50 protein-coding genes (1 of these 50 cut by a window edge) are annotated in these 57,671 nt (G+C 40.9%); 47 read left to right on the top strand and 3 right to left on the bottom strand.

The features are described 5' to 3' along the window. Positions 1 to 115 precede the first annotated feature (115 nt). The 13 genes from BM095_RS05285 to BM095_RS05225 all read left to right on the top strand — a co-directional run bounded on the left by BM095_RS05285 (position 116) and on the right by BM095_RS05225 (position 15,510). Positions 116 to 1,552 (top strand): amidohydrolase family protein, encoded by a 1,437-nt coding sequence (locus BM095_RS05285; protein WP_091658525.1) that lies wholly within the window; start codon positions 116 to 118, stop codon positions 1,550 to 1,552. A gap of 127 nt (positions 1,553 to 1,679) precedes the next feature. Then, positions 1,680 to 2,402, top strand: coding sequence for a GntR family transcriptional regulator (locus BM095_RS05280; protein WP_091658522.1), 723 nt, complete (start codon positions 1,680 to 1,682; stop codon positions 2,400 to 2,402). Positions 2,403 to 2,456: 54 nt separating this feature from the next. Next, on the top strand, positions 2,457 to 3,086 hold the full coding sequence (locus BM095_RS05275) for an ECF transporter S component (RefSeq protein ID WP_091658519.1): 630 nt from the start codon (positions 2,457 to 2,459) through the stop codon (positions 3,084 to 3,086). Beyond that, on the top strand, positions 3,083 to 4,822 hold the full coding sequence (locus BM095_RS05270; RefSeq protein ID WP_091658517.1) for an ABC transporter ATP-binding protein: 1,740 nt from the start codon (positions 3,083 to 3,085) through the stop codon (positions 4,820 to 4,822). The genes BM095_RS05275 and BM095_RS05270 overlap by 4 nt, the downstream gene beginning before the upstream one ends. Continuing rightward, entirely contained in the window at positions 4,819 to 5,589 is a 771-nt protein-coding gene (locus BM095_RS05265) for an energy-coupling factor transporter transmembrane component T family protein (RefSeq protein ID WP_091658514.1), read from the top strand. The genes BM095_RS05270 and BM095_RS05265 overlap by 4 nt, the downstream gene beginning before the upstream one ends. A 15-nt stretch (positions 5,590 to 5,604) precedes the next feature. Then, complete coding sequence (locus BM095_RS05260) at positions 5,605 to 6,405, top strand: 2-phosphosulfolactate phosphatase (protein WP_091658512.1); 801 nt, start codon at positions 5,605 to 5,607, stop codon at positions 6,403 to 6,405. Next, positions 6,386 to 7,234 carry a nucleoside phosphorylase gene (locus BM095_RS05255; protein WP_091658510.1) on the top strand — a complete coding sequence of 283 codons (849 nt, stop codon included), beginning with the start codon at positions 6,386 to 6,388 and terminating at the stop codon, positions 7,232 to 7,234. Before BM095_RS05260 ends, BM095_RS05255 begins: the two co-directional genes overlap by 20 nt. Positions 7,235 to 7,249: 15 nt before the next feature. Further along, complete coding sequence (locus BM095_RS05250; protein WP_091658507.1) at positions 7,250 to 8,695, top strand: NAD-dependent succinate-semialdehyde dehydrogenase; 1,446 nt, start codon at positions 7,250 to 7,252, stop codon at positions 8,693 to 8,695. A gap of 18 nt (positions 8,696 to 8,713) precedes the next feature. Next, positions 8,714 to 9,976 (top strand): nickel pincer cofactor-dependent isomerase, group 22, encoded by a 1,263-nt coding sequence (locus tag BM095_RS05245; protein WP_091658505.1) that lies wholly within the window; start codon positions 8,714 to 8,716, stop codon positions 9,974 to 9,976. Further along, positions 9,969 to 11,699: an IlvD/Edd family dehydratase gene (locus BM095_RS05240; protein WP_091658502.1), complete on the top strand. Its 1,731-nt coding sequence runs from the start codon at positions 9,969 to 9,971 to the stop codon at positions 11,697 to 11,699. Before BM095_RS05245 ends, BM095_RS05240 begins: the two co-directional genes overlap by 8 nt. A 35-nt stretch (positions 11,700 to 11,734) precedes the next feature. After that, entirely contained in the window at positions 11,735 to 12,373 is a 639-nt protein-coding gene (locus tag BM095_RS05235; RefSeq protein WP_091658500.1) for a class II aldolase/adducin family protein, read from the top strand. Next, on the top strand, positions 12,348 to 13,412 hold the full coding sequence (gene mtnA, locus BM095_RS05230) for an S-methyl-5-thioribose-1-phosphate isomerase (RefSeq protein ID WP_091658497.1): 1,065 nt from the start codon (positions 12,348 to 12,350) through the stop codon (positions 13,410 to 13,412). Before BM095_RS05235 ends, mtnA begins: the two co-directional genes overlap by 26 nt. Positions 13,413 to 14,856: 1,444 nt before the next feature. Then, the gene (locus tag BM095_RS05225; protein ID WP_091658493.1) at positions 14,857 to 15,510 is read left to right on the top strand and encodes a cysteine hydrolase family protein; all 654 of its coding nucleotides are present in this window, start codon (positions 14,857 to 14,859) and stop codon (positions 15,508 to 15,510) included. A gap of 97 nt (positions 15,511 to 15,607) precedes the next feature. Here the strand turns inward: BM095_RS05225 and BM095_RS05220 are convergent, their stop codons facing one another. After that, complete coding sequence (locus tag BM095_RS05220) at positions 15,608 to 16,378, bottom strand: IclR family transcriptional regulator (RefSeq protein ID WP_091658491.1); 771 nt, start codon at positions 16,376 to 16,378, stop codon at positions 15,608 to 15,610. 398 nt (positions 16,379 to 16,776) lie between these two features. Between BM095_RS05220 and BM095_RS05215 the strand changes: the two genes are divergently transcribed. The 4 genes from BM095_RS05215 (at position 16,777) to BM095_RS05200 (ending at position 22,436) form a co-directional block, all read left to right on the top strand. After that, a complete protein-coding gene (locus BM095_RS05215) occupies positions 16,777 to 17,325 on the top strand; it encodes a cupin domain-containing protein (protein WP_091658485.1) in 549 nt (182 codons plus the stop codon). Positions 17,326 to 17,552: 227 nt separating this feature from the next. Beyond that, positions 17,553 to 19,367 (top strand): L-lactate permease, encoded by a 1,815-nt coding sequence (locus BM095_RS05210; RefSeq protein WP_177194706.1) that lies wholly within the window; start codon positions 17,553 to 17,555, stop codon positions 19,365 to 19,367. 126 nt (positions 19,368 to 19,493) lie between these two features. Further along, a complete protein-coding gene (locus tag BM095_RS05205; RefSeq protein ID WP_091658480.1) occupies positions 19,494 to 20,714 on the top strand; it encodes a CynX/NimT family MFS transporter in 1,221 nt (406 codons plus the stop codon). Positions 20,715 to 20,903: 189 nt separating this feature from the next. Then, positions 20,904 to 22,436 (top strand): glycerol-3-phosphate dehydrogenase/oxidase, encoded by a 1,533-nt coding sequence (locus BM095_RS05200; RefSeq protein ID WP_091659769.1) that lies wholly within the window; start codon positions 20,904 to 20,906, stop codon positions 22,434 to 22,436. 89 nt (positions 22,437 to 22,525) lie between these two features. On the opposite strand, the gene BM095_RS05195 is transcribed toward BM095_RS05200, so the two are convergent. Then, positions 22,526 to 23,050 (bottom strand): hypothetical protein, encoded by a 525-nt coding sequence (locus BM095_RS05195; RefSeq protein WP_091658477.1) that lies wholly within the window; start codon positions 23,048 to 23,050, stop codon positions 22,526 to 22,528. A 572-nt stretch (positions 23,051 to 23,622) separates the two neighbouring features. Between BM095_RS05195 and BM095_RS05185 the strand changes: the two genes are divergently transcribed. Continuing rightward, entirely contained in the window at positions 23,623 to 24,741 is a 1,119-nt protein-coding gene (locus tag BM095_RS05185; RefSeq protein WP_091658472.1) for a hypothetical protein, read from the top strand. 178 nt (positions 24,742 to 24,919) lie between these two features. On the opposite strand, the gene BM095_RS05180 is transcribed toward BM095_RS05185, so the two are convergent. Then, positions 24,920 to 25,840: a hydroxyacid dehydrogenase gene (locus BM095_RS05180; protein ID WP_091658471.1), complete on the bottom strand. Its 921-nt coding sequence runs from the start codon at positions 25,838 to 25,840 to the stop codon at positions 24,920 to 24,922. A gap of 159 nt (positions 25,841 to 25,999) precedes the next feature. Here BM095_RS05180 and BM095_RS05175 point away from each other — a divergent pair, with 159 nt between their 5' ends. From BM095_RS05175 to BM095_RS05040, 29 genes are all read left to right on the top strand, one after another. Further along, positions 26,000 to 26,704, top strand: a complete 705-nt coding sequence (locus BM095_RS05175; protein WP_091658467.1) for a FadR/GntR family transcriptional regulator — start codon at positions 26,000 to 26,002, stop codon at positions 26,702 to 26,704. 26 nt (positions 26,705 to 26,730) lie between these two features. Next, on the top strand, positions 26,731 to 27,786 hold the full coding sequence (locus BM095_RS05170) for an Ldh family oxidoreductase (RefSeq protein WP_177194704.1): 1,056 nt from the start codon (positions 26,731 to 26,733) through the stop codon (positions 27,784 to 27,786). A gap of 31 nt (positions 27,787 to 27,817) precedes the next feature. Then, positions 27,818 to 28,687, top strand: a complete 870-nt coding sequence (locus BM095_RS05165; RefSeq protein WP_091658461.1) for a fumarylacetoacetate hydrolase family protein — start codon at positions 27,818 to 27,820, stop codon at positions 28,685 to 28,687. Positions 28,688 to 28,711: 24 nt separating this feature from the next. After that, complete coding sequence (locus BM095_RS05160) at positions 28,712 to 29,503, top strand: SDR family oxidoreductase (protein WP_091658458.1); 792 nt, start codon at positions 28,712 to 28,714, stop codon at positions 29,501 to 29,503. A 249-nt stretch (positions 29,504 to 29,752) separates the two neighbouring features. Continuing rightward, positions 29,753 to 30,976, top strand: a complete 1,224-nt coding sequence (locus tag BM095_RS05155; protein ID WP_091658453.1) for a CaiB/BaiF CoA transferase family protein — start codon at positions 29,753 to 29,755, stop codon at positions 30,974 to 30,976. Beyond that, positions 30,969 to 31,754: an enoyl-CoA hydratase/isomerase family protein gene (locus BM095_RS05150; RefSeq protein WP_177194703.1), complete on the top strand. Its 786-nt coding sequence runs from the start codon at positions 30,969 to 30,971 to the stop codon at positions 31,752 to 31,754. The genes BM095_RS05155 and BM095_RS05150 overlap by 8 nt, the downstream gene beginning before the upstream one ends. A gap of 11 nt (positions 31,755 to 31,765) precedes the next feature. Then, positions 31,766 to 32,185: a PaaI family thioesterase gene (locus tag BM095_RS05145; RefSeq protein ID WP_218151606.1), complete on the top strand. Its 420-nt coding sequence runs from the start codon at positions 31,766 to 31,768 to the stop codon at positions 32,183 to 32,185. Between the two features lie 147 nt (positions 32,186 to 32,332). Further along, on the top strand, positions 32,333 to 33,319 hold the full coding sequence (locus BM095_RS05140; protein ID WP_091658443.1) for a tripartite tricarboxylate transporter substrate-binding protein: 987 nt from the start codon (positions 32,333 to 32,335) through the stop codon (positions 33,317 to 33,319). A gap of 63 nt (positions 33,320 to 33,382) precedes the next feature. Then, positions 33,383 to 33,823: a tripartite tricarboxylate transporter TctB family protein gene (locus BM095_RS05135; protein WP_091658440.1), complete on the top strand. Its 441-nt coding sequence runs from the start codon at positions 33,383 to 33,385 to the stop codon at positions 33,821 to 33,823. Positions 33,824 to 33,841: 18 nt separating this feature from the next. Continuing rightward, positions 33,842 to 35,368: a tripartite tricarboxylate transporter permease gene (locus tag BM095_RS05130; protein WP_091658437.1), complete on the top strand. Its 1,527-nt coding sequence runs from the start codon at positions 33,842 to 33,844 to the stop codon at positions 35,366 to 35,368. 84 nt (positions 35,369 to 35,452) lie between these two features. Next, the gene (locus tag BM095_RS05125) at positions 35,453 to 36,127 is read left to right on the top strand and encodes a GntR family transcriptional regulator (protein ID WP_091658434.1); all 675 of its coding nucleotides are present in this window, start codon (positions 35,453 to 35,455) and stop codon (positions 36,125 to 36,127) included. Between the two features lie 3 nt (positions 36,128 to 36,130). Then, the gene (locus tag BM095_RS05120; RefSeq protein ID WP_091658431.1) at positions 36,131 to 36,649 is read left to right on the top strand and encodes a gamma carbonic anhydrase family protein; all 519 of its coding nucleotides are present in this window, start codon (positions 36,131 to 36,133) and stop codon (positions 36,647 to 36,649) included. 12 nt (positions 36,650 to 36,661) lie between these two features. Next, positions 36,662 to 38,056, top strand: coding sequence for an SLC13 family permease (locus BM095_RS05115; RefSeq protein WP_091658429.1), 1,395 nt, complete (start codon positions 36,662 to 36,664; stop codon positions 38,054 to 38,056). Positions 38,057 to 38,676: 620 nt separating this feature from the next. Further along, complete coding sequence (locus tag BM095_RS05110; protein ID WP_245757817.1) at positions 38,677 to 39,471, top strand: SDR family NAD(P)-dependent oxidoreductase; 795 nt, start codon at positions 38,677 to 38,679, stop codon at positions 39,469 to 39,471. 461 nt (positions 39,472 to 39,932) lie between these two features. After that, on the top strand, positions 39,933 to 40,736 hold the full coding sequence (locus BM095_RS05105; RefSeq protein ID WP_245757816.1) for an enoyl-CoA hydratase: 804 nt from the start codon (positions 39,933 to 39,935) through the stop codon (positions 40,734 to 40,736). A 25-nt stretch (positions 40,737 to 40,761) separates the two neighbouring features. Beyond that, positions 40,762 to 41,877, top strand: coding sequence for an enoyl-CoA hydratase/isomerase family protein (locus tag BM095_RS05100; RefSeq protein WP_091658428.1), 1,116 nt, complete (start codon positions 40,762 to 40,764; stop codon positions 41,875 to 41,877). 20 nt (positions 41,878 to 41,897) lie between these two features. Beyond that, a complete protein-coding gene (locus BM095_RS05095; RefSeq protein WP_177194702.1) occupies positions 41,898 to 42,461 on the top strand; it encodes an OsmC family protein in 564 nt (187 codons plus the stop codon). A gap of 82 nt (positions 42,462 to 42,543) precedes the next feature. Then, positions 42,544 to 44,091 carry a sodium:solute symporter family protein gene (locus BM095_RS05090; RefSeq protein ID WP_091658424.1) on the top strand — a complete coding sequence of 516 codons (1,548 nt, stop codon included), beginning with the start codon at positions 42,544 to 42,546 and terminating at the stop codon, positions 44,089 to 44,091. 176 nt (positions 44,092 to 44,267) lie between these two features. Beyond that, on the top strand, positions 44,268 to 45,101 hold the full coding sequence (locus BM095_RS05085) for an enoyl-CoA hydratase/isomerase family protein (RefSeq protein ID WP_177194701.1): 834 nt from the start codon (positions 44,268 to 44,270) through the stop codon (positions 45,099 to 45,101). A 17-nt stretch (positions 45,102 to 45,118) separates the two neighbouring features. Continuing rightward, positions 45,119 to 47,272, top strand: coding sequence for an acetate--CoA ligase family protein (locus BM095_RS05080; RefSeq protein WP_177194700.1), 2,154 nt, complete (start codon positions 45,119 to 45,121; stop codon positions 47,270 to 47,272). Positions 47,273 to 47,421: 149 nt separating this feature from the next. Continuing rightward, on the top strand, positions 47,422 to 48,414 hold the full coding sequence (locus tag BM095_RS05075; protein ID WP_091658416.1) for an NADPH:quinone oxidoreductase family protein: 993 nt from the start codon (positions 47,422 to 47,424) through the stop codon (positions 48,412 to 48,414). A gap of 291 nt (positions 48,415 to 48,705) precedes the next feature. Next, positions 48,706 to 50,034 (top strand): DUF3993 domain-containing protein, encoded by a 1,329-nt coding sequence (locus tag BM095_RS05070; RefSeq protein WP_177194699.1) that lies wholly within the window; start codon positions 48,706 to 48,708, stop codon positions 50,032 to 50,034. Between the two features lie 142 nt (positions 50,035 to 50,176). Then, positions 50,177 to 50,950, top strand: a complete 774-nt coding sequence (locus BM095_RS05065; protein ID WP_091658407.1) for an enoyl-CoA hydratase/isomerase family protein — start codon at positions 50,177 to 50,179, stop codon at positions 50,948 to 50,950. A 244-nt stretch (positions 50,951 to 51,194) separates the two neighbouring features. Beyond that, a complete protein-coding gene (locus BM095_RS05060; protein ID WP_091658405.1) occupies positions 51,195 to 52,952 on the top strand; it encodes a sigma-54 interaction domain-containing protein in 1,758 nt (585 codons plus the stop codon). A 200-nt stretch (positions 52,953 to 53,152) separates the two neighbouring features. Beyond that, positions 53,153 to 53,497, top strand: coding sequence for an aromatic amino acid transport family protein (locus BM095_RS16840; RefSeq protein ID WP_281243866.1), 345 nt, complete (start codon positions 53,153 to 53,155; stop codon positions 53,495 to 53,497). A 1-nt stretch (position 53,498) separates the two neighbouring features. Next, the gene (locus tag BM095_RS05055; RefSeq protein WP_281243865.1) at positions 53,499 to 54,326 is read left to right on the top strand and encodes an aromatic amino acid transport family protein; all 828 of its coding nucleotides are present in this window, start codon (positions 53,499 to 53,501) and stop codon (positions 54,324 to 54,326) included. Between the two features lie 34 nt (positions 54,327 to 54,360). Beyond that, on the top strand, positions 54,361 to 55,212 hold the full coding sequence (locus BM095_RS05050) for a carbon-nitrogen hydrolase family protein (RefSeq protein ID WP_091658404.1): 852 nt from the start codon (positions 54,361 to 54,363) through the stop codon (positions 55,210 to 55,212). 501 nt (positions 55,213 to 55,713) lie between these two features. Beyond that, positions 55,714 to 57,660, top strand: a complete 1,947-nt coding sequence (locus tag BM095_RS05045; protein ID WP_091658402.1) for a TRAP transporter permease — start codon at positions 55,714 to 55,716, stop codon at positions 57,658 to 57,660. Then, positions 57,660 to 57,671, top strand: the 5' end (the start) of a protein-coding gene (locus BM095_RS05040) for a TAXI family TRAP transporter solute-binding subunit (protein ID WP_091658400.1). It continues 1,020 nt past the right edge of the window; 12 of the gene's 1,032 nt are visible here — the first part of the coding sequence; its start codon is at positions 57,660 to 57,662; the stop codon falls past the right edge of the window. The genes BM095_RS05045 and BM095_RS05040 overlap by 1 nt, the downstream gene beginning before the upstream one ends.

Below are 57,671 nucleotides of genomic sequence, written 5' to 3'. Positions count from 1 at the left end.
GTAAATAATCTGAAATGTTAATCTGAAAATTAGTTGTAGGACGACTGACGTATAACAAAAATATTAAAATGACAGCTAGAATACAAGTCAGGGATATAAGGAGAGGAGGGCGTAGATGTCCATCTTCATTCAAAATGTGAAAATGGTTAATGATGAGATGGAAATAGAGGAGGGGAGCATTTATGTAGAAAATAGTAGGATTGAAGAAATTATCCCAGGGACGTGGCAGGCAGAATATCCATATAACAATGCAAGAGAGGTCATACGCGGTGATAACATGTTAGTGATCCCTGGGTTAATCAACGCTCATTATCATTCTTACTCGAACCTGTTTAAGGGGACTGAAAATTATTTTCCACTGGAACCGTGGACATTATACACTGTGGCATATGGTCACGCATTAGCCGAGGAAGACATAAAATTATCAGTTCAACTAGGTGCGATTGAAATGATGAAAAATGGGATAACTAGTTGTCTTGATCATTTCCCTCATATTTCTTATTCCGAGGCTGCTTTACAGGCCTACGAAGCATCGGGTATGCGTGTCTCATTCGCACCGATGATGCACGACATACCTGATCATCAATTTTTACCTGTAGAATTGCCACAAGATATATTAGAACAGTTGAACCAAAGTAGAGCACCTTCTCATAGGGAAATAGAGTTGTTTTACCAAGAATTACTACGAAATTGGCAGGATAAAAATCAAAAGATTACCATTATGGCAGCTCCAAATGCTCCTCAAAGATGCAGTACGGAGATGTTAGCTATGTGTGAGAAATTGAGTAATGAATATGGTTTACACATTCACACTCATTTGCTAGAGACTAAAATACAACAAGAGATAAGTGAAAAAAAATTATCAGGCAGCGTGGACTATTTAGGAAGGCATGGGTTAGTTAATTCTCAATTAACGGTGGCACACGCGGTATGGCTTCAAGAGAGGGAGCTGGAATTATTAAACGAGGCAAATGTAACAATTGTACACAATCCTCACAGTAATATGATACTAGGAAGTGGCAGGGCACCGATTGGAAAATATCTTAGAAAAGGAATATCGGTAGCTCTAGGAACAGATGCATCTAATTGTGGAACTCAGCATAATTTGTTCGAAATAATGAGGAGCACAATTATGCTAGACAGAATAGGGGAATTAGATTTCGGCAAATGGTTGCATGCCTCAGATGTTTTTAAAATGGCTACTCAATATGGGGCTTGTGCAATGGGCAAACAAGAGCATTTGGGTCAGGTACGTCAGGGGCAATTGGCTGATCTTGTTCTTCTCGATACAACTAATGCTACTTGGACACCAGAGAATGATGTTATTTCCCAATTGGTATTTAACGAAAATGGTCAATCTGTTGATTCAGTCATGATTGGTGGGGAGTGGACCGTAAAAAACAGAAAAATACTATCAATCGATGAAGAAGAAATCATTTGGAAAGTGAAAAAACAGAGAGGAGAACTTTTTGCAAAGTGTACAAGTAATCTTTCCTTTGCAGAAAAACAGCTTCCATATTATAAATCTATGTATTATAGTTACTCAAATTAATGCATTAGATAAAATATTTTAATAATTTTTAAAAATCTGTTGTTATTTAAAAGTACCCATGTTATTCTAATTTTAGAAACAAGTTGTAGGACGACTGACGTTCAATGTCAGAGAGAGGTGAGGTGCCATTAAATTAGCAAACAGGAGCCTGTATCTTCAGGCACGAGATGAAATTCTTGACTTGATCAACAAAGAATTAAACCCAATGGAGAAAATACCATCCGAACAAAAATTATCAAATCAGTTGGGGGTGAGTAGAAATACTATTCGTGAAGCAATTAGAACACTTGAACAAGAGGGGGTGTTATATTGTAAACACGGTGTCGGGACATTCGTTATTGGTTCAAAAGACAGTTTGAAAACAAACATAACAACTCTAGAAAGCTCGACAAATATTATCAAATCTCAAGATTATTTTCCTGGGACCCAAAATGTCGATACGAAAGTTATGAAAGCGCCTTCGAACGTAAAGTCAAAATTGTCTTTAGAGGAGCACAGTAATGTCTTCTATATTGAGCGAGTGAGAACTGCAGATACTCAACCCGTTGTCTATGTTGAGGACTATATACCTTACATCGATGAAATGGAAAACGAATACCGTGAAAAATATTATGAATCGTTGACAGAGTTTTTAGGTAAATTTGAAATGGAATTTTCATTTTCGATCTGTTCGATAAAGGCCGTCATCAGCGATGAAAAAGTGATGAAAAAGCTCGAATTAAAAGAGAAAAGTGCTCTATTGCTTCTTCAACAAACACATTACTCAGATAAAGGCATCCCGGTATTATACTCTGATAGTTACTACTTAAGTGATAAGTTTGAGTTTAATGTTATTAGAAGAAAAGGATAGTTGTAACTCTCATGGAATATCCCATCATTTCTTGGAGCTAAAGGAGGTAACAGTATGAGTGAGGTAGAAACAGTAAAACCGGTTTCTAACAACCGGAAAGTGAAGAAGAAAGGATTAACCACGACAGATATTGTGTTGATCGCTATTTTAGCCATTGTTAATGGGGTTGCTTTACTCTACATGGCTATGCTAAACCAGTTACTTACAGCTTTAGGTGGCCCTATACTAACGTCAATAACAATTGGTTTCTATAGCATTTCCGGTGTTCTCGCTGCTTATATCATTAGAAAACCAGGTGTAGCATTTTTTACACTAACGTTAACTGGTGTGGTACAAGTTATTACTGGTAATCCAAATGGTTTGATTACCATGGTTGCAGGGATTACGGATGGCCTCGGAGTAGAACTCGGTTATGCGCTGTTTCGATATAAACGATGGGATTGGTTGAGTACTGCAGTAGCAGGTATGATGGCCGTGCCAGCATGGTTCATTATTTCAGCATTTTGGTTTGGATACTACAAATGGGGGATCGCTATTTTACTATCAGCATTTGTAGTTCGCTGTATCAGTGGAGTAGTACTGACCGGTTGGCTAAGCAAAATAATAGGGGATATTTTAGCCAAAGCTGGTATTTTGAAAGGTTTTAGTATTCACAAACAAGGAACAAGAGGAGGAAAGGCATGAATCCAATCATTCAGTTGAAAGATGTAACTTTCACCTATGAAGACGAGGATAGCTCTGTGCTGAAGAACCTCTCTCTGGAAATTTACGAAGGTGAGTTTGTACTAATTGTAGGGCCAAGCGGTTGTGGTAAAACTACACTCTGTCAAACATTTAATGGAATTGTCCCAAACGTGATGGAAGGGGAGATGGCTGGAGATATACAAGTTAATAATAAGGACGTTTTACACTTAGATTTGAAAGATTTATCGACGAAAATTGGCCTAGTCTTCCAAGATCCAGACGCTCAATTATGCAATATTTATGTGGAAGACGAGGTTGCATTTGCTCCTGAAAATTTAAGGGTGGACCCCGACGAGATTAGACAAAGAATTAGCCATTGTTTGAAGCTAGTAGGTATGGAAGGATTTGAAAATCGCAAGGTTCATGAGCTTTCTGGAGGACAGAAACAAAAAGTTGGTATCGCCTCTGTTTTGTCCATGCAGCCAAGCACTCTTATACTCGACAATGCTACTGCCAATTTGGATCCTCAGGCTACCAAAGATATATTCATGCTTATGCAGGTTCTCCATAAGGAGTATGGGCACACCGTTATAATGGTAGAAAGTAAAATTGATGACATTATGCATTTGGTAGATAGGGTTCTCGTTATGGACGACGGTAGGATTGTAGAGCAAGGCACCCCTCAAGAGGTGTTAGAGAATTCAATGGATGTACTATCAGAAATGGGGGTTTGGGTTCCCGAAGTATCTGAGCTAGCCCTGGAATTAAAACAAAAAGGCCTTCATTTTAATAAATTCCCTATTTCTGTAGAAGAAGCCGCTGAAGAACTAAGTGGAAAATGGTCGCTTAATAAATTCATTCCATCAACTATGAAAAAACAAAAAAAATCAGGTGATACATCAGCGATTTCAGTAAAAGGACTTCACTATAAGTACCCCAATGGCACTGTTGCTCTTAAAAATGTAAATTTTGAGGTAGAAAAAGGAAGTTTCGTCACTATTCTGGGAACGAATGGATCAGGGAAGACTACTTTAGTAAAACACTTGATGGGCATCATTCCACCTCCGAAGGGAAAGGTGTTAGTAAACAATAAAGATATAGCCAAACGAGACTTATTAGCAATGTCCGATGAGATCGCTTATGTCTTCCAAAATCCAGAACATCAATTTGTAGCTGACACTGTTTTCGAAGAAGTGATATACGGTTTGCGTGTCAAAGAAAATATAGATAGAGATGAAGAATTGCCACAAGAAATCGTAGATAAAGGGATAGATGCTCTTAAGCAGATCCAGTTATATGACCAAAAAGATAGAAACCCTTTTGTTTTAAGCGGGGGTGAAAAGCGTCGCCTAAGCGTTATGGCTTCCTTAATACTTGGTCAAGATATTGTTATACTTGATGAGCCCACAACGGGCCAAGATTATAAAAGTGCTACTCATCTTCTCCAGCTCTGTAAAGACTTACAAGAACAAGGAAAAACGATCATCATGATTACGCATGACATCAGATTAGTTTGTAAATGGGCAGACGATGCGATAGTAATGCATCAAGGAGAGCTAATTTATGACGGTTCTGTAGAAAGTTTGTTTATGGAGGAGGATGTATTGAAAAAAGCGTCTTTAATCGAGCCTCCAATTTCTAAATTGTCTAAATCTTTATTCCCTTCTTATGATAAAGCAGTAATTACTATAGATCAATTTCTGCAGTCAGAGGAAAGGGTGAAGCAAATCTTATGAGTATAGCTTTTCAATACCAAGAAAATAAATCATTTCTACATTCTGTTGATCCGGTGACGAAACTGGTTTGGATGGCCTGTGTTTCTATCTTAGTTTTTCTGTATGAATCTGCTATTCCTCAATTAATGATATTCTTGGCAGTTTTTCTCACTGCTATCATTTTTGCAAGGCTCAGCTTTTTGTTCCTAATACGAGGAATATGGATAATGCTGTTATTTGGAGTAGGGTTCTTTGTTTTACAAGTCATTTTAGTGCCTGGAGAAACATTATTATTCAATGTCGGATTTTTAAATATTTATCAAGAGTCATTGGACTTTGCTTTAGCAATAACAGGAAGGCTGGTGACTATCTTCACCACATCATTAATTTTCGTCGCCACCAGTGATCCTAGAGACGTCGTTATTTCATTGACCCAAAAACTGAAAATTCCGTACAAATATGCGTATTCATTATTTATTGCTTTAAGGTTTGTACCTACACTTGAACAGGAAGCAAAGGTAATTGAATCTGCGCAAAAAATAAGAGGGGTTGGTAAGCAAAAAGGACTAAGAAATAAAATGGAGAATTTAAAGCGTTTTACAATGCCACTACTAATGGGAGCCGTCCGTAGAGTAAGAGTTACTGCTAACACCATGGAGGCGAAGGGATACGGAGCATTTCCTGATAGAACCTATATCCGTAAGATATCATTTTCAGCAAAAGGTATTTTATTTGGCATTGCATGGTGTGGCCCTACCATTTATTTAATTTTTAATAGACTACTATAAAGGAGGATATCAAATATGGATTCAATCACCTTTGAGGTTGCTTTTACACCAAACGATATAAAGAATAATAATATTTCACAAGTCTGCGTACTTGTTGACGCTTTAAGGGCCACTACCGCGATGATCACGATGCTGGATAAGGGCTGTAATGAGATTATATTAACAGACGAAATTTATCCAGAGATCAATAATCATGTATCAAACGTAGAAACACTATATTGTGCGGAAGATAAAAGTGGAAACATTGCTGAATCCGCGCATTTTGGCCCGTCCCTTCATTCCTTAGAGCGAGTGGATGTAAGAGATAAGAATGTTATATTACGTACAACGAATGGGACACACGCAGCAATCACATTATGGAATAAAGGTATTGAGAATATTTTAGTGGGTTCTCTGCGGAATGCAAAGACAGTAATGGAAAAAGCTGTGGCGATTGCTGAGGAGAATGGCTACGGAGTGACTATTGTTTGTGCTGGTCGAGAAAAAGGAAATATTACAGCTCTAGATGATGTCTATACAGCCGGAGTACTAGTGGAATATGGAAAGCAAATCACTATAAACAAAAACAGAAAAGTGACTTTTAAAGATTCCGCGAAAATTTGTAGAAAGATAGCGGGAAACCATTCTACAGCTATTGAAGCCTTTGAAGAATCAGATAGCGGTGAAACCATGAGAAAGATAAACTGCCAGGAGGATATTGAATTAGGGACTAGGAAAAACATTTCGACAATTTCTCCATTAATTAGTTTTACTGAACAAGGTGAACTATCAATTAAAAATAATGAGGTGAAGATGAATGAACAATTGGAAATCTGAAGCGACAAAACCAGTAATGGAAGAAGGACTACAGTACCATATTAGGTGTAAAGAGGGAGATATCAATAAATATACTTTACTTCCTGGAGACCCCGACCGTGTCGATATGATTGCTGAAGAATGGGATCAGTCCAGGAAAATAGCTAATTACCGGGAGCACAGGACTTTTAGCGGAAAGGTTGGAAATACAGATATATCTGCTTGCTCAACTGGAGCTGGTGGGGGTTCAACGGCCAGTGCGTTTGAGGAGTTAGCAACATTGGGAGCAGACACCTTTATAAGGGTTGGTACAACGGCAGCAATCCAAGAGCATATATCACCAGGGGATATCATTATTTCTTCCGGTGCAGTTCGTCATGACGGAACAAGTCAGTTCTATATTGATGATAGATATCCGGCTAGCGCACATTATGAAGTAACCACAGCCTTAGTGGAAGCAGCCGAACAACTTGGTTACAACTATCATGTAGGTGTTTCTTGTTCTACAGCTTCTTGGTACTGTGGTCAGGGACGTCCAGGTCTTAACGGTTATGAACAGTCATTCTTCAAAGATAAAGTTAATGATTTAAATAAAGCCGGGGTTTTAAATTTTGAAATGGAAGCCTCCACTATTTTCACTCTCGCTGGTATATATGGTTTACGTGCTGGCTCTGTATGTACAGTGGTTGCAAACCGAATAAGAGACGAATTCGTTTATGGCGGAGTTGAAAAAAGTATTCAAGTGTCAAACTTAGCGGTACAAATTCTTGATGAATGGGAAGAACGAAAGAAACGAAATCAGAAAAAGTATTGGTTCCCATCTTTAGGAAGTGAAGTAACTAGCAAATAAAAGGAGAGACATTGGATGATTACGGAGACAGCTAAAGGAATTTATATAAATGGAAAATGGACGAGCACAGAGAATAATAAAACGTTTGACATTGTAAATCCAGCAACAAACGAAAAAATTGCTGAAGTACCATACGGCTCTGGCAGGGATATGAAATTGGCTATTGAAGCAGCTGATAAAGCTTTTACAACATGGTCACAATACACAGCAAGAGAAAGATCCTCTTATTTGTATAAGGCTTATCAACTTATGCTGGATAGAAAAGAAGAATTAGCATCAATCTTAACACAAGAACAAGGAAAGCCACTAAGCGAGTCACGTGGAGAAATTGATTTTGCTGCAAGCTTTCTTCTATGGTTTGCTGAAGAGGCGAATCGTTCTTATGGAGAAGTAATCCCGGCTTCGAAGAAGAATAAACGTCTGATGGTAGTCCCGCAACCTGTTGGAGTTGTAGGAGCAATAACACCTTGGAATTTCCCTTCAGCCATGGTGACACGGAAAGTAGCACCCGCTTTAGCAGCTGGATGTACAGTTGTATTAAAGCCGGCAGAACAAACACCTCTGAGTGCCATTGAAATTGTCAAAATCTTTAATGAAGTGGGACTTCCAGAAGGAGTTTTGAATATAGTGACTGGTGATCCCCAGTCAATCGGGAAGGAAATGATGGATAATAACATTGTTCGTCATGTCACTTTTACTGGATCCACAAAAGTAGGTAAGCATTTAATGAAAGAAAGTGCCAATACGGTGAAAAAACTTTCTCTTGAACTAGGCGGGCATGCCCCTCTCATTGTTTTTGAGGACGCAAATATTGATCTTGCTGTTGATCAAGCCATTGCAAGCAAATATCGTAATGCTGGGCAGACTTGCATTTGTACCAATAGGATCTTTGTCCATTCCAATATTGAAGAATTGTTTTTAGAAAAACTTGAAAACAAAGTAAAGCAGATGAAAATTGGTAACGGTACAGAGGAAGGGACTGAGATTGGTCCTTTAATCAATGAGGAGGCACTTAGAAAAGTTAAGACCCAAGTAGGAGATGCGATTGAAAAAGGGGCAGACTTGAGAACTGGCGGTGAAACATGGGAAGGACCAGGAGGATATTTTTACAAGCCCACTATTTTAGCAAACGTGTCTCATTCGATGTCCATCATGTCCGAAGAAACATTTGGCCCTGTTGTTCCAATAGTCTCATTCACTGATGACAAAGAGGTGGTGAAGGAGGCGAATAATACTAATTACGGACTTGCGGCTTTTTTATTCACAACAAACATAGAAAGGGCTATCTCTACGATGGAAAAGCTAGAGTACGGAATTGTTGGCATCAATGATGTGTTTCCTGGTACCGCAGAAGCACCATTTGGAGGTATAAAAGAATCGGGAATGGGGAAAGAAGGCAGTCATGAAGGACTTAAAGAGTTTTTGGAGATGAAATATGTTTCTCTCTCTTTGTCCGAGTAAGAAAGTGAGGAACAAGCTATTAAATTTCCGAAAGTATTAAAAATTAGACAGAATTTTAAAAACGAAAAAATAGAAAACATTGATACACATCTTATAGAGAAATTGAAGAAACATTTGCCTTCTATTAAAAACTCGGCTTCCATCGCAATTACGGTTGGAAGCCGAGGAATATCGAATCGTGTATTAATCGTTAAAACTCTCGTGGATTATTTAAAAAGAATTGGAGCTGCTCCTTTTATTATCGGAGCGATGGGTAGTCATGGAGGAGGAACAAGCGAAGGACAGAGGGAGGTACTCCAGAGTCTTGGCTTTACAGAGGAAGAGATTGGCTGCCCAATTTATACATCTGATGAGGTAATAGAAGTTGCTGAAACTAAGAATGGTTACACTGTGTACTGTGATAAGTATGCATGGGAATCAGATGGAATTATTGTTCTCAACCGAATTAAATTACACACTGCTTTCCGTGGATTGAATGAAAGTGGCTTGTTAAAAATGATGACAGTTGGTCTTGGCAAATCGAAAGGTGCCAATCAATTACACCGTCAAGGTCCGGCCTACATGTCCGAAACGATTCAGGAAGTAGGAGCCGCATTCATTGAAACAGGTAAAATAATAGCAGGAGTAGGAATTGTAGAAAATAGCTATGAGGAAACCGCTTATCTGGAAGTGATTAAACCAGATGATATTTTAGAGGCAGAGAGAGAATTGTTAGTAAAGGCCAAAGAATATTTTCCTCGCGTTCCAATTGAAAATTTAGATTTGCTCGTAGTTAAAAAAATGGGGAAAAATTACAGCGGAACCGGAATGGATACCAATGTCATTGGCAGGTCCAAAATTCAAGGTGTGCCTGAGCCTAAGTCACCTGAATATAAGAGAATTATCGTGACAGACCTTCATGAGTCATCTCATGGGAATGCAACAGGAATAGGACTTGCGGACTTCACCACTGAAAAATTAATAGGGAAATTGGACCGGGAGAAAACATACTGGAATTGTATAACGAGCACTTATGTTCAACGTGCGATGATCCCCATGGTTTTTGATAATGACCAACAAGCAATTCAAGCAGCTTTGAAAAGTTTAGCGGTCGACAATCCTGAAGAGTTGCGTATCGCTGTTATAGAAAATACTCTTCATTTGGAAACATTATATATTTCAAGTAATTTAGGAAAGCACTTATCAGATAAAGTAGAACTTCTATCAGAGCCAATGGAATTGGAATTTTCAGAGCAAGGAAATTTAATGTTTTTCGAAGAAGAGGAGGATTCCTATGGTTAGAACAAAAACTTCATATGGTGATGCAGGCTTCAGCGATTTTATTCAAAGAGCTTTTAATCGTCATTTAGGGTACGGGAATGAGGAATCTAGCAAGCCCGTGATTGGAATATGTAACACTTTCAGCGAAGTGAACAGATGCCACGCCCATGTACAACCGTTGGTGGAAGCGATCAAGCGTGGAGTAATTATGGCTGGAGGTGTTCCTCTTGAGTTCCCGACAATATCCGTTGGAGAGATGTTTACTAGTCCCACAACGATGTTGTACAGGAATCTAGTAGCGATGGATACAGAGGAAATGATATCAGCTCAGCCTGTAGATGGAGTTGTATTAATAGGCGGTTGTGACAAGATGGCCCCCGCTCAGTTAATGGGAGCGGCAAGCGCCAATAAGCCAGCGATATTATTTACAGGGGGACCAATGAATAATGGAATTTACAAGGGAAAAACCCTAGGCGCCTGTTCAGATTGTCGTTATTTTTGGCAGGAGTATAAAGCAGGAACGCTGGAAGAAGAAGAGTTAGACGTGATAAATGAAAAATTAGCTCCTACTCCAGGTCATTGTATGGTAATGGGTTCCGCAAGTACCATAGCTGCATGTACAGAAGCTCTAGGTATGATGCTGCCAGGAGGATCTGCAACCCCAGCTACGGAAAACTATAGAGTTCATTTAGCACAAGAGACTGGAAAGCAAATTGTACAACTTGTGGAAAGTGATATTAGGCCGGTCAATATTATGACAAGAAATGCTTTTGAAAACGCCATAAGAACATTAATGGCGATAGGCGGTTCGACAAACACGGTCATCCATTTAATTGCAATAGCGGGAAGGTTGGGAATAAAGCTTCATTTAGATGACTTTGATAAGTTAAGTAGTTCAACTCCATTCATAGCAAACATGAGACCGGCAGGGAACTACCAGATGCAGGATCTCTATCATGCTGGAGGTATCCCAGCAGTCCTAAAGGAACTTTCACCTCTTTTGCATGTAGGAGAATTAACTGTTACCGGCCAGACTTTAGCTGAAAATCTTGAACAAGTTGAGATACATCAAGAGGCTAGAGAGGTCATTCATCCAATATCAGCTCCATTACACGAAGATGGGGGAATCAATGTCTTAAAAGGTAACTTAGCACCTGATGGAGCGATCATTAAACCAAAAGCAGCATCTTCCTCACTACTTAAGCATAGAGGACAAGCTGTTGTATTTACCTCTTTAGAAGATTTAGAAGAAAGAATAAATGATCCACAACTTCAGGTAACCCCTGATAGCGTACTAGTCTTGCAAAATGCAGGACCTGTTGGTGCCCCAGGAATGCCCGAAGCCGGAATGATTCCAATCCCAGATAAGCTGCTAAAGCGGGGAGTACGGGACATGGTCAGATTATCTGATTGTAGAATGAGCGGTACAGCATTCGGAACAGTTATCTTACACGTAGCACCGGAGGCAGCAGTAGGAGGCCCTATCGGTTTGATTAGGGATGGTGATATGATTGAATTAGATGTAGAAAATCGTAAATTAGAATTATTGGTGTCCGACGAAGAGTTAGAAAATAGAAAAGTGGATTGGAAAGAACCAGAGTTCACAAATTATCAAAGAGGATATCCATTAATGTATCGTAATCATGTCCTACAAGCAGACCAAGGATGTGATTTTGACTTTTTATTACCAGTGAAAAAAGAAGAAGCTCTAGCTTCTCAAGTTCCTGCTCAAGACGAGAAGTAAAATAAATGGTGAAGTCATGTAGGAAGGAGTAGTCTATGCAGGAGTTACTAAAAAAAGAACTCAGTTATGTATCGCAGAAAGTGTTTGCCCGGGGGATGATACAGGCTACTGGAGGCAACTTGAGTGTTCGAATACCCGGAGAGAATACTATCTTGATTAAACGATCAGGAGTTAGCTTGGGCGAAATGACAAGAGAAGACTGTGTTGTTATGTCCATGGGTGGGAAGAAAATGGAGGGACTAGGTGACCCTTCGAAAGAATACCGTTTTCATTTAGGAATTTATCAAGAGCGCCCCGATATTCATGCTATAGTACATTGTCACCCAAACTTTGCTATCGGATATGGAAGCTTAGGAATGGAACTTCCACTCCCCACCGTCACTGCCAAAAAAATACTTGAGTATGTTCCAGTGGCTGAATCCGCTCCTTCTGGATCAGAACAATTAGCAAAAAGTGTGACTCAACTCTTTCGTGAACATCCATCCATAAAAGCATGTCTCATGGAAGAACATGGAATATGCGCAACGGGGAAAAGTCTTGAAAATGCATTCGACATTGCCACTTTAGTGGAGGATACAGCAAAGCAAGCATTTATCATTTCGAGTTTGAAAGCAAACCATTCCATCATAGAAGGAGGATTAAGAAGCCGTGGATCAATTACAGGAGTTAATTGAAAGGTTTCATTATGAAGATTTATTACTCCCGGTATGGCTAGAAAAAGATCGTATTTTTCTAATTAATCAAAAAAAACTCCCGACAACTCTTGAAACATTAACAATCAAAAATGTAGATGAATTGGTAAGTGCAATTAAAAATATGACGATAAGAGGGTCAGGAGCTATTGGAATATCAGGAGCCTACGGAATGTATCTTGCTGCTGTGCAATCAAGGGGAGACCGGGTGGCAATCCAAACGGCAGCGAAAAAGTTAAAAAGTTCTCGACCCACAGCCGTTAATTTAGTGAAAACAATTAATGAAATCCTACTTATCGTGGAGGAGACTAATACAAATATTGTAGATCAAATAGAAGAAAAACTAATTGAAGTCCTGAATAGGCAATTAACATTTGAATTTGACCTTGGTAAATACGGTGCAGAGCTAATCGATGATGGAGATACCATTTTAACCCATTGTCACTCAGGAGCACTGGCAGGGTCTGGATACGGAGGTCGAGCTCTGTCCGTTCTTCGGAAAGCGAAAGAATCAGGTAAAGATATTCATGTATACGTGTGTGAAACACGTCCTTACTTACAAGGTGCACGAATAACAGCTTTTGAGTTAAAAAAGTTTGGTATTCCCTTTACATTAATAACCGATAACATGTCTGGGTATTTTATGAGAAAAGGCGATATTCAGAAGGTGGTAGTTGGATCGGACCGAATCACTTCCCATGGTGACCTTGCAAACAAAGTAGGAACCTATATGCATGCAATCGCAGCAAAGGAAAATAATATTCCTTTTTACACAGCCACTTCCAACCACACGATAGATTCAACAATATCAGTTGGGGATGATATAGAAATAGAGTATCGTAACGGAGCAGAAGTGACATCCATCCAAGACAAACGGATTGCTCCAGAAGGAACAAAAGCTGTTTATCCGTCATTTGATATTACTCCCCATCATCTAGTTACAGGAATAATTACGGAAAAAGGAGTGATCACCCCACCTTATGATGAAAAACTCCATAAAGTGGTTCAGCTTCAAGTATAGGTGGGAGGTTGCTCGTGAAGAAGGGAATCTTTTATTCATGTAATGGATGGAAACTTTGCTTGGGGTTTTTGTGATACGGGCCTATTATCACATTACTAGTTTCCTTCACATCTTTGCTTTTCCGGAATCCCACCGATAACAACATCCGGTGACAATCCCGAAAAATCTAGCATTTGCTGCACTTTTTCTGACGTTGGCGGAATAATAGGAAGACCATCCGTCCAACCCTCTCTTTAGAAGCCTTGCTTTCTCCTTTCTATTTTATTCTAAATGTTCGAACGACACAATCAACGATCCTGTCATTGAAATAGAATGAATAGTTTTCATGATTTTTACCTTTTGATTGAGTATCTAGGAGATAGGTTAAAAGGTAAAAAACAAAAGAAAGCAATTATGATCATGTTTTTCTGACTCTTGCGCAGTGCAGCGGAAGAGCTGATAAAAAATAAAGGGATAGTTAGCCTTGTGATGGGGAAGCGGGAGCAGCATCACTGAGCTAGTGTAGACGGCGATAGTGCCCCAGCGTGCTGGGCCAGAGTATACTAGGTCATTAATCGGCTTGGTTAAAGACATAGAATGATTCGAAATGGAGTTCCAGGTCAATAACTTAGTGACATAGTGCCCTACCTACAGGCGGAAAGTAATTCAAGGTCAACAGAAAGCGAGAATGGTGCCCTAGCTCTCTTCGCTAGAACATTCAAAGTCATTAATCGACCTTGTTATTGACCCAGATTCATACAAACAAGCATTTAAGGTCAATAACCCATTGGGATAATGCCCTGCCCACAGGGAAAAATGAAGACGAGGTCATTAATTCTAAAGGGGAGCTCAAGAATAATTCGTTATAATAAAGGTATAGAATAAAGAACAGTACCCGTGCAGGAACACGGATGCTGTCTTGTAGCTCGTAGCAAGATCAAAAGGAGTGGATTACCAAAGAAGTAACCTCATCCCCTGCGCGTGTTTTCTCCAAGTCGTACGCAGGATGGGGTTACTGCTTTTGGTTTATGACCGCACATGAATGTACCAATCGATATCTTGGACAGCCAAATTGCAGTTCAATTATAGGTTTTTAGACAAATTAAAAAGGAGACCAGACGCATCCAGTCCCCTTAAGTGTATGCCGAAGCAATACACCGCTATTAATTAAATGTTATGATACTACAATTTATTCGTAAAGTACAAACCTAAATGTAATCCCTTAATTTGTATGCTTTATTTCTAAAATCCAATCCCATTATAGAGGTGTGGACTGGTATTGGGACTGTGCTTCTAAGTTCTTCGGAGAAATCACGGCCTTTTGCTCGGGATAATTATAACTAATCTGTTGGTTAATTTTGTTACGTAACTCCAACCGTGTCTTTTGGTGCTATACTAAAGATGGGAACACACCTACTGCCAAGAGCAAATTAAATTGTCTTTTAAAACGAGAGGGAGGAAGAACATGGGGTTAACAATCGATCGTATGGATCCAAAGGAGACGGCATTATTGGTCGTTGATATGCAAAATGATTTTGTCGCGAAGGGGGCACCACTGGAGACACCGATGGGCCAGGAGATGCTTCCTACACTAAAAAAAGTATTGGACTTTTCCCGGGAAGAAGGCATTTCCGTGATCTACACGGCTCACGTTCATCGAAAAGATGGATCGGACTTAGGACTGTATGGGGAAATTTACCCTCCTATTTTAGAAGGGGCCTGCTTAATCGACGGGGAAAAAGGGAGCGAGATCTACCCTGAAGTGACACCGCGGGACGGGGAGCCTGTCATAAAGAAGCGCCGCTACAGTGCGTTTTTTGGGACAGACCTTGATATCATTTTAAGAACAAAAGGCGTTAAGAATCTCGTCATCGCTGGATTGACAACGGAAGATTGCTGTTTTGCAGCGGCGCGGGATGCCATGTATCGAGGGTATAAAGTGGCCTTTTTGTCAGACGCGACGGGAACCTATGATTACGCGGACATTGGGTTTGGAAAAGTACCAGCTGAAGAAGTTCACCGTGTCATGCTCACGGTCCTCGGAGGCTCCACGGCCCACGTCATGACGGCTGAAGACTACATGAGTAAAGTGAACACGGATCATACGGAAAAAGTATAGGAATTCACAGAAAACGCCCGTACATGGACAGAAGTCAGTGCGGGCGTTTTTTTCAAAAAGTTAGAAGATGATCATCCATCCCGGCCATTATGCTTTTCTATATTTGGTGGGCCAACAGTTCTGAAACATTTCTCGAGATTTCTTTTAACTTTACAACCTCCGTAGAGTCGGAAGCCGTGTTGAAGTCATGGGTAAAGCCGATTAAACCTATGACAGCAACGGCTTTTCCCGTATGGTCAAAAACAGGGCATGCTATTGTTTGATTCCCTGGCAAGTCCCCAAATTGACTTTCCCTCGTAGCAAACCCTTTTTCTCTTATCGCGGTTAGCTCTTTCACAATAGCTTCCTCCTCTAATTGGTAAGAGGAAATTTCTATATCCACTAAATTCTTCGTTACCTCGTCCGGCAAAAAGGCAGCAAAACATTTACCGACTGAACTTACAAGTAAGGGCGGCCGATAACCTATTTCTATTTCCACGTTTATGGATCTTCCGCTACTTTGATACTTCACAATGATCGGACCTTGTTCTGTCCAAAGAGCAAGAATGGATGACTGGTTTAATTCTTCTTTAATTTTTAACAAAAATGGATCGATGATGGAGATAATATCAATTCTATTTAGCGCATTTAATCCGAGATCTATCAATTTCGAGCCCAGACTGTATGTTCTTGTTGCTTCGTCATAATGCAACATATCTAATTTTAAAAAACTGACAAGGTATTTTTGCAAGCTGCTTTTCGACATAGACGTTTTATGGGAAAGCTCTGTTAGTGTGATCGGGGCACGATTGTTCTTAATCTCTTCTAAAATGTACACAGCCCGTTCTAGAGATTGAATCCCTTTTGTTTTTAAAACTCTCTGATCCAAGATTACTCACCACTTTTATGATTACTGATTAATGCCTTGCGTTTGTAAGACAATATCTGCGATGCACTTTCCTCTTATATTGTCCTCTTCTCATACTACCGTATCCGTTCCTTTCCGGCTACTCTGAAAGCCTTGGCATCCCATTTATAGAATTGTTTCCGTTAATGAAACAGGCAGAATTCTTTTTTTGTAGCTGTTTCTTCCTCTTACTAGCAGGATTTTACACTGAATCTCTGTCTATACAGATGAAACCATTAGGTAGCACTTGGATAAATTAAATTTCTAAAATTATAAATCAATTCTTGATTTTCGAGCGTATCCCATGTAATATAATAAACAAGTAAACTAATAGTGTACATGATTAACTATTAGTGTACAAATTGAAGGGGGATAAGATAATGAGTCATTCAAAAGCGGATTTTATTAGTTACAAAGATTTTCTTCAAAAGAGCACAAAGCCGTCTGTCAGTCCTTGTATTTGGAAAGGGAACGACATCATGGAGCAATTAGATCTGTCTTTATCCTCGGATTTCATGGGTGATGGTAGAGGGGCTGTATCACTTATCAATAAAGACACCGGCGATGCTTACGGTGTTTCGCCTAATATAAACGCTCTGGTACAAGTGTTGAAGCCGGGAGAGCACAATAACCCGCACAAACACAGTAATATGGCACTGTTTATCGTCTTCGAGGGAAAAGGATACAGTGTCATTGACGGGGAGAAAATAGAATGGGAAAAAGGAGACGTGTTTTTCTCTCCAGCATGGCTTGAACACGAACACTGCAACTCGTCGGATAGTGAAAATGCTATTTTATATACCATTCAAGACGTCCCAACCGTTTCTGGAATGGGAGCATGGTTCTTAGAAGAGCCTGTCGGAACAAAACCTCAACATGTAGTAGAAGATGAAGTAACGGATAAGGATTCTATTTTGCCAGAGAAATAAATAGCGATAGATTGTAAGAGTACAGGGTTGCTAGAATTTAATGGGGACACAGGGCATGATGTAAACTGACGCTGATTTCTAGATATGTTAGTCAGTATGTCATGCCCTTCCGTTTATTCATTGTTCGTCTGACTAGCGGCGTTATTTACAATTTACGGAATATTTGAAATGCCGTGATGTCATCAAGGAACAAAGGTAGAAAATGTTTTTTCAGAGGGGGGAAGAAAATGGATTTATGGATGCTGTGTATTATTGGAATTATCCCAATAGCTATATTGTTTTTTTTCCTGGTCATCTTACGTTGGACAGCAAGAACTTCCATGTTGTTAGCGTTTATATCTGTTTTATTTATCTCCATGTTTGTATGGAAGGTACCTATTGATCAAGTATCGGCTGCTAGTGTTGACGGGCTCACTACCGTATTCAGTATTTTGTATATCGTGTTTGGGGCATTGCTTTTACTCAACACACTAAAAGAGAGTGGTGCCTTGGGTGTTATTAGACAAAGTATCACTGGGGTCACACAAGACAGAAGAATTCAAGTGATCATTCTCTTGTGGATCTTCGGGGCTTTTTTAGAAGGTGCTGCGGGGTATGGATCTACAGGAGCAGTAGTTGGATCGATATTAGTAGCTCTAGGATTTCCGGCAATGTCTGCGGCTTTGATGGTAATGATTTTTCAAAGTACCTCGGTATCCTTTGGGGCAGCAGGAGCTCCTATTTGGATTGGCGTTAGTGATGGACTAGGAGGCGGTAAAAATGAGGAAATTAATTCCGTTTTGAATGTTACCTCCTGGGATCAGTTCCTTTTAGATATGGGAGAAAAAGTAGCGATCATCCACGGATCAGTGGGAGTTTTAGTGCCTTTATTCATGGTCGTACTGCTCTGTGGCTTTTTTGGAAAAAACAAATCATTTAAAGAGGGATTTGGGGCGTGGAAGTTCGCTATTTTCGGAGGGGTGTGCGTCTCAGTACCTTATATTCTGTCAGGGATGTTTCTAGGTCCTGAGTTCCCTTCCTTATTCGGTGGCCTTTTGGGACTTATACCGGCGATAATAGCGGCGAAAAAAGGATGGTTTATGCCGAAGGATAAGGTGTGGCAGTTTGGTGATAAATCCAATTGGGAGAAAGATTGGATTGGAGTTTTGGAAGTAGAAGAAGAGAAGATTGCTTCCTTTTCTACATTTAAATCGTGGCTTCCCTATATAATCATGGCTGCTCTGTTATTTATAAGTAACGTATCCTTTTTGCCTGTGTCTTCTTGGCTAGGGAATACGACCATAGAAATTAATAATCTTTTTGGCACCGACATTAGTACAGGTATTGATCTATTAGCGTCCCCTGGTACCATTTTTGTAACCGTTTCCATTCTTACAATTTGGCTGCATGGGATCAAGTGGCCTACCTATAAAAAGGCATTAAACTCATCTGTTGTAACAATTGGGGCAGCGGCGGCTTCCTTAATATTCGCGGTTCCTATGGTTCAAGTCTTTTTACAAAGTGGCGGCGGTGCAGCAGGATTTGAAAGTATTCCATCGACTCTCGCCAGCGGTTTAACATTTTTTGCTGGTAACTCGTGGGCTTTTATTGCTCCAGTTATTGGTGCCATGGGAGCATTTCTTGCTGGGAGCAACGTATTCAGTAACTTAATGTTTAGCCAATTTCAAGTAGAAATGGCCCTAAGCTCGAATTTAACGCCGGCATGGATAGTCGCACTTCAGAGTGTTGGTGCAGCAGCTGGAAACATGTTTAGTGTTCATAATGTAATCATGGCTTCAGCGGCAGTTGGTTTAGTTGGAAGAGAAGGAAATATTATAAGGAAAGTGCTCATCCCCGCAACCTATTATATCCTTATGACGGGTGCCATCGGCTACGTTATACTAGTGGGGATCGGATTAAATGCAGGGACGCTCGTGATTTCAGCTGTCCTGGGGACTATTTTCATTGCCATTTTCGTAAATAGAGGATATTACAAGAAGGAACCCTACCTTGATTCCAAACCCGGTTCTGCTAATATGTACAGTAAGACTGGCTCAAAATAATTGACTAGGAAAAGGGGAAAGGAATGGTAGAAAAAGAAGATAAAGAATATCTTTCAAAAAGAACTAACTTTCCTCTCTGCCCTAAACTAAATAGGATCGTTACCATTATCATGGGAGAGAGTATCTTTGAAACAGGACGCTATTCACATCCAAAATCAAGAAAGCAAAATTGCTCGGTGGTCATTGTTAATCGGAATTCTATTCATCTCTTCCAATCTGCGGGTACCTTTAACCTCGGTTGGGTCATTATTGTCACAAATTCGGGATGATCTAGGGATTAACCATACAATAGCCGGGAGTCTTACCACTATACCATTATTAGCCTTTTTTCTCGTATCTCCCTTTGTATATGTAGTTGCAAAACGTCTTGGTATGGAATGGACCATTTTTTATTCCTTTCTATTACTAATAATCGGCTTGATCGTACGTACGTTATCTGATGTGGTTTTATTAATGTCAGGGACCGCGCTGATCGGGGTAGCTATAACGTTTGGAAATGTTCTATTACCTGGATTAATTAAGTTAAAATTCCCATCTCACATTGGACTGTACACGGGACTTTATGCAGTATGTATGTATATACTTGGTGCTCTGGCAGCAGGGGTTAGCGTCCCGTTGTCACGGATGTCAGAATGGGGATGGCGGGGCTCTTTGCTAGCTTGGACGATGTTGTCGATCATCGCTTTACTCTGTTGGATCCCGCAACTTAGGAACAAAACAGGGATAAGAAAAGGAAAAGACGCCGGTCCTACAGTGCAAAATAATGTCTGGAAATCACCATTAGCATGGAATATTACCTTATATATGGGAATTCAATCCATGGTTTTTTTCACCATGGTGTCTTGGCTCCCGGATATACTGAAAAGCTTTGGATATCCTTCTGATGTAGCAGGTTGGATGCTATCTCTGCTGCAAATGGCATTTGTCCCCTTTACATTTATTACTCCACTGATCGCAGAAAAATTGAAGGATCAAAGACTATTGAGTGCGATAATTGGCGTAATAATTATTTTTGGGGTCGGTGGCCTTCTAGTGGGAAATCCAATCATCATTGCCTTAGCGATTATATGTATTGGAGGTGCCTGTGGGGCGGCGTTTAGTTTGTGCATGATGTTTTTTAGTTTGCGAACAAACGATGGACAAGAAACGGCTCAAATGTCTGGAATGGCCCAATCTATTGGCTATTTCATCGCAGCGGTTGGCCCGATATTGTTAGGGTTTATACATGATATAACAAACAGTTGGAGTCTTCCTATTATAATCCTGGGAGTAGCCAGTATTTTCTTAATCATAACAGGGATAAAGTCGGGGACGAACAAGAAGATAGAAGTTCCGAAGACAGCTTAAACATTTTTACCATAAATTATAAACGTTTCTGTGTATCTCTGTCTCGCATACACACACAGCACCTGTCCTTGGCGGGTGCTTTATTTCTGCGGCGCGACATATGTTTTTATGTAACTAATTTTTATTCGGGATAGGGAGGAGATTTTGGTGCGTTTTTCAAGCTTGGAGCGAGGTGAGATTCTTCGGCACATGGGCCGGCAAACCCATGATTTGCTTGTCATTGGCGGCGGGATCACGGGAGCGGGGATTGCGTTGGATGCGGCGAGCCGGGGGATGACCGTGGCGTTAGTAGAGATGCAGGATTTTGCGGCGGGTACTTCGAGCCGATCCACGAAGCTTGTCCACGGAGGTCTCCGTTATTTGAAACAAGGAGAAGTGAAAATGGTAGCCGACGTCGGGAAAGAGCGGGCGATTGTTTATGAAAATGGACCCCATGTGACGACACCCGCGTGGATGTTACTTCCTATGTATGCCGATGGATCGTTAGGAAAAAGGAGGACAGCGCTCGGATTACGGCTGTATGATTTTTTGGCTGGCGTGAATCGGAACGAACGTAGAGTGATGCTATCAAGAGAGGAAGCTTTAGCGAAAGAGCCTCTTTTAAAGAAGGAAGGATTACAAGGGGCGGGGTGTTACGTGGAATACCGCACCGACGACGCTCGCTTAACAATCGAGGTCATCAAAAAAGCGGTACAATTCGGAGCAAAAGCCGTGAATTATGCGAGAGCGGACGGTTTTATCTATGACGGACGGCAAGTGGCTGGAGTCCATGTGACCGACCAGCTGAACGGAAACAACGTTGTCATTCGTGCGAGAAAAGTCGTGAATGCCGCTGGGCCATGGGTGGATGTCTTGCGGGAAAAAGATCAATCCAAACAGAGAAAGTTTCTCTGTTTAACAAAAGGCGTTCATCTTGTGTTTGATCAAAGCGTTTTTCCTCTGCGGCAAGCGATTTATTTTGATAACAGCGATGGACGCATGCTGTTCGCAATTCCGAGAGAAGGCAAGACGTACGTAGGAACGACAGATACGACATATACGGACGATCCAGCTAATCCCCATGTCACAAACGAAGACCGGGTTTATATTCTCCAAGCGGTATCGTACATATTTCCAACGCTTTCACTGACAGACGGAGACGTGGAATCAAGTTGGGCAGGAGTGCGCCCGTTGATAGAAGAAGCAGGAAAAACACCATCTGACATCTCGAGAAAAGATGAAATCTGGGAATCTCCCTCCGGTCTGATCGCGATCGCTGGCGGAAAGCTAACCGGCTACCGGAAAATGGCAGAAATGATTGTCGACCTAATCGCTGATAAATTTAAAAAGGAACGCTACAAACTCTTTTCCCCAAGCATGACAACATCCATTCCGATATCAGGCGGCGACATAGGCGGATATGAGAAGTTCGAGCACTTTGTTCAAGAAAAAACAGAAGAAGGAATCAAGCTCGAATTACGTACAGAACATGCAGCGTTTCTAGCCAGACGCTACGGCTCGAATGTCTCTTCATTATTTTCGATCATAAATGAAACGCGACAACAGAAGGGCTGGAACGAGTCAGACCTCCTCACATTCGCGCAGCTGAAATATTCCATCGATCATGAAATGGCAGTCACTCCCGCTGATTTTTTCATCAGGAGAACCGGAGCGATGTATTTTCATAGAAGATGGATGGAGAAGTATGAAGATAAAGTGAAAGAATGGATGGGCGAAAAGTAGAAAGGATGATGCACCAAGCCGTGCTTACATCCCTTTAAGATTATCAATCAAACGTTTGTTTAACTCGTACGTTCCCGAGTGGAAAGTATCTATTTCTTATAATCCCACAGTATTGTCCACTCGTCGTCTTCTTTCACGGCAAACACGTCCTGTGAGATATCAAAGTTGCCGTATTTTCCTTTAAAGGTTTGAATCACGTTCACCTGATACACTTCCTCTAGAGGAGTCGAGTTTTTTTCCATCTGCCATTCTTTTAATTTTTCTGGTTCCCCGATTTCATACGAAAAAGTAGAAACATCAAAGTGATTCATAAAAACGTGAGCACGGTCTTGAATGTAGTGTCCTTTCGTAAATTTATTTTTCATGTCAGAGTGGAACAAATCCCAAGATTGGGCAAAGTCGCCTTCTTGCTCGTAATCATAGAAAGATGCAACAGTATTCTTAGCTTGTTCACTCGGTGATCTCACAAGAGAAAAGAAAGCAAACATACCGAACAACAGAAATAAGAAGATGATCGCGATTGTGAGGATACCTTGATGTCTGATGACGGGACTCCCCTTTTTGTATAAAGAGTATTCACGAGTCCGGTGTTTTATTATTAAACTACTGGTCAATGTCCTATCATCTGGGTTTATGAGACAAAAGAAAAGTGAAATCTAGGAAAAACCTACTCCATGGAGGCTTTATGGAACAAATAAATCGATGATTCTACTGAAAACATGTTCCATGAAGGGTTCATACGACAAGAAATTGCTTGGAAACAAAAAGAAAGTGCATCATGACAAGGGTTTCAGGGGTTCATAGAACCAAAAAGAGATGAAACGAAGGAGAAACCTGCTCCATGAAAGCTTCATGAGACAAGGAAATGGATGATTCTATTAAAAATACGTTCTATGGAGAGTTCATACGACAAGAAATCATTGGAAAACAAGGAGAAAGTGCTCCATGCCCAGGGTTTCGGGATGTCATGGTAAGGTTCCATCTGAGTTACACTCTACCTCCTTTTTACGGGAAGTTTACCATACACGTTTTTCTCTGTTCTAAGAAGCTAGGTGATGTTCTTTTCAAAATAGAAAGGCTTATGCGACAAATAAACTATGAAAAATTGACTAGGAAAATAGATTTCTATCCTATACAATAAGAATAAGGGTACATACTGGAACAACAAGAGAAAGAGGGACACAGGATGAAACGAAACGTGATAGTATGCATGTCTTTATGGGTATTTATTTTAGCGGGGTGTGGGACGGAGAGTCCTGATCAAACAGTAGATGGCTACTTGTCGGCGATTCAAAGTGGTGATTTGGAAGCAGCAGGTTCTTTTGTCGCCGGTGGAGAAGAAAGTCTAACTATGGATGAAGAGGGACTAGAGGATGAAGAAATGACAGCGGAGATGATAGACGCTATCTCCAATGGGTATGAATACGAAAGTCCTGAAGTTGTTTCTGAAGAAGAAGGAAAAGCCGTCGTAAAAACAGACATTACTTCTGTGGATTTTGCTCACGCTTTTTCAAAAACGATTGCTGAGGTCATGCCTTTGGCTCTGGCTAGTGCGTTTGAAGAGCAAACAGAGGAGTCCGAACAGGCATATGAAGACCTCGTCCAAGAAACGTTAATGGACTATCTCACTGACGAAGATGCTAACATGACAACTCGTACGGTCGAATTAACCTTAGAAGAAGACGAAGACGGGTCTTATAAAATTGTAGATGATGAAAATTTGGCAGAGACCATTTTTGCCAATTACACAAATCTAGAAGACATGTTTGGCAGTGGAGAGGCCGAGGCCGTATCCGTTGAAGAAACAGAAGAACAAACCGTAGACAGTGAAGTCGTCCAGGTGATTGCCGAAGATGAAGCATACGATGTGGAGCCCATTCAATTTACGCTAAACGAACTTTCCTTTAAGAAAGTAGCCAACCTCCCAGCAGAGGAACAAAACAGAATTAGCATGACGACCGACAAAGAGGTCGGGGAAGAATTGGAATATATCTATATCAATTATACGGCTAAAAATACTTCGGAAGAAGACATCACTTTTTACGGAATTCAAGAAGCTGTCGTCTTTGCAGACGGAAAACAAGAAAAAGTCGATCTCGCTATGAGCGATTTCATCGATTACGATGAAGCCGAAGACAGTGAGTATTATGGAAAAGTTCATAAAGAAGGTGAACAAGGAGCTGTGTTCAGCACACCATTAGCTGACGTGGAGAAAGTAAGACTGACCATCAGCTCCTCTATGAATTCCGAGTCCTACGACCAGACTTCTGAAGAACAAGTTATCGAATTTGAGATAAACGAATAGGAATGAAAACGAAAGTAGCCTATCAGGAGAGAGATAGGTTACTTTTTAGTTTGCATACAAGGTCGGACGAAACATCTTAAGCACGTAGAACGACATTACCCTTGAGTGTCTGCTGAAATAGTGACTGAAGATCTATCTTCCAATCACCTGATAGATTGACTTTATTTTTATGTTCTTATCATATCACTTGATAACTAGCTTTCTTTCCGTTAAGTACGGATATTACTTCTTGGACCACAGTTTTTCCCATGCGGTACATAGCTTCATCTGTTGAAGCGCCAATGTGCGGCGTTGCAATGAAATTGTCTAATGAGAGCAGAGGATGATCTTTTCTAGGTGGTTCTATATTAAAAACATCACTAGCTGCCGCTTTAAGAATATTGTTGCTTAATGCTACATATAAATCCCTTTCATTTACTGTGCCGCCCCTAGATGTATTAATGAGGATAGCACTTTTTTTACACATTTTTAATTCTCTCATCGAAATAATATTCTTTGTACTCTCTGTTAATGGGACACTAACGTTAATAAAGTCGACTTCAGGTAGCATCTCTTGCAATGATTCAGTTTTAGTAATGCCATGACTGGCTGCTTTTTCTGTTGTCACATAGGGGTCGTACCCAAGCAAATCTACAGAAAATCCTTTTCTGAGAATATCTCCTGTAAGTAATGCAACATTCCCCAATCCTATGAATCCCATCTTTTTGCCAAGAAGTTCATTACCTATTAAGTCATTAGGAGCATTTGTTTGAGTTTCTCCTTGTACTAACCTTCTGTGATTTGGGATAATATTCCTCGTGACATTTAGAAGTAAGGTGATAATTAACTCAGCAACTGACTGCGAATTAGCTGTAGGGGTATATACAACAGAAATCCCTAGATCATGAGCTGCGTCGATATCAATATTGTCATATCCTATGCCATGTTTACCTATTACTTTTAGATTTTTTGAATGTTCCATCATTTCTCTGGTTACTGGTTCAGTACGGACAATGATTGCATCAATTTCCGTATTCATATGATCATTTGTGATCTTTGCATGTTTTTTTAATTCTGTTATCGCTTCGGGGTGAATGTTTTCATTCAGATAAACTAACATCATTACTCCTCCTTTATCACCTAAAGCCTGTTAATAACATAATAAACACTTGTATTCTTATTTTCAATAAATATTTTTAGAAAATAAAAAATAATATTGACATAAAAAATCATCATATGTATTATTTAAAACATCAAATGAATAGGCGAGTGAAAAATAATGAAAAAAACGCAGTATCAAAAAATGCTGGAGAATATGACAGAGCAGATCCTCCGAGGAAATTGGGCGAAGGGTGAAAAGCTCCCAATTTTACCAGAGCTGTCTGAGAAATATAATGTAAGTGTATCAACAGCTAGAGAAGTTTTAAAAGTATTAGAAAGTAGAGGATTTGTACGAATTCAGCAAGGAAGTGGAACGTTTGTTTCATCGACTCTCCCTGAAAGTGAAGAAAATGCTTCTCATTCAAAAATTTATAACATTTTACGCTTAATCGAATACAGAATAATTATCGAACCAGAGTTTGCTAAAAGTGCTGCAACTATAGCATATCAGGAAGAAATAGATGCTATCTATAACTCGGCTATAACCATGTTAGAGCTTATTAAAAGTAATTCACCAATAATTGAAGAAGATCTTAATTTCCATACTCTTATCGCAAAGGCTACTCATAATAATTATGCCTTATCCTCTTATATGAATCTCCAAACCGAACTAAGAGAAAGCAGAGTTGTACTCAGACAAGGAAGAGAGCACCAGAATATTTTCGGTATGAAGGAGAGAGCTGCTAATTATCATATGCTCATCGCAGAATCTATAAAGGCAAGAAAAGCGGAGGAGGCAAAAGAATACATGTACAAGCACTTACAATGTAGTTATGAATTAGCAATGAATAACTTATCGGGTCATATCTATTCTGCATATTAAATATTACAAGTTGGGAGGGAAAACGAGTGAATAGGATAGATAAGAGCACCTTAACACATTGGGTTCAGGAGATTTTCACCAGTATCGGAATAAGTGATACGCATGCAAGAACAATAGCGGACCATCTCGTATTAGCAGATATGAGAGGCGTACATTCTCATGGAGTTAGCAAAACTAGTATTTATACAAAAAGATTAGAAGAGAGGATAGTTAGAAAAGACTTATCTTATACTTTAATGCGAGAAACTCCAGTTAGTGTGCTCATTGATGGTGAAAACAGTATGGGCATTCCGTTGGCAACAAAAGGAATAGAACTAGCCATTGAGAAGGCGAAAGAATCTGGGATTGGAATAGTAGGAATAAATCATTCCAACCATGCAGGGATGCTTGCCGCCTATACAAGTTATGCTGCTGACCATCAATGTATCGCTCTTGCAACTACTTCTGCGCCACCAGCTATGGCACCCTGGGGAGGTAAAGAGAAGTTTTTTGGTACAAACCCACTGTCATATGCTGTTCCGACTGGGAAAGAGATAAACATCGTATTTGATATGGCAACCACTGTTGTTGCTAAAGGAAAGATCATTCTTGCCGAGCAAGAAAATCGCCAAATTCCTTTAGGTTGGGCCTTATCTAAAACAGGCGAAGAAACTACTAATCCACAAGAAGCTCTTGAAGGAATAATTTTACCAAGTGGTGGTCCGAAAGGGTATGGGATTACTTTTCTAGTAGAAGTCTTATCTTCTCTGTTTACTGGGGCATCTTATGGGCACCACATCGGCAATCTTTTTGATGACTTTCAAAAGAAGCAAGATGTTGGACAGTTCTTCTTTGTAATGCGAGCAGACTTATTCGAGGAGCTTGATATTTTTAAATGTAGAATGGATCAGTTAATTGATGAGATTAGAAATGTAAAAAAACAAAAAAACGTAGAACGAATCTATTTACCAGGTGAAATTGAATTAGAAAAATCTAAAGATAGAGAGAAACATGGAATCCCATTAACCAAAGAAGTAGTGGACGACCTGGTAAGAATAAGTGAAAAATATAAAATTAGTATCCCTCAAGAAAGTGTAAAATAAATAACTATATTTATATAAGGAGAGTGGAACAATGAGATTAGCAACAGTAACACATAATGGTAGAGAAAAAGCTGCTGTAGTCAAAAACGAGAAGGTGATATTAATAGAAACGATCAATGATTTATTCCAAAAAAATTGGAGTACAAATTTATTTGATTTGCTTCAATCTAATGACTTAACTTCCATAAATGAATGGTATCAATTAAAGGGGGGAGAAGAATTAAAAGAAGTAGAAAGTTTGAATAAAGAAAGTGTGACATTTGGCCCGTTGTACCGGCATCCAAGGAAAATTTGGGGTATTGGATTGAACTACGTAGAACATGCATCCGATTTGAGTGAAAAAGCTCCGAATACTGAACCAGCAAGCTTTATGAAACCAGACACAGCAATTATAGGGCCCAACGATTTTATTAAGATCCCACATCAATCGAAAAGAACAACAGCGGAGGCTGAGCTAGGAATCATTATTGGAAAAGAGTGTAGAAATGTATCTGAAACAGAAGCCATTAATTACGTTGCTGGCTATACTACTATCATTGATATGACTGCTGAAGATATTCTACAGCGTAATCCGCGTTATCTAACAAGGTCAAAAAGTTTCGATACATTTTTCAGTTTTGGACCGGAGTTAGTAACAACTGATGAAGTAGAAAATGTGCATTTACTGGAAGTATCGACTGTAATTAATGGGAATCTACACAGGAAAAATATTGTCTCTAATATGACTTTTACGCCTTGGGATCTTGTGTCCTTTCATTCAAAAATCATGACGCTTCTACCGGGTGACATTATATCGACAGGTACCCCTGGGGCAATTGTTATACGAGACGGTGACGTAGTAAAGTGCGAGATTGAAGGCTTTACTTCATTAGAGAATGGAGTAATCGACTTAAAAAAATAAATGTAATATTAAAGGAGGATCCAAATGGAACTAGGGTTACAAAATAAGTCTGTTGTTATCACAGCCTCTAGTAAAGGATTAGGAAAGGCAACCGCCATTCAATTTGCCGAAGAAGGGGCTAATGTTCTCTTATCTAGTAGAAGCGAAAACGAATTAAAGGAAACCGTAACAGAGATCAAAGAAAAAACAGGAAATAAAAATGTCGACTATCAAGTGTGTGATGTTACAAAACCAGAAGATATTAGGAAGCTTGTTCAGTCAGCAGTAGAATGGAATGGCACGGTTGACATCTTAATAAATAATACTGGAGGGCCTCCGGCTGGGACACTTGAAAAGTTTTCTGACGATGACTGGCAAAAGGCGTATGAACTGAATTTGTTAAGTTTTATTCGTTTAATAAGGGAAGTCTTGCCCTACATGAAAGAAAATAATCATGGAAAGATTGTTAACTTTGCATCCTCTTCTATAAAACAGACACTAGATAATTTACTTTTATCTAATACTTTTAGAGCTGGTGTCGTTGGGTTATCCAAAAGTTTATCACAAGAGTTGGCGAGCAATAATATTTTGATTAATACAGTCGGGCCCGGCAGGTTTGCTACGGAACGAGTGGCTGAGCTTGATGAAATTCGGGCCAATAAGCTCGGAGTTTCAATTGAAGAATTGCGGCAACAGACGGAAAGGTCTATTCCTATAGGTCGATATGGACAACCTGATGAATTCGCTAAAATGGTTGTATTTCTTTCTTCCGATGCCAACACATACATCACGGGCCAGTCTTTTGTTGTAGATGGCGGTTTGGTTAAAGCCTTATAATTTAAAACCTAAATTAAAAATATTACTTCTAAAGATATAAATTTTTTTCAAGTAAAATCAGTGATAATAGCTCCATTTTTTTCTTCATTAACTCCTTACTTCTTGGTAAAACCTCTCATAATTACTTGTAGAAAGCATCAATTAAGAAATAATAGATTCAAATATTAAAAATTGTTTGACAAGTATGACTTAATTAGATATATTTTATATTGTATACAATATAAAATATTAAATGAGGAGGTCGAGATTATGCTTCCATTAGATGGTGTGAAAATTTTGGACATGACGCAATTTCTAGCAGGGCCATATTGTACAATGGTTCTCTCTGATATGGGGGCTGAAGTAACGAAAATTGAGCGATTTCCGGGAGGGGATGACTCTAGAAGATTAGGCCCGTTTATTGATGGGGAAGGTTATCCTTTTGCAATGCCAAACAGAAACAAGAAGAGTTTGGCACTAGATTTAAAGTCTGAAAAAGGAAAAGAAATTTTTTACAGGCTTGCAAAAGAAGCGGATATTATTATTGAGAACTTTCGACCGGGTGTGGTTAAAAAGCTAGGAATTGATTACGACTCGATAGAAAAGAAGAATCCATCAGTTATTTATTGTTCAATATCTGGTTTTGGGCAAACTGGTCCGTACAGTCAAAAAGGTGGGTTTGATATCATAGCTCAAGGAATAACTGGCTTCATGAGAATGACTGGTGAACCAAATGGAAAGCCGGCAAAAGTTGGAATAGCTATAAATGATATTGCAGCTGGAGCAACAGCTATTTACAGTATTTTGGCAGCTTATATCCATCGATTAAAAAGTGGGGAAGGCCAATATATTGATACATCTTTAGTCGATGCAGGTCTTGCGTGGACTATATGGGAATCTGCTGCTTATTTCGGTGCCGGTGAAGTGGCTATGGCAACAGGGACTAGGCATCGTCGTTCGACTCCTTATCAATCCTATCAAGCAAAAGATGGTTATGTAACAGTTGGTGCTGGAAATCAAAAGCTCTGGGAGAAATTTTGCGAACAAGTTATAAATAGGCCCGAATGGATTGATGACCCCCGCTATAAGACGTTGATGGATCGAATGGACCACATTAACGAATTAGAAAAAGAGATAGAGAACATTTTTATTCATGAACCTATGCAATACTGGGTTGATAAATTAGACAAAGCTGGCATCCCTGCAGGTCCTGTTTACACGTATGATCAGACGTTGAGTGACCCTCATGTGAAGGCCAGAGATATGATCGTTGAAATGGACCATCCAAAGTTGGGGTCAATAAAAACAATTGGAATACCAGCTAAAATGTCAAAAACTCCTTTAGAAATCAAAACACCGGCACCTTGGCTTGGCCAGCATACGACAGAGAAATTGAGAGAAGCGGGCTATTCTGATGATGAAATACAGTTGTTATATGAAGAGGAAATTGTTTTTAATAAGTATGAGAAGACGGAGGAGGAAGTTCATGAGTAAACAAGACATATTATTAGAAAAAAAAGGTGAAATTGCCACAATAATTTTGAATCGCGCGGAAAAACGGAATGCTCTAACTCATGAAATGTGGAAGGCCATACCGTCCCTTATAGAGGACGTAGAAAACGATCCGAATATTAAAGTCCTCATTGTTAGAGGTGCTGATCAAACGGCTTTTGCAGCAGGCGCTGACATTAGTGAATTCAAAACTTTGAGAGCAGATTCAAAAGGTGCAAAAATTTACAATGATGCGACCCACAAGGCTGAGAGAGCAATAGCACTTATGTCAAAACCAAGCATTGCTATGGTTCAAACATGGTGTATTGGAGGTGGGTGTGAGATTGCATTAGCTTGTGATTTTAGGTTTGCAGATACGAACAGCAAATTCGGTATTACCCCAGCAAATCTAGGGCTGGTATACAGTTTAACAGCTACTAAGCAACTAGTTGATTTAGTAGGGCCATCCCAGGCAAAATACATCTTACTATCAGGGAAGCATGTTGATGTCAATCACGCATTACGAATTGGTTTAGTTGACCAAGTTTTCTCACCGGAAGAAATTCAAGAAGAAACATATAATTTTGCTGAAACGCTCTGTAAAAAAGCGCAATTCACTGTTCGCAGTATGAAGGAGATTATTGGTTTAATCACTTCAGGGCAAACAGAAGATGACGAATACACGGAAAATTTACGTACTAGCTCTTTTGACACAACTGACTATAAAGAGGGAGTCCAAGCTTTTCTAGATAAAAGAAAACCTCAGTTCACATATTCATAAGGATGGATCAAATGGACAAACAACAAGCGAAAGAACAATTTAACTATGCCTTAGAACACGAAAAACCAGAATTTGAACATTTCTTTCTCGCTAAATTTCTAGGACTTAATTTTTTATACGAAAATGAACAATGTATCATCACCTTCTCTAGCAAGCGTTTTATGTTCAATCCGCAAGGCACATTGCATGGTGGAGTAATAACTTTTGTATTGGATGTTTCCATGGGACACCTTTGTAAAAAGCATTTAGGTACTGCAATAACAGTGGAAATGAAAACACAGTTCTTAAGACCTGTCAGTGAAGGAGATGTACAGTGTGTTTCTACTTTTGTGAAAAAAGGGAGTAAGTTAGCCTTTTTGAAATCTAATTTGTATAATGAGCAAGGAAAATTAGCGGCAACAGCAACCTCAACGTGGTTGAAAACTGAATAGAAATTCCATTAGGTGGAATTTCTGTTCAGACTGTATTACAGAAGGTATGCCATGTTTCTTATGGTGTAAATTATCTGAATAGGGAGAATAAAAAATATTTTTGAGTGATTTAGTAACTATTGAAAGCGCTTAATTAAGGAGGAGAGTATGAAAAAAATAATTTTTTTCTTATTAGTGATTGGAATTATTGCGACAGGGTGTTCCTCGGATGAAACATCTGGAGAGACATCGCACGCTTCAGAATATCCATCTACTGAGAACACTTTGGACTGGACTATTGCCTTTGGCCCTGGTGGAGGAAATGATGTAATGGCAAGGGAAATGATTAAAATACTTGAAAAATATGACCTGTATGAGGGTGATATTGTTCCTGAAAATCGTGAAGGTGGAAGCGGAGCCGTAGGGTGGGGACATGTGCACCAAAATATTGGAGATCCATATCAAATATCTACAACTAGTGGAAGCTTCATTACCACCCCGCTACAATCAGATCCAGGATGGGACTATTCTGATTTCACACACGTAGCTTTAATGGCCACCGATGATATGTTTTTTATGGTAAGCGGGGATTCCGGTTACGAAACAATAGATGAATTTGTTGATGAAGCAAAAAATAAAACGATGAATATTGGCGGGATTGGTGTAGCTAACGTCGACCGTATGATTGTTGAGACATTTGGCAAAGAAGCAGGTATAGATTATGAGTATGTATCCTTTAATGCGGAAGGGCAGCTTCAATCAGCACTGATGTCAGGTAGCTTAGACGCAATAGTGGCAAATCCTAGTGGTGTAATTGGCCAAATAGAATCTGGTGAAATGAATGCTCTAGCATTTAGCGGACTTGAACCGTTAGCTGATTACCCAGACATTCCGACATTTATTGAAGAAGGGTATGAGGTAAACATATCAATGCCACGTGGTGTGATTTTAGCGGGAGATGTGGATGAAGAAGTTCGCCAATGGTGGATTGATACGATGAAGGAAGTAGCAGAAACCGATGAGTGGGAAGAGTACATTCAGAAAAATTACCTAAGTGAAAATATATTATATGGCGAAGACTTCACGGAATATCTAGAAGAGACCTCATCAACATTCAATAATATTCTTAGTGATCTTGGAGTACTAGAAGAATAATCGATGCAATAGGGGATATTTATCCCCTATTGAAGATTTTTAAAAGATTGAGGGAGATAGTTCATGAGGATTATATTTTCTGTATTTTTGTTTTTATTTTCCATTTATTTCACGGTACAGGCATATGAATACGACTACATGACCAGCTCAGGACAGTTTGGACCAGGTTTTTTCCCACTCTGGATAGGTTTTCTTTTGATAGTATTCACAGCGATTACTCTTTTTAAAGCAATCAAGCAAAGATTGGAACAAGAAGATTTGAAATCCAATCAATTAACTACGTTATTTCTAGTTTTCGCCGTTACGTTTCTGTTTATATTCTTACTTAACATTTTAGGTGCTGTCATAGGGATGGTTATCTATGTGTTTGCCTTGCTTTTTATTTTAAACAGAGAAAAACTTGTACTTAATACCATTATATCCATCACTATCCCAGTCGGAACATATCTGCTTCTAGATGTTTGGCTGAACGCAGGATTTCCAAAAGGCATTTTTGGATTGTAAAAGAGAGGAGGGAACATCTTGGAAATACTAGATAATTTATTATTGGGCCTGTCAGTAGCAGTTACACCTATTAATCTCCTATTTCTGATAGTCGGTGCATTTGTCGGTATGATTGTCGGTATAATACCGGGATTCGGACCTACCGCTGGCATTGCAGTTTTACTTTCGTTAACTTTTTCAATGGACCCTATTACAGCCGTAATAATGTTAGCTGGTATTTATTATGGATCTATGTATGGAGGAACGATCACATCGATTCTTATAAATACTCCTGGTGAATCGGCCACAGTTGCTAGTACCTTTGATGGTTTTCCCTTAGCCAAACGCGGGAGAATAGGGCCAGCACTTGTGATGCAGGCAGCCGCATCCTTTATAGGCGGAACAATAGGTGTCCTACTAATCTCAGGGTTTGCCCCTGCATTTGCAAACTTTGCAAAATCCTTTGGTCCCCCAGAATTCTTTCTGATCATAACAATTGGACTATTAGCGTTAATAGTGGTCATGGGGGATAACAAAGTTAACGGTGCTATTTCAGCACTTCTAGGCTTAGCGGTATCACTTGTTGGTGTGGATGTCATCACAGGAGCACAGCGATTTACTTATGGTCATCCTGAATTGATTAATGGGATTTATTTTCTCCCAGTAGCTATTGGATTATTTGGTCTTGGAGAGCTATTCTACTCTATTTATAAAGGAACTCATAAAGAAGAAAGAAAACAAGCAGTTTCATTTAAAGATAAGGAAACTTTTTGGCCGAATAAACGAGAATGGTCAGAAAGTAAAGGAACATTTGCAAGAGGGTCTGTTTTAGGTTTCTTCGTTGGGATGTTACCTGGCGCGGGGGCAACTGTAGCTTCACTATTATCCTATTCATTAGAGAAAAAAGTATCAAAATTCTCGGATAAGTTTGGAAAAGGATACATGCCGGGTCTTGTCGCACCAGAGTCAGCAAACAACGCGGCCTCAGCTGGAGCTATGATTCCACTACTGACATTAGGGATACCGGGATCGGGAGCAACAGCAGTATTATTAGGGGCATTTTTAATGTGGGGACTGCAACCTGGACCACTTATGATGGAAAATGAACCAGAATTCGCCTGGGGTTTGATTTCGAGCATGTATCTAGGAAATGTGATTCTTATTTTAGTTAATATATTTGCCATTCCGCTCTTTATAAAAATCATGCAAGTACCTTATAAACTAATGATACCAGTTATTTTAATACTTTGTACAATCGGTACATACAGCTTGCATGGTAGTATAGTCGAGACATGGATTATGCTTGCCTTTGGACTGATTGGTCTGTTTATGAAGCTGTATAATTTCTCGCCGGCTGCCCTCGTTCTTGCTTTAGTCCTTGGACCGATGGCGGAGGATACATTACGACAAACTTTGATAACGTCTGGAGGCAGTCTAGGAATTTTTGTACAACGGCCTATATCACTTATTTTAGTTCTAGTTATTGTATTTATAGTTGTTTTGCCCGCTATTAAATTTCTTAAAGATGGAAGAAAAAAAGATAGCAGTAAAGATATATCTCTTTAGGAGACACACTGTGTAAAACTGTCTATGATATAGTTAATATAATATTTTAATAGAGGAAGAACGGAAGGAGAAGTAATAAACACTATGCGGGTAATTCATAAAACAGTCACCACTGCAACCTACGAAAAACTAAAAGCTGATATCTCAGCGGGAAAGTATAAGCCTGGTGATCATTTGTTACTCAAACAATTATCTGAAGATTTACAAGTAAGCAGAACTCCGATTCGAGATGCGCTTATCAGATTACAAGAAGAAGGGTTGGTAGAAGCAAAACCCCATCGTGGTATGTATGTCCGTAAGTTAAAAGAAAAAGATATCAGCAATTATTATCAGACAAGAGCGGTATTAGAAGGGCTTGGAGCTAAATTAGCTGCGGAAAACATAAAACAAGAAGAGACCCAAGTGTTAGAAGATTTTATAAATAGGATGGAGAAAGTGCTTATTCATAGGGAAGATCAAGGGGATGAAGCCATCATAAAACTTAATAATTCCCTTCATGATTATATATTTAAAATAGCAGATAATGAGGTCCTTGATCGACTAAGAAGGACACTTGCTAGTCCAATTGCTCTCATACGAGCTACTTCATGGATTGATAGTGAAAGGAAATACGAAGTTTTTAAGGAACACGAGAAACTAATTATAGAGATTATCGCGAAAAATCCAGAAAGAGCAAAAGAAGCTGCTGAGAATCATATTCACAAAGCATGGGAGTCAGCAAATAGAAACTTGAAGAAGTTACCAGAAGAGGAGGACTAATATATGCAATATCGATTAAATAAGAAAGAACCTACTATCCACGACAGTGTTTACATTGCCCCTGGGGCGCATGTAATTGGAGATGTAACGATCGAACAGAATGCGAGTATTTGGTTTAACGCGGTTGTACGGGGGGACAATACTTCAATAAAAATTGGAGAAAGATCTAATATTCAAGATGGAGCGGTTATACATGTAGACCCTGGATTCCCGGTAGCCATTGGCAAGGATGCAGTGATTGGTCACAATGCGATTATCCATGGTTGCACGATTGAAGATGGGGCTCTCATCGGTATGGGTGCTTCTGTATTAAATGGAGCCATTATTCAAAAAGGCGCCCTTGTGGCAGCAGGCGCTCTTATCACAGAAGGCATGGTGGTTGAGGCAGGGATGCTAGCAGTTGGTACTCCCGCTAAAATAGTGAAAAAATTATCTAGTGAACAAATGTTAAGAATAAAAAAAGGTGCAAACAGCTATGTTGAAAAAGGCAAGCTCTATCATCAAAATCTAGAAATAATCTAGGTATAAATCAAAATGAAATGCCTTGTAAATAGTAGAAGCTTATTTTATATTTTAAATAGTTTGAGCTGGTTACTTATTTTCATAGTACCAACACATCATGCGCTGATGTTAATAGTATTAATTTTTGCCTTAAGTGGCTGGGCGTTAGGTGTGTGGCCACAACCGATCATATCTCTTATAATTTTAATTTATTTAGAAATCGTGGGTATTAAAACGTTTTCAGAAGGTTTACAAGGGTATGCCCAACCATTTGTCTGGTTACTAGTCGCAACGTATATTATTGCCTCTGGATTTGAGACGACTGGTTTAGGAAGACGGATCGCCCTTCATATCTTATCCTTTGTCAAAGGAAACATTACCGCGTGTGTATTTGTTGTGATCGTTACCTTAATGGTCCTAGGAATAATAATTCCGACTGGAGCAGGAAGAATCGCCATGATTCTTCCAGTCTGTACTGGGTTAATTGAGGTAGTAAAGGTCAATAACAATGGACAGTCATTTTCCAAAAGTGTGTTGTTAGCCGTCACATTATCCTCAACCGTCATGTCGTTTGCTTTGATAACTGGCTCTAGTTCGTCGATTTATGCAGCCTCCACAATCGAATTGATAACTGGTTTCAAATGGACGTATTTATACTGGATTATTGTTCATGCCCCATTAACCATAGTCGGATTGATGAGTATATGGATAATCTTAGTGAAAAAGTATCCTATGAAACAGGCTGGGTGGGGAAGTGGCAAATTATATATCATTGAAAAATTAGCGGAAATAGGAAAAATATCCGTACAGGAGAAAAAACTTTCTATACTCAGTGCCTTTATGTTAATTGGGTGGATGACAGAACCTTTACATGGATATACCGTACCTGTGACAGCAATGTTTGTTGGCATCATTTCTTGTCTGCCAAAAGTTGGCGTACAAAGCTGGAAAGATGCGAGCCAAGCCATACATTGGGATGTGATAATTTTATTCGGTTCCGCCTATGCATTAGCGGACGCTTTCCAGTCCAATGGCACAGCAGACTGGATAGCAAAAGGGTTATTACACTTTTTACCAGAGAATTCTCCACTTCTAGCGGCAATTGTTATGATACTTCTTGTGAGCTTGTTTCGTCTTGGGTTTGCTAACATGCTAGGAATTACTGCGGTATTTTTACCTTTATCCATTAGTGTCGCACAAACTCTATCCATAAATCCTATATGGTTAGCTCAAATTGTTTTTATCACTTGCTCCATGGGTTATTTTTTGCCAACACAAAGTCCGTCAAATTTGATGACTTACTCCTTAGGTATATATTCCATCCATGATCTCTTTACATCTGGTTTTTTCTTATTTTTGATTATGATACCATCGTTATTAATAATAGCTTATTTCTATTGGCCTCTTTTAGGGATAGTTCCAAATTAAAGAGCAACCTAAGGGATATGTGTCTGACTTTTACTCCAAGTTACAATAGAAACATTTAACCCAGGTTGGCATTTTCCTCTGATCTACCTATAGCTCTTGCAATCTCCAGATCATAATCTACTCTATTACTTCAGAAAGTTTGACTAAAGTTACTTCAGTATCCATGATCCAGTCTTATTTAAAATAAAATAATGACATTGATACGGAGGATTTGAATTGTAGTGTAACCAATGGTGCTCGTTATCACCCTTGATACAATCAAACTACCAACCAAGGGCACTACTGCCCTAGGTTAATGCCCTACCTAATGGTAAAAAGCATGTCGAGGTCAACCAAATATGGTTTTCGCTAGTATAAGTAACTTAGCGGCATAGAAATAAATATTTAAGGGAACTAATGACCTCGAATATTTCCCTTGAGCCTACGGAGGATCCCATCCATGTCACGAATTCTCAGGATGAATGAATTTCCTATTTTTCAACGACATTTTCTTCCGAGACCCTATCAATGCTTACGCCATTTTGTTCTCCTCCTTCCTTTCTCACATGTTTCTCTTCCCCTCCCTTTGTTATGATAGGTTCACATCTACATACAAACCAATGCAAAGGATGGGATACATCATGATTTTTTCTGATACCGCTTTATCTGGGAAACATGTGATCATCACGGGAGCGACGGGCGATATCGGCGGGGAGATTGCGAAAGTGGTTACTGCCATGGGGGCTAAAGTGTCTCTTACAGGCCGCAATGAAGATAAATTAAACAAGCTGAAGGCGGAACCGGAACGCTCTGCAAGAGAAGAGAACATTTTCATCCAGCCTGCTGAATTAAATGATGCTGCCGATCGAGAACGAATGGTGGATGCGATGGAGAGAAAGAACGGCTCTATCCATGGTCTCGTGAATTGTGCGGGCGTCGTGAAAAGAAGCATGGTGACCGATATGACCGAAGAAATGCTTCACCATGTGATGACAGTAAATTTCACGTCTACAGTTCTACTCACGCAGCTGGTGTACAAAAAGATGATTCCTAACGAAAGTGGATCGATCGTTAATATTGCTTCGTTGTCCGGGCTTCGCGGCACAATCGGCAATGCCATGTATGCCTCCAGTAAATTCGCTTTAATTGGCTTTACCCAGTCCCTTGCGCTCGAAGCCATTCAGCATAACATCAATGTGAATGCGATTTGTCCTGGATTCGTGGAAGGCCAAATGGCACGCGACGTGATTGAATACAAAGCGAGAGAAAATAATATTTCCTACGAGGAGCAAAAGAAAATTACCTCCAACACGATCCCGTCCGGAGCGCTCACTCAACCTGAAGAAATTGCGAATATTACCGGCTTCCTCCTCACAGGAATAGCCACCAATGTCGTTGGAGAATCTATTAAAATATCAGGCGGATCCGTAGTATAGACGATCTGTCGAAGGAAGGCTTTTGGATGTTCTGTCCAAGAGCTTTCTCTTTTTACAAGGTAAAGGTATAACTTTTATGGCGTACTGTACAGCTTTACATGCCATCGCTTTAAGGCAGAATCATTTCGCACTGCGGTGGTAAAGTCTCCTCGACGGGGCATCGGTGCTTGTCGCTGAGAGGAGAGTACCTCCCGCTTTTTTGGGGAATTCAATTTCATAGATAACAACAAAGATGTTCGCCCCTCGCTCCTTTCCATAAAGGTAAAAAACTTACTATTTCCATAAAAAAGCCCTAGGGAAAAAGTTGACCGGATAATTTAAATTTAGAAAAATTAAAAAATGGGTTGACTCCTGTCTCAATTTGGAATTATAATAAATTTACAAAATTAAACCGACCGGTCAAAATAATCACGTCGATAGTTAGACTGACCGGTCAATATAATTTGAAAGGGTGTTAAATATTGGCTCAAGCGAATGCCGTGAATTTTGAAAAGATAAAAGTGGAAGTAGAGGAATCGTATGCAATAGTTTACATCAATAATCCACCCGCTAACGCGCTCAATACGGAAACGATACGTGAATTATCGAGTTGTATCGATCACTTGGCTTCACAGGAAAATGTAAAAGCGATCCTTCTTACAGGAGAAGGTAAGTTTTTTATAGCAGGAGCAGATATTAAAGAATTTCAAGATGGGTTTAACAAGGCTGAAGTTGGAAAGACAATGGCTGAAGAAGCCCAAGCGGTCTTTCAGAAAATCGAAAACCTGTCGATCCCGGTGATTGCGGCCATTAATGGGGCTTGCTTAGGGGGCGGGCTGGAACTAGCGATGAGTTGCCATATGAGGATTGCTTCGCATGAAGCGGTCATCGGTCAGCCGGAATTAAATTTAGGCTTAATTCCCGGGTTCGGAGGCACACAGAGACTGCCTCGTTTAACGAATAAAGCTAAAGCACTTGAGTTGATTTTACTCAGTAAAAACGTAAAAGGCGAGGAAGCAGAAAAACTAGGAATCGTCAATAAGTCAGTCGATAAAGAAGACGTTTTACAAGAGGCGCGGCAATGGGCAGAGACAATTGCTACTCAAAAAAGTGCCTCCTCGGTTGCAGCCACTTTGAAAGCGGTAACAAACGGATTGAACAATGGGCTTACCGAAGGGCTCCAGGAGGAAGCTCACTTATTCGGTGGTTTATTTGAGACAGAAGATATGCAAGAAGGGGTCACTGCCTTCATCGAAAAAAGAAAGCCAGTATTTAAAGACACTTAATGGATAGTTTGGAAGGAGCAGTTATATGGCGGAAGAACATGCACCAGTTATCACCGAAAAGAGAAATGGGGTTGGCTGGATCCGATTAAATCGGCCGAAAGCATTGAATTCCTTAAATGTTGAGATGGTGGAGAGTATTTATACCACTCTCCGTAAATGGAGGGAAGATGAGGAGGTAAAACTGCTGTGCTTGGCTGGCGAAGGTGAAAAAGGATTCTGTGCAGGAGGTGATATACGTTCACTGTACGAGGCAAAAGAATCAAATGTAAAAGAGATGGCTGTTCAGTTCTTCGGAGTCGAATATAAGATGGATCTTTTATTGAGGCACTATCCGAAGCCTGTGCTCACCTTAATGAACGGGATCGTCATGGGCGGTGGGGTCGGTATTTCAGAAGGGACGACTTACAGAATTGTAAGTGATAACACGAAATGGGCGATGCCTGAGATGAATATCGGCTTTTTCCCTGATGTCGGTGCCAGCTTTTTCTTAAACCAAATGCCAGGCTATCTTGGAAGATACTTAGCCCTTACATCGACTGTCATTAAAGCAGAGGATGTGATATATGCAAGAGCAGCGGATGACCTTGTTCCGTCAAGACAATGGGGCCCTTTCGTCAAGGAATTGGAAGAAGCAGATTTCAGAGAAGGGGATGTGAACGAAAAAGTAAAGGCGATTATTAGCCGTTTTTCAGAAAAAACCGATGTCTTCTCCCTTCAATCGATTCAGGGAAAGATCGACAAACACTTTCGGCATAACAAAGTCGAAAAAATCATCGAGTCTTTATCTGCGGAACGAAACGACAAATGGGCAGAAAAAACACTTCAAACCATACGAGGTTTATCAGCCTTATCTTTAAAAACCACCTTAGAGCAGATCGTAAGAGGAGAACATGCCAGCGTTCTAGACTGTTTTCAGATGGAAATGGAATTAAGTATGAACTTCATGGATAATCCGGATTTTTATGAAGGAGTCCGTAGTGTACTCGTTGACAAAGATCGTAACCCTCAGTGGACGTACAAACGCCTCGAAGATGTCACAGACAACATGGTTACAGATATGTTTTGCTACTTTGACAGCAAGGATTATCACCCCTTAGCTCACTATGAGAACGTACTTCATGGTAATAAATATATTCATTAATTATAGGAGGAATGGAACGAATGAGTAATCAAGTAGAAGAAATGTTAAATGGAATTAATGTAGAAGGGCTTCAAGAATATCGAAAGGTAATTGGAAAAAGTGCGAACGATGCAATGATTGATTACAAAGTGAACTTGGAATGGCTCGGAGGCACGAAATCGCGGGTCACCACACAAGGGATTACACTAGGAGATCAGAAGCTGGAAAGGAATTTTTCTTACGAGGTAGATGAGCCGCCACAACTATTAGGAGAAGACACACAGCCAACTCCTCAAGAGTATTTGCTCGGTGGAATGGGCGCTTGTATGCTGGTCGGCTACACGGTCGGTGCAGCGGTGAAGGGCATTAAGCTCGAAAAGCTGGAGATTGATATCGAAGGTGGTTTGGATCTAAGAGGGTTTTTAGAAGTCAATCCAGATTCCCCCATTGGAATGAAAGACGTGAAATACAAGATTCGCGTCAAAGGAGATGGAACGGAAGAAGACTTCAAAGAGATTCACGAAAAAGTAATGGAAACATCACCAAACCGTGCAACTATTGCTGAATCAGTGAACCTGATCCCAGAACTAGTCGTTGAAAAGTAAATAACATCGGAGGGGAGAAGACTCCCCCTCCCCTTTAGCATAAGAGAGTTTCTACTTCATCATTTGTAGAAGGGAGAATCATATGGACGCATTAAGAACCTATATGTGGGTTGGATTTGCCTTATTTTTAGTCGTGATGATGCTTCTTGGATATGTCAGTGCGAGGAAGACGAAGAATGTCAGTGACTTTGCGATTGGCGGAGGAAACTTAGGTCCGTATGTGTTAGGTCTGTCATTTGCTGCTACTTATTTTAGTGCAGCGACGTTTTTAGGCTATCCTGGTTGGTCCCATGAATGGGGATATTCGAATCTCTGGCTGTTTTTAGCGATGATGGCTGGTGGACCGATCGGTGTCTTGATGGTGGCAAAAAAGGCAAGGAAGTTAAACACGACTCAAAAATCACTGTCTTTGCCGGATTGGCTAGGTGACTTTTACAACAGTGATTTCTTACGAGTGGGTACCGGTCTTATACTACTTTTTAATCTCTTCTACATTGCTGCTCAGTTTGCAGCAGGGGCTAGAATATTTGAGTATATGTTAGGGCTTTCTTATACGACAGGGTTAGTTATTATCGCAGTCATCGTTGTTATATACGTATTTGCAGGAGGAGCTTTTGCCGATGTTTACACGGATGCCGTACAAGCGGTTTTGATGGCTATTGCCGGAACAGCGGTATTCGTATCTGGGATCATCATATTTTGGGATGGAAGCATAACTGCTACATTCTCTGGCATAACAAGCAATTTGGCATCGCAAGACGGAAATCTGACGAGAGTGTTCAACCCAGATTCCACTTATTTTTATTCCATGATAGCAGTGTCGGGGGCTGTCATTATCCAGTGGGCATTCGCTTCAGCCCCGCAGCTGTTTAATAAAGTGCTTGGCTTAAAAAATGAACGAGATATGGGAAAAATGATCCTCACCTATGTGGTGACAACCGCTCTTTGTCTCGTTGTATTTTTCGGAGGTATTTACAGTCGTATGGGTTTAGGGGACCAAGTGTCAGCAAGTGACCTTGCTCTCATGGAATACGTCGTTTGGGCTGCGCCAGCCATCGTAGCAGCGTTTATGGGAGTTGTTATTCTAGCTGCCGCGATGTCGACAACCGATGGATTGTTCGTCGTACTGTCTACTGTGTTTGCTAATGATATTTATCGAAAGGTTCTTGTAAAAAGAGGGATTATCAAAGCCGATGAAGAAAAAGTCAATCGCATCTCTTTATGGATCAGCCGCGTTGCTGTTGTCGCGGTAGGACTTGCTGCTTTTCTTATCGTACTCCAGCCCCCGCAGTACATGGGTGATGTTATGTGGATTGGAATCTCAGGGGTAGCTGCAGGGACGATGGGACCCATTTTATATGCTGTGTTTGGTAAGAAAAGAGCTTCACCACGAGCGGCAGAGATTTCAATGGTAGTTGGGTTAGTCTCTTACTTCGTTATATATTTCGGTGGAATTGAACCGAGCACGATGGCCGCTGGAGCATGGTCGACGCTCATAGGAATTGGGACGATGCTTCTATTGGTCAAACTCTTGAAATCACCGCCGGCGCAGACCTTGGAAGAAAGGGAAGAAGAGCAAACGGATTATCACAGTTATGAAGCGCGCGACACCATGGTGAGGTCTGAGTAATGGGGAAGGGGTGAGGACCATCTTTGTAAATGAAATGTTATCCGTTTGGCTGTATGGATTCATTGGCAGTTTAGCTATAATAGGATTTTCTCTTTGGAAATGGTATTTTAAAGATTAATTTTTAAGAAGAATATTTCAACTATTTTTAAGAATTAAAAAAGGAAAGGTTGATGAAGATGGAAATCACAAAAAAGTACGAAACGGTAGATTATGAGGTAAAAGGGAATGTAGCGATCGTAACCATGGACCGCCCAAAACAAATTAATTCTATTAATAAACAAATCACGATTGATGTAAAAGCAGCATTAGATGAAGCAGACAAGAACAAAGAAGTACACGCCGTCATCCTCACTGGAGCTGGCAATAACTTTTCTGCAGGGGTGGATTTAAAAGAAGTGTTTGACATGCCATCTCCGATTGGGGAAGAACCTTCTGAAGTGTGGAGAGACCACCTCGAGGATATGCTTACGGTGTCCCTGAAAATGTGGAACTTAAGAATGCCAGTGATTGCTGCCGTCGATGGGTATGCCCTAGGAGGAGCAGCTGACTGGGTATTGTCAGCAGATGTAGCGATTGCGTCAGATAAAGTAACATTCGGAGAGCCGGAAATCCGCTTCGGTGCCGCCCCTCCTACCTTGATGATGCCTTGGGTGCTCGGTATGAGAAAAGCAAAAGAACTCTTATACACCGGAGACTCTGTCGATGCGGAGGAAGGCCATCGCATTGGAGTATTTAACCGAGTGGTACCACAGGAAGACCTTATGGAAGAATCACTTGCTATGGCGGAGAAAATGGCAAAAATTCCACCGTCTGCTTTAAAAATCACGAAAACGACTATCAACAAAATCTACGAAATGATGAATATAAGAGAATCGCTTGATTACAACTTAGAAGCCGCGATCTCTATGTTCTTCCTCAATACAGAGCGAGAAGTATCCGATGTCGGGCAAGCAATCAAAACCGAAGGATTGAAAAAGTTCTTGCAAGAAGCGAACAAAGATTTTGAATGAGAAGAGGAGGGATCTCGGTGAGTTACTTGAATTATGACTTAGATTCCATGTTCAAGCCACGGGCTGTAGCGATCATTGGCGTTTCTCCAAAAGAGAATAGAGCGACACTCGCATACAGAAACCTGCAGGAGCTTGGATATGAAGGAGAAATCTATTTCGTTAATCCAAAATATGAAAGTGTTCATGGGAAACCGTGTTATCCAACGGTGGATGACATTCCTGGTTCTATTCAATCGATCTATATTAGTATTCCTGGTGACCATGTCCTTCCTACATTAGAGGCTGCGAAGCGAAAAGGGGCATCGAGTGCGGTTGTTATCTCGAGCGGTTTCGGCGAAGGAGGAGGAGCTGGCCAGGATAAAGCAGAAGAATTAGCTAGATTCTCAGAAGAAAACAACTTTGCTGTCTGTGGCCCTAATTGTCTTGGTCTCATTAATGCGTCTCATCGTTTTTCTTCCTATGGATTTTTCTTTCCTGATGGGTTCCAGCGTGGGAACGTCGGAGGGGTCTTCCAAAGTGGCGGCTTGATGCACGCTATCGCGGGAGAATTGAGTCAAAGAGGTGTGGGTCTGAGTTCCATCGTTTCTAGTGGTAATGAAACAGTCGTTAACAGTAGTCACTACTTGGAATACTTGGCCAACGATCCTAACACGGATGTCATCATTGGCTTTCTGGAAGGGATTAAAGATCCAGAGCGCTTTGTTAAAGCGGCAGAAGCAGCTTACCGTAACAGGAAGCCAATCATCGTATTTAAAGTAGGGAAATCTGAAAAAGCAGCAGAATCTGCAGTAGCGCACACCGGAAGTATGACAGGAAGTGACCAAGTCATTGATACTTTGCTAAAGCAGAAAGGTATTATAAGAGTAGATGACATTGATGAGCTCATAGAGACGACTGTTTTGTTTTCCAATAAGAAATTCATGAACGGGCCTAATTTAGCGATAACAACAACATCTGGCGGGGAAGCCGGCATGTATGCAGATATCGGTGAAGATTTAGGCATTCAATTTGCTGAGTTTTCAGATGCTACGAAATCAAGGTTAAAAGAAGTGCTCCCAGAATTCGGGAGTATGGGGAATCCGCTTGATACGACAGGGAATGCCGCTCTCGATAAAGATTTATACTCCAGCTGTATCAGTATCTTAGCCGAAGACAACCAGGTTAATATGATTGCTGTGTCACAGATGGATATTAATGAAAGCTCATTAAAACATAATAAAGCGACTCAAGTGATTGTGGAGAGTTTAGAAGAAAACTCACAAAAATATGATAAACCGATGATCTGCTTCACCCCAAATGCAGGCGGTGCCGACAAATCAGTCTGCAGCAAGTTAAGTGCAATCGGTGTGCCGCTATTAATTGGGGGGAGATCCGCACTCACTGCAATCAATAATTTGAGCTGGTATTCGCAGCTCATCAGGGAGGATAACCTCTTAAAAGAGAGCAGAGAGTATAATAAAAAAACTATCACACCGCTTCCTGACAAAAGGGTATTGACAGAAAGGGAAAGTCAGGAACTTCTGAAATCATATGGCGTACCTATCGCAGAGAAACAGCTAGCCACTTCTGGAAGAGAGGCAGTGGATTATGCAAATGCGATTGGCTATCCTGTGGTCATGAAAGTAGAATCATCCGATGTTCCTCACAAGTCAGACGCTGGGGGAGTCAAGCTGAATTTAAAAAATAGCGAGGAAGTGATGCAGGCCTTTGAAGCCATCATGACCTCTGTTCAAGCGAAACATCCGAATGCTGCCATCAGCGGTGTAGCAGTAGAGGAAATGGTCCAAGATGGGGTGGAAGCCCTGATTGGAGTGAAAAATGATCCCCTTTTCGGTCCAGCCTTAGTCATCGGAACAGGTGGGGTGCTTGTAGAATTGCTTCAAGATTATGCAACACGGATTGCTCCAATCGATCGTGAAGATGCGCTTACGATGATTCAGGAAACGAAATTAAATAAGATGCTCTCAGGGTATCGTGGACGGCCAAAAGGAGACGTGGAAGCTTTAGCGGACACACTGGTCAAGATATCTCAGTTGGCACTTGACTATAGTGATCAAATAGAAGAAATTGACATCAATCCTTTGCTTGTTCTGCCTGAAAACAAAGGCTGCCGAGCAGTAGACGGACTCGTTGTCTTAAAAGAAAAAGCGGCTGATAATATAAAAGTTTAGCTATGAGTAAGGCTGTTTCAAAAGGGCATAGCCACTTTGAGACAGCCTTGTCTGTCACAGGTTACAATAGAAAGAAGAAGGGTAAAGATCTATGGGAAATTATCCGAATTCTTACCTATTAAAAAATAAAGGAAGAGGAGGTACTGAATATGAAAACATTTCAGGCATTGGTAGTTGATAAGAATGGGGAGAAGGATGTTTCGGTGAACCTGCAGAAATTAACAGCTGATGATCTTCCAGAGGGGGAAGTACTTATTAAAGTTCGTTATTCCAGCGTCAATTTTAAAGATGGATTAGCGAGCATACCGAACGGAAATATCGTCTCTACTTATCCCATTGTACCCGGAATCGATTTGGCGGGTACGATAGAAGATCCTGGCAGCTCGCAGTTTTCTTCCGGGGATGAAGTGATAGTAACCAGTTATGGGTTAGGCGTTTCCCAGCACGGGGGATACAGCGAGTATGCCCGTGTACCAGCAGAATGGATTGTTCCGTTACCTGAAGGGCTTACGCAGAAGGAATCGATGATTTTCGGGACAGCCGGATTCACGGCAGCCCTTTCTGTGTTGCGCTTGGAAGAAGAAGGGATTACCCCGGATAGTGGTCCGGTGCTAGTTACAGGAGCGACAGGCGGAGTAGGAAGTATGGCTGTTGCCATGCTCGCAAAACTAGGATATGAAGTGGTGGCCAGCACAGGCTCGGAATCGGAAGTCGATTACTTGAAAAGAATTGGCGCTTCTGAAGTTATGTCGCGGGATGAATTAAAGCCGGAAAAGATCAGACCACTCGATAAACAGCGCTGGGCAGGTGCTGTAGATCCAGTAGGAGGAGAACCCCTCGCTTATATATTAAGCACAATGAAGTACGGGGGTTCCGTCGCAGTCAGCGGGTTAACAGCAGGAACCAAGGTACCGACGACTGTCTTTCCATTTATATTGAGAGGAGTCAACTTGGTCGGGATCGATTCTGTGAATTGTCCGATGGACCGGCGACAGAGCGTATGGAAACGCCTAGCCAGTGACCTTAAAATCGAACAGCATCTCCATGACATCGGTGACGAAATTACCTTGAACGAATTACCAGACACTCTTTCTAGTATTTTAGAAGGGAAAGTAAGAGGAAGGAAGATAGTGAGCATCTAATAGAAACACGGTGTTTATAGTACTTTGATTTTAGATATATTAGGGAGATAAATCCTAGAAAAATTGCGTTATAGCGCAGTTTTTCTGGGATTTTTTGTGCTAGACATATGCCAGGCGATTGGTAGTGTCTAAATCTTAGCAGGAAAACTCTATTAAAAATTAGCTCTAGTATTTGAGTAAGAAATTGTTGAGAGTGTAGGAAAATAGTGCTAATATTTTTGTTGGGGATAGGATCTTCGATGGGGCTAGAAGAAGCTGTACATAAGAATTGATATAATAAGGGGGATTATGATGAGAAGACTATGTGTATCGCTCTTGCTGGTGCTAGCGGTAGCTTTCACCGCGGTTGGTCAGGCAGCGGCAGAGACAACAGATTATTCAAGAGCAGAAGTGTTTGACTTCTTACAAGAAGCAAGCGATAAACAATGGAATACACCAGGCCCGTTTGAGACAAAGCGTGAGCTGCAGGACGAGTTTTCCTCACATTTTTTAAGAGAGTATACGGATTTCTTTATTGAGGAGATGTATTGGAAACAGTTTGGCCAATGGGAAATAATTCCGACGGATGCTCTCATCGGTTTTATTCCTGAATTTAGCTACAACAGCAGCACGGATGTGGAGTATACCGACAATGAAATTATCGTTTCAGAATATTTCCCGTTCCGTGATGGACCGATGATTCGTCCCGCTGGCACTCGCACAGTGACTCTTGTCGAAACGAGCAGCGGTCTTCGGGTGAAAAATGTGAATGACGCCGTCACTTACGGCAACAAACTGTTTGCTGACGTGGAAAATGATTATTTTGCCTACGACGAGATTTCTTACCTTACCGATGAAGGAATTATTGGCGGTTACCCCGATGGAACTTTCCGTCCCAACGATTCCTTGAAGCGCGCGCAAGCAGTAATCATGATCGCTCGTGCCCTTGACTGGGATCTTTCTTCTTCCGCAACGGATTTCTCGGATGTAGATAGCGATTATTATGCTGCCGATGCAATCGCCTACGCTAGTTCCAACGACGTGTTGAATGGTTATCCGGATGGCACATTCCGCCCGAACAACTCCATCACAAGAGCCCAAATGTCTGCGATTCTCGGGAAAGCTTTTTCTCTCGGAACAGATGCCTCTGGACCTTTCCGTGATGTCACCGAAAATACAACGGGCCAAGGAGAAATTAACCAGTTATATAACCTTGGTATCATATCCGGTTATGATAACAACACTCGCTTTAACCCGAATGAACCATTAACACGGGCCCAATTTTCTATTATTCTATCAAGACTGTTGAATGACGATCTGCGTTTGGCTGGTGAAGAACAAGCAGAAGCAGAAGAGGAAGCAACGCCAGCCTTTGTCATAGAATATGGATTAAAAAATGGCAAAGTAGTCAATGTGACGCCAGATACGGATCCAATTGTCGTGGAAAAAGGGCAGCGGATTACACTTGAGCCCACTTTCCTCGACGATACAACAGAAAGAGTTCTAGTGGATGGTTCCCTGTTTGAATTCGAAGACCAATATACGATGTATGCTACAAAAACAGGCTCAGGATATATTAATATCATCCCTAATGCCTATGATTGGGAAGAAGCGAAAGAAATTACAGTGATTGTAGAATAACGAAAAAATCATGAAGGTTGTCCTGTGTGGTGGGACAGCCTTCTTTTTCTATGTCTTTGCAGCAGGTTTTTTTGTCTTCGTTCTTGAAATGAAAGAGAGAATAGAAAGATTAGGATGACGTAAGAGAAAGGAAGTCTTAAAGTTGGTACACGATGAAACGAAAGAGAAACCAGTCCTTTACAAAGAATACGAGAATGGAAAAATAGGCTGCTTGACCCTTCACCGTCCGGAAAATTTAAATGCGGTGAATGAAGATTTACTTGACGCATTGCATCAAACGCTTGGAAAAGTAGCATCCAATGAAAAATTGTCGATTCTTATTCTCCACAGCACGTTAGAAAAAGCTTTTTGTGCAGGAGGGGATGTAAAAGAAATTCAGACGAAAAGCAATGAAGAGGCGGCTCGTTTTTTTGAAAAGTTAGCAACCGTCCTCGATACCATAACAAAGCTTCCGCAATTAACCATAGCTGCGATCAACGGAATTGCTTTTGGCGCGGGGGCTGACCTTGCCATAGCCTGTGATTACCGAATTGGAAATTCAAAAACAAAAATAAAGTTCCCAGGCCCTCAATTTGGTGTCATTTTAGGTACGCACCGATTGGTCAATGAAATAGGCCCTTCCAAAGCAAGGCACCTCGTCTTAACAAATCAACTGATGGATACCGAACAATCATTACATCACGGGCTCCTTCATGAAATCAGTGAAGAGGACGATAGCTTCAACACAGCAGTCACTCGAGCGCAAGCGATGTTACATATGACGGATTACACGAGGAGGGAGCTGGTGAAAATATGCTCCTACGAGGAAGAGGTTCACGCTGGAGATCCGATCGCTTTAGCAAAAGAATCAGTGCTGCAAGGAAATTTCCAAGAGCGATTTTCTCAATATGTGGAGACGGTAAAGAAGAAGAAATAAGTACTGTTGTTATATTTCTTTTATTGGATGAGAGAGCACTGCAAAGTAGAAAAACAGGAATGAATATAAAGTAAAGTAGAAGGGTGTCCAAAAGGGGACAGCCTTCATTTATTATTGGATGTATATGAGAGTGTTCCCATGCCGCACTTACTCTAGGGTCTAAACGTATGGGTACATGTCATCATGTAAACGTAGTATATTACAGATAAGATAATTAGCTAATGAAGAGTGGGGTTGAAAGTACATGGAGAGTCAGTTCGATGTTTCGATAGTACGGAAAGCTTTGGAGAGCCTTGGCATCGAAATGAAAATTGATGAAATCGATGACAATACAAATGATATTCACCACCCCATCCGAAACGATGGATCTCATATCACACAGTCTGCTTCGTTTCAGTCCGACAATAAGGTTTACTTGGTTCAGATTTCTCTGTTGGAAGAAAGAGCTATGCCACTGTTACAACAGAGCAAGGCCTTTCAAGACATGGAATTAGATCTACAAACCATTTTAGAAACATGCCGCGAAGTTATTTTTGTTTCCGACAAAAGCGGAAGAGCGTTACGGGTGAGTGATTCATGGAAAGATCTCTTCTTTGCAGAAGGGGAAGACTTTATTGAAAAAGGTGTATTAAAAGTCGAAGAGGAAGGAATCATCAACCCTTCTTCTACGAGACTTGTGATGGAACAAGGCGAGCAGGTTCAAATTGTCCAGGAGACGAAGAATGGAAGGACATTGATGGTTACTGGAATTCCCATTAAAGACGAGGATGAAGCGATCAAACGTATCGTAAGTATTTCTGAAGATATTACAGAGGTTCACTCATTGAAGAAAAAGCTGTCTGATGAAAAAGTGAAAAACAAACGTTTGAATGAATTACTATATGATAAGACGATGCCTTCTTTTGTTTTTAACAGTGAAGTGATGAATACTGTCATGTGGACGGTGTTTAAAATTGCCCCGGTTGATTCGACCGTTTTGATTACAGGTGAATCAGGGGTCGGAAAAGAGGTCATTGCAGAGTATATTCACAAATGGAGTGAGCGCGTGGAACAGCCCTTCGTGAAAATAAATTGTGGATCCATACCGGAAAACTTATTGGAATCCGAGCTGTTCGGTTACGTGAGAGGGGCGTTCACGGGGGCGTCCGGTGAAGGAAAACAAGGATTATTTGAAGCCGCGGATGGGGGCACGATTTTTCTGGACGAAATTGGGGAGATGCCTGCTGCGCTTCAAGTGAAATTGTTACGAGTGCTTCAGGAACAAGAAGTGATACGTATTGGAAGTACGTCGCCGATCTCGATTGACGTTCGCGTCATAGCGGCAACGAATCGTAATTTGGAAGCGGAGATCAAGGAAGGGAATTTTCGAAAAGACCTCTTTTACCGTCTAAATGTTGTCCCTATCTTTATTCCTCCGTTACGCGATCGTTTAGAAGATCTGTTGCAGCTCGTGCTTCATTTCACGGATGTATTTAATCGAAAATTTAATAGTTCGAAAGTGTTTTCGCCGGAAAGCAATAATCGGTTTTACCATTACGGTTGGCCGGGGAACATCAGGGAATTGCAAAATATCGTGGAGAGAACGATGGTAATGGCTGAGACTAATTACATTGAACCAAAGCACCTGCCTGACTTTTTACAAACCGTGACAACAGAAAAAGGAGAAGAATTTCCTCCATTAAGCAAATCGGAGCCTTCCGTGTCCGCGGGAATGGCCACGCCTTCCATATACAATCAACTAGCCCGTCATTACAGAGAATTAGGAATCACTCATGGAGAATGGGGCTTGATCAGCGTCCTGTTCACTTGTGAATCTGACGGCTGGACGTTTTATGTGACCGAGGGGGAGCTTTCTCAATATCTGCGGTGCGGCACACGTCAAGTGAGAAAGTTGATCACCTCCTTAAAGAAAAAAGGATATCTTCAAGTCACCCAGCAATGGAAGAAAAAAGGGTACGACTTGAAACCACTAATATCGTCAGTAGAAGAATTTTTAAATTAGGCACTTTATGTTCCTTTGTTAAAATAAAATCGGAACTTTAAGGTCCTTAATGTCATTTTTTATTCCTTATTTAATTGATTCTTCTGATCGTCTGACTTGCTGTAAACCCTTTCATAGCGGATAATTGTAAAAATAATAACAACTGGCACGGTATTTGCAATTATTAAAGAGGAACAGACAAACATGAGAGGGGTTATGATATGGGTGCAGTCAATGAGAAAAATGTCGGTGAGCAGCAAATAAATCCAGAAAACGGTTTTGAAGAATCAGCATTAAAAGTGGAGAACATCAGCTTTTGGGATGGGGTAGCCATTATTGCTGGTTCAAGTATTGGGGCAGGAGTTCTTAGTCTTGCTTTCGGGAGCAAAGACGCTGGTTTTCCAGTCCTCGTGTTTTGGGTGTTGGTGACTGGTTTGTTTACGACCATTTCGATGTTGTATGTCGCTGAAACTACATTACGAACAAGAAAGCCATTTCAGCTCAGTGGACTTGCGAAGTGGGAATATTATCTCCGAATTTCTGAACGTACCACCTATCATTGGTAGTATGATATTTTTTGTTCCGGCAGTGGTCGTAGTTTGGCTTGGACTCAAAGCGACAGGAGCTAGTGAGAAAATTATCACATTCGTGATGATCGCTATAGTTATTCTTTTAATTATTGCCTCTATCGTTGGACCTGGCCTGGAAAGCCAGCATTTAACGTATATGAACATTGGAGTGTCCATTCCGGTTTTTACTCTTGTTATCTTTAGTTTTATTTCCCAATATGCGGTACCTGAGTTAGCGCGAGGTTTCGTTCAGGGGGATGTGAAGAGACTCCCGAAAGCGATTATTACAGGAAACGTCATTATTGGTAGTTTGCTTATATTGGTACCAATGTCGGCGATCGGTCTGACAGGTCCAGAGAACGTAACGGAAGTCGTGACGGTTGCGTGGGGACAGGCATTGGGACAATGGGCTTTTTTCGTAGCAAACATTTTCACATTATTTGCATTTTTGACTTCATTCTGGGCCATTGGGCAAACATTAATGACAAATATTGTGGACAAGCTCAAATTTTCTTCCGAATGGGATATTAAGTCAAGAATTATAGCCATTAGTTTAGTAGCATTGCCGCCATTTATCATCGCCTATACGGGGTTGATTGGATTTGTAGATGTGTTGTCTCTTACAGGAGCTTTTTCTGGTGTCATCATGGGTATTTTGCCTGTCATTATGTTGAATCAATCGAGAAAACATGGGACGAGAGAGCCAGAGTGGACCGTGGGGACATTAGATCATCCCATTTTTCAAGGATTAATTATTTTGATTTTCGTGGGAGCTTCCATATACACCATCCTAGAAAGACTTAGCTTACTACCAAGCGGCTGGTAAACAACAAAGAAAGAAGGCAAGGAGACCGATAATCATGTCAGTAAATGAAGTGAAAACAGCAGTTGTACAAACAGATCCAAAGTTAGGAGAAGTGGCTCACAACTTACAAGAAACAAAATATTGGGTAAAAGAAGCACATAAACAAGGAGCAAAGCTGGCTGTATTTCCGGAATGCTCTCTCACTGGTTACCAATTTCAAGATGAAGCCAGTTCTCGTGAAAGTGCTCTCCGTATTGGGGATACATGGACGCAAGAATTGCAACAGTTGGCCAAAGAAACGGATATTCACATTGTGGTCGGATTCGTCGAAGATGCGGGGGAAGACCTGTACAATGCGTTACTCGTAATTGCGCCCGATGGGGAGTTGTTTAAGCACCGGAAAGCTCATTTGTCCAATTTAGGGGTAGATAATTTCATCTTGCAAGGAGAAGATCCATTTGAGGTCTTTGATACATCGATTGGAAAGTTAGGCTGCTTTATTTGTTATGAAGCGCGATTCCCAGAACACAGCCGTTCTTTAGTTCTCGACGGAGCAGACATTTTGGTTCATATCACGAACTTACCTGAAACAGCCAATGATCAAGTCGATCTTCTGCTTCCGGCTCGAGCTAACGAGAATCGTGTATTTCTCCTTTCTTCCGGGAGAGTAGGAGAAGAAAATGGTTATCGCTATTTAGGCAGAAGTTCAATTTACGGCGTAGAAGGGGAAGTGCTGGACCAAGCAGACCGCACGTCAGAAACAATCATTTACAGTACGATAGATTTAGAAGTGGCTCGTAACAAAGAAGTATATTATCCACCCAGGGACGGCAAGCCAAAAGGACATATCAATCCTTTGTTCAGCCGCAGACGACCAGAATTGTATTCACGTTTGGTTCAACAATAGGAGATGCCCGTGTTCCGTAAAAGGACACGGGCAATTTTTGTCTGGCGAGAAATCATGACCTTCTGGCTCCAGCACTTGTTACAGGCCCACAGGTAATTGACCTTTTGCTAAAAGCATACACCTCCTGTGTATAACGCAAAAGTCAGCACATCCTGTGCAAGCCAGGGCGCTTACGCTTTTCTATTAGTCTAGCTTCAGCGCCCACTCGCTCGAGGTTGCTTCAGGCAACTGGCAGAAGCCAAAAAGCGGCTGCTGCCAGCGGCCTTCCAGCACTTGTCGCGGGCCCGCAGGTGATTGTTCTTTTGCTAAAAGTGTACACCTCCTGTGTATAACGCAAAAGTCAGCACGTCCTGTGCAAGCCAGGGCGCTTACGCTTTTCTGAACAAAAGCATTAATGCTTTAAATGAGTAAAACATTTTTGCGTTTTTATGATACAATAATCTAGTTAGCTTTCTTCAAGTTGATAGAGACATAGTTTTTAATAGATAGGAGGGGAGGCTCGTGGCGGGGAAAGCTTCGGAGCTCGGAAATTCTGACAGTGCAGCGAAGAACATCAACCGGGAATATGTCGGGAAAGCGGCTCTTGCGGTGTCGGTGTTTGCTGTCATTTGGTCTCTTTTTCAATTATACTCGGCAGCTTCAGGCACGTTTGACGCCATCAGTTTGCGGGCGTGGCATATTATATTCTTATTAACGATGGCGTTTCTCTTATATCCAGCCTGGAAGAAGAAAGAGAGAAGCACACGTAAATATCCAGCCGTCTTGGACGTATTACTTATATTGTTGACTGTTGTTTCATTTGGCTATTTATTAATCAATTATAGTAATATTGCACTTCGTGGCGGTTATTTGCTTCCGCAGGATTACATATTTGGCGCGATTGGAATCCTGGTCATTTTTGAAGCGGCACGCCGTGTGGTGGGCAACTTGGCGGTTTTGGCGCTTGTGTTTCTTCTTTATAACTTTTTCGGCAATATGGCTCCTGGTGATTTCGGACATAGTGGGTTTAGTATCAACCGGGTGATTGACCATATGTTCTGGGGGAGTCAAGGAATTTTCGGTATCGCAATTGGTGTATCGGCAACGTTTGTTTTCTTATTTATTTTGTTTGGTGCCTTTCTGCGGATCAGCGGCTTCAGTAAGTTTATTAATGATTTGGCGCTGACAATTGCCGGACGCTCTCCTGGGGGACCTGCGAAAGTGGCAGTCCTTGCGAGCAGTTTGATGGGGATGATTAACGGAAGTGCTTTGGCAAACGTGGCCACTACGGGAACGATCACGATTCCTATGATGAAAGACAATGGCTACCGAGCTCGGTTTGCGGCAGCGGTAGAAGCGGTCGCATCAACAGGCGGTCAGTTCGCTCCGCCTATTATGGGGGCAGCGGGCTTTGTCATGGCGGAATATCTCGGTGTGCCATATACCACTGTGTTAGTAGCGGCGTTTATTCCTGCCTTTTTGTATTATTTAACATTAATTCTAGTTGTTCATTTTGAAGCGAAACGGCTGGGGCTCAAAGGGATATCGAAAGAGAACATACCCGCCGTCAAAGAAGTATTAAAAAAACAAGGCCATTTGTCACTTCCGCTCATTATTCTTATTGCTTTGTTATTTATGGGATACACTCCCCTTTATGCGGCCGTGTTTTCAATCATTGCGGCTGTCGTAGCAAGCTGGTTCCGGAAAGAAACACGGATGGGCGTGAAAGAAATTTGGCAGGCGCTCGAGGAAGGCGCAAAATCAGCGGTTGGTGTTGGTGTCGCTTGTGCGGTGATCGGTATTATAATCGGTACCGTGTCATTAACCGGGCTGGGGCTTGCATTTGGCTATTCGATCATGGAATACACCAATGAAAGCTTACTGCTTGCCGGTATTCTCGTCATGCTCATGAGTATCGTACTCGGAATGGGAGTGCCGGGTGTGGCCGCATATGTTATCGTTGCAACGGTCGCAGCTCCTGTTCTCGTCAATCTCGGTGTTGAACCGATTGCAGCCCATATGTTCGTCTTGATTTATGCGTGTCTCTCTAACGTGACCCCTCCGGTTGCGCTTGCTTCTTATGTAGCAGCAGGGATTGCAGATGAAGACCAGAACCGGGTATCGCTGACAGCGGTGAAACTTGCCTTGACTGGTTTTATCCTGCCCTTTTTCTTTATTTTCGAGCCGGCGCTCTTGCTAGATGAGACACAGCTGGGAGTTAGCATTATGCCGGCTGTGACTGCGACCATTGGAGCAGCATCGTTGGCATCCGGTCTGCAAGGATGGCTTCTGACACGTACTTCGATCGTAGAACGTGTCTTGCTTATTGGAGCTGGATTTTGCATGATTGCACCGGGATTTTGGTTAGACGGCCTTGGGCTTGCAATTATTATCATTATTTTAGGGTGGCAATTCATCCGAAGAAAAAACAAACAAGACGTATTAAAGAAAGAAAGGATGTTTGTATAATGAAGAAATTT

The sequence above is a fragment of the Alteribacillus iranensis genome, assembly GCF_900113025.1.
GTDB classification, from domain to species: Bacteria; Bacillota; Bacilli; order Bacillales; family Marinococcaceae; genus Alteribacillus_A; species Alteribacillus_A iranensis.
The sequence above is the reverse complement of the archived record's forward strand: the minus strand, read 5'-3'. Positions and strand labels throughout refer to the sequence as shown.

Excerpts from the sequence above, each read along its gene's own strand:
- BM095_RS05150 (WP_177194703.1), top strand. The coding sequence starts at position 30,969 with ATGAGTAAACAAGACATATTATTAGAAAAAAAAGGTGAAATTGCCACA.
- BM095_RS05120 (WP_091658431.1), top strand. The coding sequence starts at position 36,131 with ATGCAATATCGATTAAATAAGAAAGAACCTACTATCCACGACAGTGTT.
- BM095_RS05145 (WP_218151606.1), top strand. The coding sequence starts at position 31,766 with ATGGACAAACAACAAGCGAAAGAACAATTTAACTATGCCTTAGAACAC.
- BM095_RS05165 (WP_091658461.1), top strand. The coding sequence starts at position 27,818 with ATGAGATTAGCAACAGTAACACATAATGGTAGAGAAAAAGCTGCTGTA.
- BM095_RS05125 (WP_091658434.1), top strand. The coding sequence starts at position 35,453 with ATGCGGGTAATTCATAAAACAGTCACCACTGCAACCTACGAAAAACTA.
- BM095_RS05060 (WP_091658405.1), top strand. The coding sequence starts at position 51,195 with ATGGAGAGTCAGTTCGATGTTTCGATAGTACGGAAAGCTTTGGAGAGC.
- BM095_RS05265 (WP_091658514.1), top strand. The coding sequence starts at position 4,819 with ATGAGTATAGCTTTTCAATACCAAGAAAATAAATCATTTCTACATTCT.
- BM095_RS05285 (WP_091658525.1), top strand. The coding sequence starts at position 116 with ATGTCCATCTTCATTCAAAATGTGAAAATGGTTAATGATGAGATGGAA.
- BM095_RS05090 (WP_091658424.1), top strand. The coding sequence starts at position 42,544 with ATGGACGCATTAAGAACCTATATGTGGGTTGGATTTGCCTTATTTTTA.
- BM095_RS05055 (WP_281243865.1), top strand. The coding sequence starts at position 53,499 with ATGATATTTTTTGTTCCGGCAGTGGTCGTAGTTTGGCTTGGACTCAAA.
- BM095_RS05160 (WP_091658458.1), top strand. The coding sequence starts at position 28,712 with ATGGAACTAGGGTTACAAAATAAGTCTGTTGTTATCACAGCCTCTAGT.
- BM095_RS05270 (WP_091658517.1), top strand. The coding sequence starts at position 3,083 with ATGAATCCAATCATTCAGTTGAAAGATGTAACTTTCACCTATGAAGAC.
- BM095_RS05110 (WP_245757817.1), top strand. The coding sequence starts at position 38,677 with ATGATTTTTTCTGATACCGCTTTATCTGGGAAACATGTGATCATCACG.
- BM095_RS05240 (WP_091658502.1), top strand. The coding sequence starts at position 9,969 with ATGGTTAGAACAAAAACTTCATATGGTGATGCAGGCTTCAGCGATTTT.
- BM095_RS05260 (WP_091658512.1), top strand. The coding sequence starts at position 5,605 with ATGGATTCAATCACCTTTGAGGTTGCTTTTACACCAAACGATATAAAG.
- BM095_RS05180 (WP_091658471.1), bottom strand. The coding sequence starts at position 25,840 with ATGTTAGTTTATCTGAATGAAAACATTCACCCCGAAGCGATAACAGAA.
- BM095_RS05095 (WP_177194702.1), top strand. The coding sequence starts at position 41,898 with ATGAGTAATCAAGTAGAAGAAATGTTAAATGGAATTAATGTAGAAGGG.
- BM095_RS05135 (WP_091658440.1), top strand. The coding sequence starts at position 33,383 with ATGAGGATTATATTTTCTGTATTTTTGTTTTTATTTTCCATTTATTTC.
- BM095_RS05235 (WP_091658500.1), top strand. The coding sequence starts at position 11,735 with ATGCAGGAGTTACTAAAAAAAGAACTCAGTTATGTATCGCAGAAAGTG.
- BM095_RS05255 (WP_091658510.1), top strand. The coding sequence starts at position 6,386 with ATGAACAATTGGAAATCTGAAGCGACAAAACCAGTAATGGAAGAAGGA.
- BM095_RS05215 (WP_091658485.1), top strand. The coding sequence starts at position 16,777 with ATGAGTCATTCAAAAGCGGATTTTATTAGTTACAAAGATTTTCTTCAA.
- BM095_RS05275 (WP_091658519.1), top strand. The coding sequence starts at position 2,457 with ATGAGTGAGGTAGAAACAGTAAAACCGGTTTCTAACAACCGGAAAGTG.
- BM095_RS05185 (WP_091658472.1), top strand. The coding sequence starts at position 23,623 with ATGAAACGAAACGTGATAGTATGCATGTCTTTATGGGTATTTATTTTA.
- BM095_RS05200 (WP_091659769.1), top strand. The coding sequence starts at position 20,904 with ATGGGCCGGCAAACCCATGATTTGCTTGTCATTGGCGGCGGGATCACG.
- BM095_RS05085 (WP_177194701.1), top strand. The coding sequence starts at position 44,268 with ATGGAAATCACAAAAAAGTACGAAACGGTAGATTATGAGGTAAAAGGG.
- BM095_RS05175 (WP_091658467.1), top strand. The coding sequence starts at position 26,000 with ATGAAAAAAACGCAGTATCAAAAAATGCTGGAGAATATGACAGAGCAG.
- BM095_RS05050 (WP_091658404.1), top strand. The coding sequence starts at position 54,361 with ATGTCAGTAAATGAAGTGAAAACAGCAGTTGTACAAACAGATCCAAAG.
- BM095_RS05075 (WP_091658416.1), top strand. The coding sequence starts at position 47,422 with ATGAAAACATTTCAGGCATTGGTAGTTGATAAGAATGGGGAGAAGGAT.
- BM095_RS05225 (WP_091658493.1), top strand. The coding sequence starts at position 14,857 with ATGGGGTTAACAATCGATCGTATGGATCCAAAGGAGACGGCATTATTG.
- BM095_RS05115 (WP_091658429.1), top strand. The coding sequence starts at position 36,662 with ATGAAATGCCTTGTAAATAGTAGAAGCTTATTTTATATTTTAAATAGT.
- BM095_RS05070 (WP_177194699.1), top strand. The coding sequence starts at position 48,706 with ATGAGAAGACTATGTGTATCGCTCTTGCTGGTGCTAGCGGTAGCTTTC.
- BM095_RS05250 (WP_091658507.1), top strand. The coding sequence starts at position 7,250 with ATGATTACGGAGACAGCTAAAGGAATTTATATAAATGGAAAATGGACG.
- BM095_RS05100 (WP_091658428.1), top strand. The coding sequence starts at position 40,762 with ATGGCGGAAGAACATGCACCAGTTATCACCGAAAAGAGAAATGGGGTT.
- BM095_RS05210 (WP_177194706.1), top strand. The coding sequence starts at position 17,553 with ATGGATTTATGGATGCTGTGTATTATTGGAATTATCCCAATAGCTATA.
- BM095_RS16840 (WP_281243866.1), top strand. The coding sequence starts at position 53,153 with ATGGGTGCAGTCAATGAGAAAAATGTCGGTGAGCAGCAAATAAATCCA.
- BM095_RS05140 (WP_091658443.1), top strand. The coding sequence starts at position 32,333 with ATGAAAAAAATAATTTTTTTCTTATTAGTGATTGGAATTATTGCGACA.
- BM095_RS05155 (WP_091658453.1), top strand. The coding sequence starts at position 29,753 with ATGCTTCCATTAGATGGTGTGAAAATTTTGGACATGACGCAATTTCTA.